We start from the raw sequence: 49,989 nt of genomic DNA, 5'->3' as shown, positions 1-49,989 counted from the left end.
AACATACGTCGACAAGATCCGGGCGGGATCCCGACGGGCTGCGGACAGTCTGGGGGACAGCGTCGAAGTCTATGCCTCGGCATCAGCGGGTCCTCGGCGGGTCTCGCCCGCCGGGCCTCAGACGGCTCGGACGCGTGCGGCCTGCGGGCCCTTGGGGCCCTGGACCACGTCGAACTCCACGTGCTGGTTCTCCTCCAGGCTACGGAAGCCGTGGCCGTCGATCTCGGAGTAGTGCACGAAGACATCCGGTCCGTCGGCCCGGGCGATGAAGCCGAAGCCCTTCTCCGCGTTGAACCACTTGACGGTTCCCTGAGTCATTTCTTGCTCCTTGCAGGGGCTGGGTACGGGACCCGCACTGTGCGGGGTCCGGGCCGGCCTGGACGCGACTTCTCCAGTTCCCTGAAGGAAGGCGGCGCCCGCGACGTCGTTCTTCGCGAGCGTGCGGTGAAACACAGACACAAAAACTACGACCGCCCCGTACAACCGGTCCCCCACCGGATCCATTCCCGCCGTGGCACCGAAGTCGTCGTACGGGAGGCAACCGCCGCCGCGGTGTGCCCTGAGGGGAACGAGGAGGAGTCCGGGCGGTCGTCGGCCTCATCGTGTGGGAGCCATTCCGTGGGCGGGCCTGGGCCGGTCGGCCAGTTGCGCGGGCAGAGCCGCGTGTGTGGTGGCCGAGCCGGGGCATCCGGATTTCCGGGAGGTCTACATGGACACGAGTGCCTTGGCATGGAGCGGACGGTTGCGGGCCCGGCGGGCGGCGCGGGGTTCGGCCACCGAGGGGGCTGCGCGGGCGGGCCTCACCGCCCGGGGCGTGATCTATCTGCTGGTCGGGGCGCTGGCGCTGCAGATCGCCTTCGGCGACCACAACAAGCAGGCGGACCGTGGCGGCGCCCTGGCGGAGCTGTCGCAGAAGCCGTTCGGCGCGGTGCTGCTGTGGGCGCTGGGCATCGGACTCGTCGGCATGGCCCTGTGGCGACTGTCCGAGGCGATCTTCGGCTCCGTCGGGCGGGACGGCCGCGGCGCGCGCAAGCGGCTGCTGGCGACCGCCCGCTTCGTGTTCTACGTCTTCGTCGCCTACTCCGTGCTCGCGTTCGCGGCGAACCGGAACCAGGGGGGCGGCGGATCCAGTGACCAGCAGTCCCGGGACGCCACCTCCAGGGCCCTGGAGATACCCGCCGGTCAGTGGCTGGTCGGCGCGGCCGGGATCGCGATCGTCGTGGTCGGCGGCTGGGTCGGCGTACGGGCAGTTCTGCGCAAGTACCACGACAAGCTCAGGCTCGGGCAGATGAGCGACCGGACACGGCGGCTGGTGGATGTCACCGGCGTGGCCGGTGGCGCTGCCCGCGGGCTGGTGTTCGCCGTGGCCGGCGTCTTCGCCGTCCGTGCGGCCGTCGACTACGAGCCCGACCGGGCCAAGGGGCTGGACGACACCCTGCGGTCCTTCGCCGACACCCCGCTCGGCCCCTGGCTGCTGGTCTGCGTCGCGGCCGGGCTGGTGCTGTTCGGTGTGTTCTCCTTCGCCATGGCTCGCTGGCGACGGGTCTGAGCCGCGTCTCGCGGGGAACACGGAGCGGATGAGCGATTCCGAGATTCCGCATGGCGACGGCCGGCCCGTGGACGCGTACCTGGACCTCCTGCGCATCCGGATGGAGACGGAGGACTACCGCCTTCTGCTGCGCATGGTGGAACCGGTCCTGAAGGCGATCGACGAGGAGCGCCTCTCCAGCCTCGACCTCGCACTCGCCCCAGGGGCCGACGACGAGCTGCCCCCGCAGGTCCGTGACGAGGCCGCCCTCGTCATCGCCACCGCCGTCACCGGCCGCCTGGACAACGAAGTGATCGAGATCGACGTCGACGAGACCGGCCCGGTCAGGATCGTCACGGACGCGGCCACCGCTTCCGACCCCGTCCGCCTCGCCGAGATCGCCGACTACATCAGGGAACGGCACAAGGAGACGGAGGAACTGCGGGGCATCGCCGAGGTGAGCGGGCTGCCCACCGACTTCTGAGCGACAGCCGCCCCATCGGGCCGCACACCCGGTCGCCGCCCGCCTCGTCGCGCAGGGCCGGCGCCCAGGGGCGAACCGGGCACCGCAGCGGGCAGGCGTGTGCGGGTCGGCGCCCAGAAGCGCAGAAGCGCCCTCAGGGCGAGGCGGCCACGCCGGGGATCCGGAGTCCGACTCCCGGACGAGGCTGGGTCCCCGTTGCGGCCGGCCGCGCGGGCGGGCCGCCCAATCCCCGAGCAGCGGCTGAGCCGCCGCGGCAGTCCCGCACGAACGCCCGCCGACCCCCCGCCCCCGCCCCCGCCCCCGCCCTCGGTCCGGTCCATGGGCGGGCAGCGTCGGCGGGCTGACTGTCAGGGACCGGTACCCGCACGCGGACCGGCCATGTCACCGGTCTCGTACGCCGCCTTCAGACGGCCGCCACCGTCCAGCCGAGCGACTATCGACCGGCCCCAGGGCGTCCGGGAGTGCGCGCCGGTGGAATTCGGCCATCGCGGAACCCAGGAGACGGCGCGAGCGACTATCCATCCCCCACTCCTGTCGCGCACGCACCGGCCGTACGCCCAGGATGCGCCGCGCTGCCCATGCCGTATGCCGTCGCGCCACCCCGGGCCGAAACACGCTCACCAATATCCGGCCATTTCACACCCCGGGCACATCGGCCACGTCTTCAACCGGCGTACGGAATACAAGACCACTCACCTCCACAACCATGAGGCCGATCGGCCGATCAAGCCACTGATTGAATTGGCAATTGGGTCTGAATTTCAGCGATGAGAAACACTTCCGCTCTTTTCCCCTGAGACGAGAGCAACAAGGCGGGTACTTCGAGGCACTGAACACCACAAGAGAAGGGAAATACACGATGCAACGAATGACACGCTGGGCAATGGCAGGAGCGCTGCTCACCGCGACCCTCGCGGGTCCGTCGAGCATGCCCGCCCACAGCGCCCCCGCCTCGCTGTACGCACCCTCGGCCCTGGTCATGACCACCGGCCACGGTGAGAAGGCCGCCACCACGACGCCGGAGCGCGCAGTGACGGTCACCTGTGCGTACACGCCCTCGGGGACTCACCCCGATCCGCGGCAAGCCTGTGCGGATCTGGACCGCGTGAACGGGGACCTCGACCGCTTGGCCACCCTGCGCGGAAATGAGACGGGACGCCCCTGCACCAAGGAATACCGCCCGATTGTCGTCACCGTTGAAGGCGTATGGCGTGGTACACGCGTAAACTACGAGCACACCTTCGCCAATCCTTGCATCAAGGAAACACAGGGGGCTTCGGCATTCGCCTTCTGAGCCGCCGCGGCTCAGCAAAGCCTCTCACTGACAGGGCGGGCCGCAGCGTGACGCGGCCCGCCTCTCCGGTGTTCAGGTCCGCTGCCCGTCGGTCACGGCAGCAGGCGTCGCTCCTTGGCGACGGCCACCGCACCCGCGCGCGTGTCGACGCCGAGCTTGTCGTAGATGCGCCGCAGGTGGGTCTTGACCGTGGCCTCGCTGATGTACAGGGCGCGGGCGATGTCGCGGTTGCCGATGCCGCGGGCGAGTTGGGCGAGAATGTCGCGTTCGCGGTCGGTGAGGGTGGGGCGGGGCCGGCGCAGGTTGGCCATGACGCGGCCGGCGACCGGTGCCGACAGGGCGGTACGCCCCTCGGCGGCGGCGTGGATCGCGGCGAAGAGTTCGTCGGGGCGTTCGGCCTTGAGCAGGTAACCGGTCGCGCCCGCCTCGATGGCGCGGGTGATGTCGGCGTCGGTGTCGTAGGTGGTCAGGACCAGGACGTGGGCGGCGGAGCCGGGAGCGGTGAGGCGGCGGGTGGTCTCCACGCCGTCGATGCCCTCGCCGAGTTGCAGGTCCATCAGCACCACGTCCGGGGCGAGTTTCGCGGCCAGCGCGAGCGCTTCTTCGCCGGTGCCGGCCTCGCCGACGACCTCGACGTCCGGGGCGCTGTCGAGCAGGGCGAGCAGCCCGGCCCGTACGACGGCGTGGTCGTCGCAGACCAGGATCCGCACGGGAGCGCGGTCGGGGGTCGTCATCGGGGCGTCTCCAGGGGGACGGCGGCGGACAGGACGGTGCCCTCGCCGGGAGCGGATTCGACGGTCAGGGTGCCGCCGAGGGCGCGCAGCCGGGCCCGCATCGCGGGCAGCCCGTGCCCGCGGTCCGCGCCCGGGGAGCCGGGAAGTGTGGCGGGGTCGAAGCCGTGGCCGTCGTCGGTGACATCGAGTACGACCGTGTCGTCGAGGAGGGTGAGGGTGAGCGCGGCGTTGCGGGCGGCGGCATGCTCGCGGACGTTGGCCAGCGCGCCCTGGGCGATGCGCAGCAGGGCGGACTGGACCCGGTCGGGCAGCCGGGGAAGTCGGCCGTGGCCGTCGATGCGGACGCGAACGGCCAGGCGTGGCCCGGACTCCCGCGCGGCCAGGGCGCGCAACGCCTGATCCAGGCCGCCGCCGGCGAGGTCGGCGGGGGCGAGGTCGTGCACGAAGCGCCGGGCCTCGGCGAGATTGTGCTCGGCGACGGACGCCGCGGTGCGGACGTGGGCGCGGGCCTTGGCCGGCTCGGTGTCCCACACCCGGTCCGCCGCCTGGAGCAGCATCCGCTGGCTGGACAGGCCCTGGGCGAGCGTGTCGTGGATCTCCATGGAGAGCCGCTGCCGTTCGGCGAGGGTGCCCTCGCGGCGTTCGGAGGCGGCGAGCTCGTGGCGGGTGCGGATCAGGTCGTCGATCAGGACACGCTGGCGTGCGGTGTGCCGTTCCATCTGGAGGAAGACGGCGGTGGCGAGGGCGGCGACGGCGGGCGGCGCGAGGACCAGGTCGGGGTCGAAGCGGCCCGCGAGCTGTACCTGCGCGGCGACGACGAACACGGTCAGGAGCGCCACGAGAGCGAGGGCCGCGCGCGGTGGCAGCGTGCGCAGGCCCGTGTAGAACAGGGGGACCGCGCACCAGGCGAAGCTGGGGGCCGGCACGACCAGGACCATCCACACCACGACGACCAGCACCAGCCAGGCCGTGTGCCGCCGGGTGGGCCGCGAGCCCGGGGCACCGGTCTTGGGCCCGAGCAGATGCAGCGCGGTGAGCACGACGCACAGCGCGATGATCCACGGCGTACGCGGTTCGCCGGGATGGCGCAGCAGGAAGCGGGCGAGCGCTCCGCCGAGCAGCAGGAAGAACGCCGCGTGCATCACGGCGCCGAGCCAGCGGTTCTCCACGGTTTCCGGTTCGTACGACCGCTTCCCCATACGGGTTGCCTCCCTTCCCTCCCATCGGCGCTGAACTGGGCAAACACCTCCATTGTGGCCCGGCGCGGGGACCGCACGGGTCAACCGATCGGATGACCCCGGGGTCGTCCGTCGGGCGACCACGGTGCAGCCGGAACGTCGACCGTCGGGCCCCGGTTCCGGGCCGAGGGTGGAGACGGACGAAGCGGGGCGGCAACCGGGCCGCCCGCCCACCGAAGGAGTCGACCGACCCATGAACCGAGTGCCGAAGAACTACTCCCGCCGTGCCCGCGTCGCCACCGGCGGTGCCGTGCTCGCCGTCGTCGCCCTGGCGGGCTTCGGCGCGGTGTCCGCGAACGCCTCGGCGCCCGCCACGACGTCCGCCGCCACCACGTCCGCCGCCGCCTCCGTCAGCGCCCCGGCCCGGGCCACCATCACCTCCACCCACCTGACGATCGACGCCGCCACCAAGGCCGCGCAGGCCGCCCTCGACGCCGCCGAGAAGGAGAACCAGCGCGTCACGGTCGCCGTCGTCGACCGCGGCGGCAACACGATCGTCACCCTGCGCGGCGACGGCGCCGGTCCGCAGTCCTACGAGTCCGCCGAGCGCAAGGCGTTCACCGCGGTCGCCTGGAACGCCCCCACCTCCCAGTTGGTCGAGCGCCTGGAGCAGTCCCCGAACCTCAAGGACATTCCGGGCACCCTGTTCCTGGCGGGCGGCGTCCCCGTCGCCGCCGACAAGGCGCCGATCGCCGGCATCGGCGTCGCGGGCGCTCCGTCCGGCGCGCTGGACGAGAGGTTCGCCCAGGCGGGGGCTAACGCGATCGCCCGCTAGCCGCACCGCAGTCGCGGCGTGCCTGGGTCAGCCGGTGCCGAGCGCCTTGAGGAGGCGCGCGCGACGGGCCGTCATCTCGGCGGTGTCCTGGTCCGGGTGCTCGTGTCCGGCGTGGGCGAGCAGGTGCGCGGCGCCGGCGGCGCCCATGGCGGCGAACCGACTCACCAGTACATACCCATAAGTACGGAAAACCGCATAGATAGCGAGACAGGGGAAACTCGGGCCGCACAACCGTTGATGACGCGCGGAGGAGTTCGATATGAGCCAGGTCAAGACGAGTTCGTCGGATCTTCCTCAGCCGTTGCGGACCATCGGTGCCGGGCTTCGCCGCTTGCCCGGAGCCGGGCAGGTGACCAAGGTCGCCGACGGTGCGCTCGACCGGATCGGAGCGGTCTCGCCACGCGGCCGCCGGATGGCGGTCTACACCGGGGCCGGGGTGCTCGGCGTGGCGGGCGTGGTGGAATGGCCGGTGGCTCTCACCGGCGCGGCCGTCGCGTGGCTCACCCAGCCGCACCCCCGCCAAGGCGCGCAGGAGACGGCCCAGGGCGATACGGCGGCGAAGGCCGGGGGCGACGCGGCTCAGGAGGGCGGGCAGCCGGCTGCGGTCGGCTCCGGCACTGTCCCCACGGGAACCGCCGACGCGCTCTCGGAGGGTCAGGGTCCCGGCGACAGGCTGGCACCTTCCCACTTCCAGCACGACCGCGCGGGGAACGCCAGGCACGATCAACCCGCCAAGGTCGGCGACCCTGTCACGACGTCGGCGCTCAAGAAGGTCGCGGAAGCCTCCACACACCACGAGGAGCGGAACGCATCCGCCTAGCACGGCGCAGCCCCGTGCCGCCTCAGTAGTCGTTGCGGCGCCGCAGACTGAAGGGCCGGCCGTCGGGGTCGACAAGGAGGCGATGCAGAGGCGTGCCGAGCGTCTTCGCCGTACGTGAGAGGCTCGGCGGGCGATAGGTGCGCAAGCGGCCGGGTGGCCTGGGGCCGCGGCGGCCGTCGTCGTGCCAGGCGTCCAGTGCGGCGGCGCTCGCCGCGAAGGCGTCGAAGGCGTGCAGGGGGTCACACAGCGGGTCGGGCGCGTGCGGGGCCCGGGGGGCTTCCCGGTCCAGGTGCTCGCGCGAGAGTTCCAGACGCAGATCCCTGGCGAAGCCGCGCGCGCCGTCACCGAGGCCGCCGGGGTCGGGCGGCTCGCGTGGGTCTGTGGTCTCGTCCAGGACGGCGCAGGTGAGTTCGGAGTCGTGGGTCCAGGAGCGGAGGTTGATGTTGTCCGATCCGACCGAGGCCCACACGTCGTCGATCACGCACACTTTGGCGTGTACGTACACCGGTGTCCCGGCGTGGTTCTCCAGCCCGTACACGGCGACGCGCCCGCCACCGGCTCGGCGCAGCCTGTCCAGGGCGGTGATCCGGCCGATCAGGTTCATCGGCAGGGTGAGCCGGCCGTCCTGTTCGGGGACGGAGGGGATGACCGCGATCAGGCGCAGGCCGGGGTGTGCGGTCAGCGCCTCGGCGAAGCATTCCACCACGTGCGGAGACCACAGGTACTGGTCCTCCAGGTAGATCAGGGCCCGGGCCCGTCGCAGCGCCTTGCGGTAGCCGCGCGCGATACTGCGCTCGCCGTCGGGGGCGAAGTCGTAGCCGCGCAGCAGCCGGTTGGGGTACGTGCGCAGGGCCTGGACGAGGTGTGGACCGCAGGGCGAGGGGTCGGGTGCCTGGGGCGGCAGCGGGTCGGCGCGTGTGTCCTCGCGGTGGGCGAGTTCCCGCAGGCGGACGAGTGGGCTGCGGGTGAGCGGCGCGGGGTCGTCCCAGCGCTCGCGGAAGCCGGCCTCGATGTCACCGACGGCCGGTCCGCGTATCGCCAGCTGGATGTCGTGCCACGGTGGGTGCGGTCCGTAGGCGGCGGCGATGGGCAGGGACTGCGGATCGCCGTGGTGCGCCGCGTCGTCGTGGCGGTTGTGACACAGGTCGATCCCGCCGACGAACGCCGTGTCGAGTTCCGGGCGGCCGGGATGGCGGAGGACGACGAGCTTTTGGTGGTGCGAGCCGCCGGGGCGTACGCGCATGTCGAGCAGGCACTCGCCGCCCGCCGCTTCGACCTCCTCGCCGAGGTGGCGGTTCTCGGCCTCACTGAACTGAAACCGGTCCAGGTGGGAGCGCCAGACCAGTCCTTTGACGATCACACCGCGCGCGGCCGCCTCGCACAGGACGGTGCCGATTTCCGTGCCGGGGCCGCCCAGGCGCTCGTCGGGGTCGCCCCGCCAGTCGGTGAACAGGAGCAGATCCCCGGCGCGCTGCGCGCGGATCGCGCCGAGGAGCGCGGGGAAGTACGTCGCGCCGTGGACGAGGGGGCGCACCAGGTTCCCGTGCGACCAAGCGGCCCGATCCGGTCGGCGGCTGTCCAGACGTGTGGCGCTGTTGCCGCGTTCGTCCGAGGTCAGCAGCCAGTCGGTGAGTTCCACAGCACAGCCTCCAGACAGCACAGACGGGTACCCGGTTCGTGCTCCCTCACCCCGGCGGACGGCCGTACGGCTCCAGAGTCTTTGAGAGAGCGCGGCGCTTGCCGCTTGCCGCTGCTCGGGCGGCTCGCATCGGGTGGGGCGGGAAGGGCGTACCTTCCCAGGGGACCGACTTCTGATCACCGAGTGGGCCGACGTCAAGCCGTCGGCCGGAAGGGAGGGCGGCATGACCGGCCCCCGGGCTGACGGAGAGCCGGCTGAGCACCGGCGGTTCGCCGAGTACCTGCGGGCGCTGGAGGTGGTCGCCGAGACGGACGAAGCCGACCTGGTGGCCACCGTGCTGACCGACCAGGACACGACGATGGCGGACGGCGCGGTGGGTCGCCATCTGGACCGACGGGCCGCTCAGCTGTTGACCGGCCCCCGGTTCACCACCTGGGCCCAGGCCATGACCGAGGTGGTCCAGGAGCGCGACTTCCTCACTCGTCGGCTTCGTGAGTGGAGCCTGTTGAGATCCGTCGCCCTGGGTGGGTCCTGGTCAGCCGAGGAGATCACCGGGGCCTCCGACTGGTTCCAGCGCACGGCCGTGACGACGGAGACGGTGACCGCACCCGATGCCCTCCTGCTGCTCGCCGAACACGGACGAACGCGCCGCGTCCGCAACGCCGCGAGCCGTCGCCTGGATCAGCTGGAACAGTCACCCTGACTTGAATCCGCGGTTCTTGTCGTGCGGTCACGGCAGGATGGAGTCGACGTACCCGCCGTCCACGCGCAGTGCGCTGCCGGTGGTGGCCGAGGCGTGGCGGGAGCTGAGGTAGACCACCATGTGTGCGATCTCCTCCGGTTCGATCAGCCGTTGCAGCAGGCTCTGCGGCCGGTGCTCCCGCATGAAGGCGCGCTGGGCCTCGTCCCAGGGCAGGTCGCGGTCCACCAGTTCGTGGACGAAGTCCTCCACCCCGCCCGTGCGGGTGGGTCCGGCGATGACGGAGTTCACCGTCACCCCCGTGCCGGCCGCCTGCCTGGCGAAGCCCCGGCTCACCGCGAGCAGCCGGGGTGACGATCGCCGTGCCGATCCCCTGGGTGGAGCCGGTGACCAGGGCGGTGCGGCCCTTCAGATCGATGTGCAGGCTGACAGCCCCTTTCGCGTGCGGATCCGGCTCGCCGGGTACCCCTCAGATCAGTTGCACACGCGCTCTACGCGCAATCGCCGGATTTAAAGGGACACAACGGAAATGAAAAGCTGGCTTCGAAGCGGCTTCGGACGTGGTTCATGGACACCACGGGAGGAACAGCACGCATGAGTGAATGGCAACTGACCGACACCTTCCCCAGCACATCGGGCGACGTCCGCTGGGCCAGCCTCGGAAAACCCGGCCGGGATCCCGTCGTACTCCTCCACGGCACCCCCTTCTCCTCGTACGTCTGGCGCGCTGTCGCCCGCGCACTCGCCCGCAGCCACCAGGTCTTCGTGTGGGACATGCCCGGGTACGGGGCATCGGAGAAGTCCGCCGGCCAGGATGTGTCCCTCGCCACCCAGGGCAGGGTCTTCACCGAGCTCCTGGCTCACTGGGGCCTGGACGAACCGCTGGTGGCGGCCCACGACTTCGGCGGCGCCGTTTCCCTGCGAGCGCACCTGCTGCACGGGGCTCGCTACCGCGCGCTCGCCCTGGTCGACCCGGTCGCGCTGGCCCCGTGGGGCTCCCCCTTCTTCCGGCTCGTCGGCGAGCACTCCGACGTCTTCGAACAATTGCCTCCCGCCCTGCACCGAGCGCTGGTGCGCGAGTACGTGAGCTCGGCCAGCAGCCCTGGCCTGCACCCCGCCGTGCTCGACCGGCTCACCCGGCCCTGGCTCGACGACCTCGGCCAAGCGGCCTTCTACCGTCAGATCGCCCAGGCCGATCAGCGGTACACCGACGAAGTACAGGACCGGTACGGCGAGCTCAGCATGCCGACGCTGGTGTGCTGGGGCGAGGACGACAGCTGGATTCCCGTGGCGAAAGGACGGGAGCTCGCCGCCCGCATCCCGGGCGCGCGCCTTGAGCCGATCGCCGGTGCGGGCCACCTCGTACAGGAGGACGCGCCCGCCGAACTCACAGCCGCGCTCATGGCCTTCTTCCAAGAACCGCGCTGACCTCCCGCACGACCCGGAGTCACCTTCCCGTCAGAGAGAACCCGACGGCTGAGCCCCCCCCCATGACGGGGCGTCGTGGGGGGGCGCAGGCGCCGAGTCGCTTGGACCGGTGCCGGGAGATCGTTCAGGACGTGGGCGGGAGGCAGACCTCGCCCGTGCCCAGTTTGATGATGGCCCGGGGCCTCATGGGCTCCTCACCTCGTCGGGAGAGCAGGACGACCTCGTCGACCGCCGCCGACAGCGTGCCGAGCCTGGCGGCGCACTCGGCCGCCAGGTGTTTCGGGTCTCGGGTGCGGCCGAGGGAGAGATGCGGGGTGAAGCGGCCACCGCGCCCGAGGCACAGGGGGAACCGCAGTTGCAACTCCCGCTGGAGACGGACCCAGGGTGCGAGTTCCGCCGCGGCCGGATCGAGCCAGACCGTCGCGTAGTGCCGGTGCCGGAAGTACCGCACACCGGCGAGGCGCGCCGTGAACGCCGCGCCGGCCGCCGCCCCGGCGGAGAGCAGCGGCAGGGCACGCGCGAACTCCTCCTCCGGTACAAAACCGAACAGCAGGTTCACATGCGGCGGCCACCGCCGTACTTGCGGATCATGCTCCCAGCGGATGTCCTGGATCGCCGGCCAGAGCTCGCGCGGCGGCAGCCACGCCACGGCCGTCCGGGCCGTCGGCGCCACCTCGAGCACATCCTCCGTACCACCCGCGCCGAAGTCCGGATTTCTGTCCACCGGGTCATGGTCGCAGGAAAGACCGCTATACACCGTCTTGTCCGGGCTCGACCCCGGAACCGTGACAAGATCATCCCATCGACGTAGCGGGCGAACGATTCACCAGGTGAACGGCGCGATATCGGATCAAGCGCGCCGGGCGGCACGGCCATCCTTGTGCGCGTATCCAACTCATCGGCGGGCGTGGGCATTCCGGTGCCCATCGCCTCCCCTGGCCAAGGAGTCCCCCTTGAGTCTTCGTCGTATGGTGACCGGCGTTCTCGGAGCCGCCGCCCTCGTGTTGACGTCCCTCGGCGCGGTGACCGCCCAGTCGAGCCCCGCCGCAGCGGACCCGTGCGGCTTCTACGAGACCGGCTCCGACGCCTTCTACAACCACTGCACCTCCGACGGCTCGCGGGTGGTCATCCACGTCAGGGTCGCCTACGCGGCCGACTACGAGCGGTGTGTGGCGCCCGGCAGGACCTGGCTGGGCTCCGCCGCCAAGATCCAGGGCGCGCACTACGTGGGCCGCACCTGCTGACGGCCGGTCATTTCGCATAGGTTCACAGGCCGCAGGGCCGGGGCCTGGGCACGGACGCTCAGACCCCGGCCCCACGGCACCTCCTCGACCGCCCGCCCATAGCCGGCGACGGCCAGTGCGACAGCCCGGTTCACGTCCACCCCAGCTCGGTGTACCGGTGGCCCGCGCGGAAGCGTTCGATGGCGGTGCGGGTGTAGGCCACGATCGGCTCCGGCAGGGCGTCCGGGCTCCACCAGCGCCAGGCCAGGCACTTGTCGGCCTCGCGGATCACCGGCTCCCCCGCCCACCGCCGTACACGGAAGACCAGGTGCAGGCGCGGCCGACTGCCCGGCGTGTCGCAGAGGTGCAGGATGTGCGCGAGTTCGGCGTCCTCGGGGTGGATCAGCAAGCCCGCTTCCTCGTACGCCTCCCGCACGAGGCACGCGATCGCGCTCTCCTGTTCACCGCGCCCGGCCAGGAAGTGCCATTCGCCGCCGGCGAACACGCAGTCGGGGTGACGCAGGCCGAGCAGGACTTCACCCTGTGCGTTCTCCAAGTAGAGATGCACACCTCAAGGGTTGAAGGGCTCAGCCGCAGACGCGGCACGGTCTCCGGGGCGAACCACCGCAGCATGATCCCTTCGGTGAGGCGAAGGGAGTCAGGATCTCCGTTCCAGTGGCCCACAAAAATCTGGACGGGCACGGTCGCCCCGCCGAGGGCCGTCGCGTACACCACTCGGAACTCCTGGAGGACCGGCAGCACGAGGCCGGCCTCCTCCCACAGTTCCCGGCGGGCTGTCTCTCCAGGGACCGGTCGACCGGCTCGCGTCCCCCGCCGAGCAGGGACCAGGCGCCGGGCTCGCAGATGCCGGGCAGTTGGTCCCGCAGGTGCAGAAGGTACTCGCCGCCGTCGTTGACGATCAGGACCGACGCCTTCTGCGGCTCCGGTCGGATCGAGTCGGAGTCGATCGCGCCGGTCCCCATCCGTACGTCCTCGTGAGCCGCCGCCACCGCGTCCCCCAGAAGTCACGCGCCTTCGATGTCGCCCAGCCCGACGAGAGTAGCCCCCTGGGCGACGTCACAAGGCGCGAGTCGGCCTGCGAAGCGCCCTGAACTGGGGGCCGTAGGTGCCCGGCGCGTAGGGGATCTTGGTCTCCATCAGTTCCACGGCCGGATCCTCCAGTCCCCGCATCGCGTGCAGGGCCGCGCCCAGGCTGCGGTGGCCGCCGCCGGCCCAGGCCGCGTCGAGCCTGTCCAGAACGGTGCTGTACGTGGCGTCGAAGCGAAACAGCAGCTGCCCGACACGGGCCGGCGGGTTGGGCCAGCCGCCCACCGGGACCGGGGCCATGGGGCGCACGTCGGGGAACGGTACGGGCCCGCCGACGTACTTCCAGCCCTCGTCGGTCTCGCGCAGTTCCCGGCCGTGGTAGATCTCGCCGAAGGCGTAGTAGTGCGCCGGATGGTCGTCCTCGAACGAGTCGGCCGGGGAGCCGGCGGTGCCCTCCCCCTGCTCCCTGATGATCTCGATGGCACGCTCGACGTCCTCGAGGGTCTCGACCGGCCGCAGGTCGTCGCCACCGACGTACTCGGACAACTGTCCGCGCACCGACAGTTGCGGCCTCACTGCCCGGAACGCCTTCTGCATGTCCTCGTAGAACTCGCCGACCGTGGGTGCCGCCTGCACGCTCCTGACCAGCGATTCCTCGGGAGCCTCGATCGCCATCATCACGTCACGGACGAACGGTTTCGTCAGGCCGGACAGGTAGACCGTCACGCCGGCCCGCACACCTCCGGGCAGCGGACCGGGATAGACGGGCGCCGCGGCCTTGATCTGCGGTCTCCCGCCCACCGCCACGAGCAGGTTGCAGACGATGCCCAGGTGGTACATCTCGTCACCGACGATGCGCCGGATCATCCGCGCCACCTCGCTGCCCCGGTCCCTGACGGACCACCAGCCGCACAAGTACGGGGGAATGGTGGCGAGTTCGAGTCCCACCGCGACCTGGAGAGCCGATCTGAGCCAGCCGACCCCGCGGTCGTTCTTCGGAACGGCCAGCAGACGCGCCACAGACCCGAGGCCGGGCGCGGCCAGCGGCGCGGTCGCCGGCGCCGCTGTGGCCTCCGCCGCACCGGCGACCGCGGCGGGCGCGCCGGCCGCCAGGGCCGCCGACGCCAGAAAAGTCCTGCGCTTGAACGGAGCAACCGCCGGACTGCCCGACTCTTCGCTCATACCCGTCACCCTCGCCTCAGCTGGAAGCCGTGGGCCCACCGCGACTCGACAGAACCGGGGACCCTGTCAACAGCACGCGAAGCTAGCAGCCCTCACCGCCACCACCTGGGCACACAAGCCGAGCCGTTCGTCGACCTCCACCCTGTCGGTCCAACGCGCGGACTTCCGGCGGGAGGCCGGCCGCAAGCCGCCGGCACCGCGATCAGCCATCGGTGCCGGCGGCCATCCGCAGGGCGGGTGCGTGTACCGGGCGCCCGGCTGCGGCGGGCGGTCAGTTGAAGGGGTCGAGTGTGAGGTACGCCTGGCGCGGGCTGCCGTCGTGTACGAGGGACTCGTGATGGCCCACGTCGTCGAAGGCGAACGCGTACGCCTTCCCGTCGGCCATCTGAGCGTGGATCTTGCGGGCGTAGTGGTTGGTGACGTCGTCCTTGTAGAAGGCGGCCGCACTGGAGTCGGGCTGGTTGGGGTTGACCAGCAGCGTGGAGCGGTTGAACCCGGCGCACAGCGTGCGCGAGATCGGGCCGCGCACCAGGTCGTTCGGCGCGTCGAGTTTCCGGTGGCAGCCGAAGACCGAGGCGGCGTCGGGTTTCTGGAAGGCGGTGACGGTGGTGCCGGCGCTGTTGGTGAAGTTCATGACGCCGCCGGAGACCCTGCCGTAGTACTTGGTGCCCGGCTGATCGGCGAACGGCGTGACCGTCAGGGTCGAGGTGGAGTACTTCTGCCAGACGCGGTTGATGTAGTCGTCCATGACGGTGGTCGGCAGTGCGCCGGTCTCCAGTCCGTAGAGCGGCGACAGAGCGCGCAGCACGGTGCCGTCGGGACGGGTCTGGATCAGGTTGGCCCAGCCTCCGGGCTGTCCCCTGAGGGCGTTGAAGAAGCCGTTGTAGCCGCCGGGCTTGAGGCGGCCGGTGCTCGCGGTGGTGCCGTCGGCTCGCTGCACGCCCACGGCGTAGGGCGCGGAGAACATGTCGACCTGAGTGCTGTTGATCCACAGGCCGGAGTCGTTCAGTGTGTACTCCGACCAGTTGAACAAGATGTTCCGATTCGGGTCGGTGGGGTTCTGAACGGCGGGTTGGACCAGGCCCCCGGTGGTGAGCTTGAACACCAGTTTCTGGCCGTAGGAGAAGTACACGCGGCCTGAGAACTTCGGCATGCGGATCGTCGTCGACTGACCTGCCGCCGGTCCAGGGATCGCTGCGTCGGGCGCGGGGGTCGGTGGGTTCCCGCCCGCCGGCCAGGGGTGGAAGGTGCCGTTGGCGTCGGCCCAGCCCTGCCGTCCGGTCGACAGTTCCGTACCGAGGTTGTAGATGTACACCTGCTCGCCGCGGGCCGAGTTGTTGGTGATCTTCAGAGGGATCGTGGCGGGGACGGCGGCGTGGGCCGGGGTGCCCCCTCCGGTGGCGAGCAGTGAACCGGCGACGGCCGTCGCGAGGGACAACCCGGCGGCCGCGGCCCGGCGTCTGAGTGTGCGTAACATGCTCTGTCTCCGTTCGACATGGGCCGATTCAGGAAGTTCTGAGAGCGCTCTCAGAGTTGCGCTCTGGTTCGGACCTGTCAATGAGTCGAGCGTCCGGACCGACGGCAGCCGACCGGCGAATCAGGCGGGTACGTCACCGATCAGGCGGGTACTGGCACCGATCAGGCGGCGAGAGGTCCACACGGCGAGCGAGGTCACGGGCCGCTTCGGCGCCTCCGGTACGTCGGGCCATGATGTCCCGCACCGGCTCGGGCAGTTCGTCCCGGTGGAGACGGAAAGCGTCGCGCCCCTTGGTCGGCCCCACGCCGCTGGACGCCTCGTCGAAGACGATGGCTGGAGGGTGAGAGGCCGCCGACGCGAGGGCGGGATCTCGGTCGAGTGGCAGGGGACCCCGCCGCTTTCCGTGTGGCGGCGGGGCCGTTCCGTTCTCCGTCCCGTGGAGTCAGCGGCTCCGGGTGAAGACCTTGTGCTGGGTGGAGCCGGTGGAGCAGAGCTCCTTCTCGGCGGCCGTCATCTTGCGGGACTCGACCACGACCGCGCTGTGCCGACCGTCCGTGCCGTTCGGGGCGGGGCCGGTGATCGCGTCGGGTACGAACCAGTAGCAGTGGCCCCACTCGGGGTCGTCGTAGTGGGTCTGCCAGATGCCCGTTATCTGCCGCATCACCTGGACACGGGAGATCCAACCCACCTCTCCCGGCTGCACGGACACCGTGAAGGAGCTTGTCTCCGTGTGCGAGCTCTGCCAGGTGTGGTTGTACGTCGCGGTCACACTGGCGGTGATGATGCCTTCGATGCCGCCGCCGACGGTGACCTAACCTCCCACCGAGTGGGAGGAGCCCACGGTGTACATCGTTTGGAGCAGCGGGATTTGTCGCACCGGCGTGGATTCACCTGCGGGCAGCTGGGCAGCACGGACCCGTCGGCGATCAGCACGCCGTGCCGCCACGCGGGCGTCCCGCGGGTCGGCCGGTGACCGCAGTCGCGTTGTGCGCGCAGCCGGCCTGGGCGTGCCCCTTGTAGAGGCGCATGTGGATGCCCCCCGAAGGCACGGAGGGCTCCTGGTCTGCTGCGGTTCATGCCCGTTGTCACACACCCCGCTCGGGATCCCATGCCGGGGAGACCCATACCGAAGGCCAGGAACCAGGAGCCAGGAGCCAGGAGTGGAGACGATACGCACCGTCTTGCTATAGTGGGCGCGTGGCATTCTTCTACTTTCTCTGAGTCCGGGCGCGGCCGACGCCGCCGTTTCCGCCGCCCGTAGACACTTCGCATCCCCAGGGAAAGTCACATGCGCGAACGCGCTCATATCGCCGCACCCGCTGCCGTGGCGCAGCTCTCCGTCAAGGACGTCACCAAGTCCTACGGCACCCGGACCGTCCTCGACCAGGTCTCCTTCACCGTCCGCCCGGGCGAGAAGGCCGCCGTCATCGGCGAGAACGGCTCCGGCAAGTCCACCCTGCTGCGGCTGCTCGCCGCGATCGAGGCGCCGGACGCCGGGGAGATCACCGTCAGCTTCCCCGGTGGCGTCGGTCACCTCGCCCAGACCCTCGACCTCGACCCGGACTGCACCGTGCAGGACGCCGTCGACCTCGCCTTCGCCGAACTGCGCGACATGGAGCGCCGGCTGCGTGCGGCGGAGGAGCGCCTCGGTGAGGCGTCGGCGGAGGAACTCGCCGCGTACGGCGATCTGTTGACGGCGTACGAGGAACGTGGCGGGTACGAGGCGGACGCCCGCGTCGACGCCGCCGTGCACGGGCTCGGGCTCACCGGGATCACCCGTGACCGCGTGCTGGGCTCGCTGTCCGGGGGTGAGCAGTCGCGGCTGGCGCTGGCCTGCGTGCTGGCCGCCGCTCCTGAGCTGCTGCTCCTCGACGAGCCGACGAACCACCTCGACGTGACCGCCGTGCGCTGGCTCGAGGAGCACCTGCGCGCACACCGCGGCACCGTCGTCGCGGTCACCCATGACCGCGGCTTCCTGGAGCGCATCGCCACCACGATCCTCGAGGTGGACCGGGACGCACGCACGGTGCGCCGGTACGGCGACGGCTGGGCCGGCTACCGCACCGCGAAGGCCTCCGCCCGGCGCCGCGCGGAGCAGGAGTACGCCGACTGGCTGGAGGAGGTGGCTCGTACCGAGGAGCTGCTGGAGGCCGCCGGGCGGCGGCTGGCCGGCACCGGCAAGGATCCTCGGCAGGGCTTCGGCAAGCACCGCCGCTCCCACGAGGCGAAACTCGGCGGACAGGTGCGGGCGGCTCGCGAACGGCTCGCCACCCTGCGGCGCAAACCGGTGGCGGCGCCACCGGAACCCCTGCGGTTCACGGCGGCACTGACCGCGGCGGGCGGCGAGCACCCTGCCGGTCGCCCGCTCGCCGAGCTCGACGGCGTGGCGGTCGGCGAACGGCTGCGCCTGGACGGGCGGTTGACGATAGCGCCCGGGCAGCGGTTGCTGGTCACGGGCGAGAACGGGGCGGGCAAGACGACCCTGCTGCGCGTCCTGTCGGGCGACCTCGAACCCGACGCGGGCGCGGTGTCCCGCCCGGCGCGGATCGGTTACCTGGCGCAGGAGCTGCCCGCGCGCTCCACGCGGCTGCCGTTGCTCGCCGCCTTCGCGGCCGGGCGGCCCGGGCTGGCGGAGGAGCACGCCGAACAGCTCCTGGCGATGGGCCTGTTCCGTGCGGAGGACCTGCACGTGCCGGTGGCGGCGCTGTCCGCGGGACAGCGGCGGCGGCTGCAGATCGCCCGCCTGGTGACCCGGCCCGCGGACCTCCTCGTCCTCGACGAGCCGACGAACCACATCGCACTCGACCTGGTCGAGGACCTGGAGGCGGCGCTCGCCACGTACCCGGGTGCGGTCGTGGCGGTCTCGCACGACCGCGGTTTCCGGCGGCGGTTCGAGGGCGAACGGCTGGAGCTGCGCGACGGCCGCAGATGCTGACGGTGGAACCGGTGCGCGGGGACGGCGTGTTGAGGGGATGTCCGTCCGCGTCGTACGACGCGGTGCGGGCTGTCACCGGGCGTGCCGGCTCCCGTACAGTCCGTGGCACCAGCACCCGTTCCGTGGCATCGAGCGCTTCGCCGCGGCAAGCCCAGCGGTCGACCAGGAGAAGACACATGGACACCGAAGCCGGCCTCGGCTCACCCCCGCACGTTCCCGGAACGGAGCGGCCGGTCCCCGAGGCCGAGCCCGGCCTCGTGGCGCGGTGGCAGGCGGGAGGAGGTCAACTGGTCGAGCTGCTGTCGCAGGTACGTGAGCGGATCGGCGGCGTCGCCGCCTTCCGTCTCGGGCCGAACCCCACCGTGCTCGTCACGGATCCGGGCGCGGTCCAGCACGTGCTCGCCCGGCACCCGGACCGCTATGTCAAGCGCTCGCACCGCGCTCGCCTCCTGGTGGGCGACGGCGTCCTGTCCGCGACCGGTGAGGCGTGGCAGCGGCAACGCCGGTTGCTCCAGTCCCAGTTCACCGGCACCGGCATGCGCCGCTACGACCGGCGGATCACCGAGGCGGCCAGGACCACCGCCGAGCGCTGGGAGTCGTACGCCCGTACCGGGCAGACCTTCGACGTCGGGCAGGAGATGCACCGCTTCGCCCTGGACGCCATCTGGCGCTCGCTGACCGGCCATTCCCTCGACGACGGGACCGAGCGCGAACTGGCGGCCGTGTCGGCCGTGGGGGCCGCGCTTCCGACGCTGCCCGCGGACGTCACCGACGCCGAGGCCGCCGTGGCCGCCGATCTCGCCCGTATCGACGCGGTCGCCCTGCGCGCCATCGAGGCGGCCCGCGGCGGGGAAGCGGGCCCGGACGGTCCGGGCCTGCTGCACATCCTGATCGACGCCGGCACCGAGCGCCCCGAGTACACCGACCGGCTGATCCGCGACGAGCTGGTCACGTTGCTCGCGGCCGGGCACGAGACCACCGCCACGACCCTGACCTGGCTCCACCTTCTCCTCGACCGGCATCCCACCGCCCGCGAACAAGCTCTCGCCGCCGGCGAGGCGGGGTCGGCGCAACGCCGCGAGGCCATTCGGGCGCTGGTCCACGAGACGCTCCGGCTCTACCCTTCCGCATGGGTTCTCCCCCGCCACGCCGCCGAGGACGACACCCTCGCCGGCTACACCGTCAAGGCGGGCACCGACGTCCTGGTCTGCCCGTACCTGACGCACCGCGATCCCGAACTGTGGCCGGACCCGGAGCACTTCGACCCGCGGCGCTTCACCGCCCCGGGCGGCCGTCCCACCCACCCGGGCGCCTACTTTCCCTTCGGCATCGGTCCGCGGGCCTGTCTCGGCCTGCAGTTCGCGCTCCGCGAATCGACCGTCCTGCTCGAACACCTGCTGCCGGCCCACACCCCTGCCTTCGCCGCCACCCCGGCAAGGGCGCGGTACGGCATCACCGTCCGCCCCGACGGCCCTTCGCCCGCCACCCTGAAGCCGCCGCTCGCCTGAGGCGGCCGGTGCCTGGTGACCGTGGTCAGGGGAAGCGGAAGGTGCCCGCCCGCTCCGTCCACTCCCGCGCCGAGAGGGCGAGAAGTGCCTCCGTTTCCTTCGGGTGGGGCAACGGACCGTGGTCTCCTGTCACTTGGAGGGCGGAGGCAGCGGTGATGTGGCCCAGTCGGAGGGCTCGGGTCGTTGTCGCGCCCCGCAGCAGGCCCGCGAGGAAACCGGCCGCGAAGGCGTCACCGGCGCCGACCGGCTCGACCACCGTCGTGCGTGATGCCGGCTCCGTGTGGCTGCCCTCGGCGGTGAACGCCGTCGCGGCGTTCGGCCCGTCCTTCACGACGAGGATGCGTGGCCGCGGGAGCAGTGCCCGTATGCCCGCCGCCGTCAGGTGCTCGCCCCACAGTGCCTGTGCCTCGTCCAGCCCGACGAAGACGATGTCGGCCCGGTCGGCCAGTTCGCGCAGCACGGCAGGCGCCGATCCGTCCGGCCACAGGGCGGCGCGGTGGTTGACGTCGAAGCTGACGGCGTACGGACGTGCGCCGGGGTCGGTGGCCAGCGCCCGCAGCACGAGTTGACGGCACGACTCGGACAGCGCCGGGGTGATGCCGGTCAGGTGCAGCAGCGCGGCCGTGCGCAGAGGTTCGCCGTCCAGTGCCTCGGGACCCAGGGCGGAGGCGGCCGAGCCGCGCCGGTAGTAGTGCACGCGGGTGCCGGCGGGGCCCGGGTCCTTCACCAGCAGGCCGGTCGGGCGGTGGGGGTCGGTGCGCACATACGACACGTCGACGCCGGCGGCGGCCACCGTGGCGCGGACGCGGTGGCCCAGGGGGTCGTCGCCGAGCGCCGAGAGCCAGGCGGCCGGGATGCCGTGGTCGGCCAGGTACATGGCGACGTTCGACTCGGCTCCCGCCACCGACAGGCGCAGGTGCGCCGCGTTCAGCAGGGGGCTCGGTGGGTCGGGGGCCAGGGCCGCCATCGTCTCCCCGACGCAGACGACCGAGCCGGGGGTGGGACGCCATGGGGCGGCCATGCGGGATGTCTGCCCCAGTACTCGTGCGGCCGTGCCGCCGCGGTGGAGGCGGTGACCGGTGCCGGTCCCATGAGTGCCCCCGCGCGACTGGAGGCGGTCCGGGCGGGTGGGACGCCGGTCCGTGGTCATCGCGGCGCCTCCGCCACGACGGTGCGGAACAGACGGGCGCGCTTCCTGAGGGCGGTGATGCTGCCGCCGTCGGCGGCGTCGCCGATGAGTGGGGAGCCGACGCCGACCGCGAGCGCTCCCGCCGCGAGGCAGGCGCGGGCGGCGGCCTCGTCGATTCCGCCCACCGGGACCAGCGGTGCCTCGGGGAACGGGCCGCGCAGGGCCTTCAGATAGGCCGCTCCCCCGGCTTGGGCGATCGGGAAGATCTTCAGCGCGGCCACTCCCAGGGCGCGGGCGGCGATGATCTCCGTCGGGGTCAGCACGCCGGCGAGGACCGGCATGCCCAGATCCTGTGCCGCGCGGACTCCGTCACCCAGTCCCGGTGTGACGGCGAAGTCGGCTCCCGCGCCGTGTGCGGCGCGGGCGTCCTCGGCCGTCAGCACGGTGCCCGCGCCGAGGGGGTGGTCCGGGCCGAGGGCGTCGCGGGCGCGTTCGATGACGGAGAGGGCGGCCGTGCCGGTGAGTGACACCTCGATCAGTTCGACGCCCTCGTCGGCCAGGGCCAGCACGGTGCGCAGCGCGGCGTCGGGGTCGTCGCCGCGCACGATGGCGACCAGGCGGTGGGTGGCGAGCGCGGCTGGGAGGTCCACGAACGGTGCTCCTTCTCTGATCTTCACTACGTCGTCGGGGGCGTCGATCCGGTCCAGGTCGCGCCCGGCCTGGACGAGCAGGGCCCTCATCGCCGCCTCCGCGGCCCGCGGGTCCTGGTGGCGTACGGCGTCCAGGACGGCGCGGTGGGCCGGCACGGGGTCCCCGCTGTGCGGGTGGCTGTGCACGATGCGGTCGCGGTGGGCGAGGCCCGGCTCGATGACCATCTCCATGCGGTCCAGCAGTTCGTTGCGGGTGGCGCGAAGCAGGGCGCGGTGGAAGGCGAGGTCGGCCTCGACGGCGCGGGCGGGGTCGGAGCCCCGCGTGTCCATCGCCTCCAGCGCCGTTTCCAGGGCCGCCAGGTCGGCGTCGGTGCGGCGCTCGGCGGCCAGGCGCGCAGCGGCCGGTTCCACGACGGCGCGTACCTCGGCGAGGTCGTGCAGCAGCGTCCGGTCGGCGCCGGTGACGCGGTCGGCGCCCTCGAACCGCCAGCGCAGTACGTCGGCGTCGAGCAGGTTCCAGTCGGCGCGGGCCCTGACGAAGGTGCCGCGCTTCTGGCGGGCGTCGACCATCCCCTTGGCGGCGAGCACCTTCAGGGACTCGCGCAGGGCGGTGAGACTGACGCCCAACTCCCCCTGGAGCGCCACCAGGTCGAGCGTGGCTCCCTCGGGGATCCGGCCGCCCAGAATGCGGCGGGCGAGGGCCTCCACAATCTGGCCGTGCACACCGCGGCGGGCGTAGGGCGTCATGCCGCCCCCAGGGAGGCGACGGCTGTGGCGATCTCCTCCCGGTCCCGGGCGGCCGTCGGGTTCGTCATGGAGGGCTCCCTGTGGATCCGCGCGGCGGAACCACGTTCGCCTGGCACTCTCGCCACGTCAAGATTAATTACTAATTCATGGGAACTGAGTCTGACCAGTCCGGCCTCGATTCACGTCCGGCGCTCCATCGTGACGTTGGTCTGGACCTGACACGTCAGCATGACTAGGCTCTGCCCGGACCTGAGTGAGAGCGCTCTCAGATCGCGGTTGTTCCACCCCACCTCGTTGGAACGACGAAGGGCACCTCCCATGAGACGCACCAGACTCACGTACGCCGGCCTGGCCGCACTCCTCGTCTTCGGTGGCTGGACCGCGGGCGGAACCGGGCCGGCCTCGGCGAGCGACTCCGCCTCCGCCTCCGCCTCCGCCTCCGCCTCCGCCGAACTGCTGCGGGCCATGCAGCGGGACCTCCGTCTGTCGAAGGAGCGCGCCGAGGACAGACTGGCCGCGGAACGCACCGCCATGGACATCGCCTCCGAGGCACGCGGGGCAGCCGGATCCGCCTACGGCGGCTCGTGGTTCGACGCGGCGAGCGAGCGGCTCACCGTGGCCGTCACCGCGAAGGCCCCACCCTCGACCGTGCGGAAGGTCCGGGCCACCGGAGCGGGCGTTCGCACCGTCGCCCACAGTGCGCGCGAACTCGACGCGACCAAAGCCCGCATCGACCGGCTCTCCGCCCCGTCGGGCGTGAGCAGCTGGCACGTCGATCCGGTCGCCAACACCGTCGTCGTGAACGTCGTCCGGGGCAGGAAGACGGACAACGATGTCCGACGGTTCGTCTCGCGCGCCCGCGAAGCCGGACCCGTCACCGTCGACACCGTCGCCGCCGCCCCGCGCACCTTCGCGGCGGGAACGGTCGGCGGCGACCCGTACCACACCGGCAACGTCCGCTGCTCCATAGGCTTCTCGGTGCACGGCGGATTCGTCACCGCGGGGCACTGCGGCCGGCCGGGGGCCGCCGTGAGGGGCTGGGACGGCACCCACATCGGGACGTTCCAGGGCTCGTCGTTCCCGGACAACGACTACGCGTGGGTGAGTGTCGGCAGCGGCTGGTGGACGGTGCCGGTGGTCCTCGGCTGGGGCACGGTCCCGGACCGCCTCGTGCGCGGCTCGGCCGAGGCGCCCGTCGGCACCTCCGTGTGCCGGTCCGGCTCCACGACGCACTGGCACTGCGGCACCGTCCTGGCCAAGAACGAGACGGTCAACTACAGCCAGGGCGCGGTGCACCAGATGACGAAGACCAGCGTCTGCGCCGAACCCGGCGACTCCGGGGGCTCCTTCATCACCGGTGACCAGGCGCAAGGCGTCACGTCGGGAGGCTGGGGCAACTGCTCCGGCGGCGGGCAGACGTGGTTCCAGCCCGTCAACGAGATCCTCGCCCGCTACGGGTTGAGGCTGCACACGGCCTGACCGCGGGCCGGGGAAGCGTTCGGGTGGCGCTCCAGGAGGGGGCGCCACCTTCGGCGCTCAGGCCGCTGTTCGCCTCGGCGGGCCGGAAGTACGAGCCGCTGCCCGTGCGGAGCCGGCCGTAGTGCAGGATGAGGACCATGAGCGTAGTCAAGATCAACGTACTCACCGTCCCGGCCGAGCAGCGCGAGACGCTCGAGAAGCGCTTCGCCTCCCGTGCGCACGCCGTGGAGAACTCCGACGGGTTCGAGTGGTTCGAACTCCTCCGCCCGGTCGAGGGCACCGACAACTACCTCGTCTACACGCGGTGGCGTGACGAGGAGTCCTTCCAGGCCTGGATGGAGGGTCCCATGAAGGCGGCCCATCAGGGCGGCGGTGCGGACGGCGCGGAGCGTCCGAAGCCGGCGGCGAGCGGATCGACCTTGTGGTCCTTCGAGGTCGTCCAGCAGGCGGCACCGGCGAACGACTGACGGTTGCCGACGCAGGTAGCGTCGGGCGCCGGCCTCAGCGAGCGCTCCGTCCGGGCTCGGTGAGGCCGGCCGGCCGGTCGGCGGGCCGAGTCGGCCTCACCGAGTGCTGTCGGTGCGGCAGGCGCGGGGCCGGCGGCGCCGGGCGGCGCGGGCCGCCTGTCCCCAGCAGCGTGCGCGCGATGGCCACGTGCTCGGCGTTCAGTGCCTGCCCTTCCTCCGCGCGCCACAGGGAGTTCTGGAGCACACGCCCCAGCGTCCACGCCCGAGCTCGCTCGCGGTCCACGCCCAGGATCTCCGTCATCAGGTCGAAGCGGTGCGTCAGCCGGCCCTCCTCGAAACGGTTCCACAGCGCGGGCAGCAGCTCGAAGCACGGGTCGCCGGCGAGGGGCTTCGGGTCGATGACCAGCCAGGGCTCACGGTCGGCGGCGAGGACGTTCTCGAAGTGGAGGTCCCAGTGCAGCAGCCGGTCCCCGGGCTCGTCCGCGACCTCCCGCACGGCCGCGGCGCAGTCCTTCAGCAGGCGTACCTCGTCGTCGGCGCCCGCGGTCTGCAGGGTCGCCAGGACGGGCGGCAGCCGCTCGAACAGGCCCGCGGTGATCGCGTCCAGCCGCCGCAGCCCCGCCGGTGCCGGCAGGGCCGTGAGCCGCGCGAGCAGTTCCGCGAGGATGCGGGTCGCCGTCATCACGTCCGGCACGGTCGCCAGCGGCCGCTCCTCGTGGAGCCGTTCGAGCAGCAGCGTGCCGGTCTCCGCGTCCTCGGCCAGCAGATGGACGCAGCCGTCGCCGTCCCAGGTCCGCAGCGCGAGTCCCTCACCGGCCGTCTCGTCGTCGATGTCCTGGAGTTTCAGCGCGGCCCGTCTGCCGTCCGGGCACACCACGGGCAGGACGACCGAGACACGACCGTTCATCGGGGCGCCCTCCTGCCGCAGTCCCCACCGCTCGAGGAAGTCCGCGCCCCGTTCCAGCAATCCCGCGTCCACCGTCACCTCGAAGTCGAGTTCCGCCCTGTCGCCCGCCGGCGCCCCCTCCGCCTGCGCGCCTCCGCCGCCCGGCCACGGCCGACGCCGCGGAGGAAGCGCGGAGTTCGGTCGGCACCGTCGGCATGCGAGGCTAGCGTCCGGAGCTCGGCGCCCTGCTCTCGGTCTGCTGTCCGCGGTGCGGTCGGGTGACCGCCACCAGGACGACGGTGACGCTGATCAGCAGCGACCAGGCGCCGATCTTGTCCACGCCGACGGGCTGCCAGCCGTCGAGTTGGTAGGGGTAGCGCCAGGCGCCCAGGTAGGTCGCGAGGTTCTCCGCGACCCACAGGAAGAAGCCGATCAGGAGGAAGGACAGCGCCAGCGGCATCCGGCGGCGTACACCGCGCACCGTGAAGTGTGCCGAGGTGCCCGCGGTGACGGCCAGCAGCAGGCCGGCCAGGAGCCACCGCGCGTCGGGCAGCCAGTGGTGGCTGAAGAAGTTGACGTAGACGGCCGCGGCGACCACGGCCGTCGAGCGCGGGCGGTACCGGACCAGCTCCAGGTCGAACAGGTGCCAGGCACGACAGACATAGCTGCCGACAGCCGCGTAGAGGAACCCCCCGTACAGCGGGACGCCCGCGAACTTCAGCACGGCCGGCTCCGGGTAGCTCCACGAGCCGAGGGACACCTTCACCAGTTCGAACGCCAGGCCGATGACATGGCAGACCGCGATGACGGCGACGTCCCGGCCGTTCTCCCAGCCGCGCACCCAGAACAGCAGGGTGAGCAGCACACCGTAGGCGACGAGGAGGTCGTACCGGGCGATGGGCAGGCCGGGCAGCAAGGCGGACGCCGCCACGCCGGACAGCAGGGCGATGGCGAACGCGCAGGCCCGCGTCTGTGTCCACGCGAAGTCGAGCAGCTGGCGAACCGATGAGGCCATGGGGCCTGTCATGTTTGTGGTGACCATGATGTGTTCGAGGACGGTTCTGCGGCCGCTCGGGTTGCCGGGCCGGAGCCGAAAATCCGTTGCGGTCACCCTGCCCTCCCCCGGACGCTGTGCCCATGCCCTATGCCCTTCGTCCTGCCGGCCTGTCCGACGCGGCCGCCATCACCGACCTGCTCAACGAGGTCGACCGGATCGAGATAGGTCGGCCCGAGACCGACCTGCACACCGTCGAGGCCGATCTGAAGCGGCCCGACGTCGATCTGGAGCGCGACTCCTGGCTGGCCTTCCACGACGACCGGCTGGTGGCGTACGGCCTGTTGTGGGACGAGTCGGCCGGCGAGCGCGTCGACATCGACCACTACCTCCTGCCCGACCACCAGGACGTCGGACAGCGCCTGCTGGACGCGATGGAGGCCCGCGCCCTGGAGAAGGCCCGCGGCAACGGTGCGGACCGGGCGGTGGTGCACCTGCACCTCAACACGCAGCCCACGCTGGACACCGGTCTGATCGAGAAGCGGGGCTGGTACGTCGTACGGCGCTATCACGTGCTGCGACGGCCGGTGGATCCCGCCGAGGACCTGGTGCCGCAGGTGCCGCCCGGGGTACGGCTGCGGTCGTGCGCCGAGGAGGCGGACCGTGCGCGCGTCCACGCCCTGTACCAGTCGAGTTTCGCCCAGCACTTCGATTTCCAGCCTCGCGGCTACGACCAGTGGCTGCACGACGTGGACGCCGACGCGCTCGACTGGTCGCTGGTGTGGATCGCCAGTACCGAGGAACTGGGCGACGTCGGGTTCCTGCTCGCCCGCGACGACCGTGAGGCGATGGGGTGGATCCGGAGCATCGGCGTCGTCCGTGAGGGCCGTGGGCTGGGCATCGGCGGGCTGCTGCTGCGGAACGCGTTCGCGGCCTTCGCCGCGCGAGGGCGCGATGTGGTGGGGCTCGGGGTGGACACCGCCAACGCCACCGGGGCTCCCGCCCTGTACGCCCGCCACGGGATGGCGGTCCATTTCGCCGTCGACACCTGGGAAGCCGTCCTGAGGTGACGAGCCGCCCGGCGTCGCGCCGCGCATCGACCCCTGGTCGGCCGCGCGCTTTCATCGCGTGAGCCCTCCGGCGCGTGGCCGGGGGGCACGAGGGGCGGCGGTCGCCGCTCCGCGGCCGAAGGGGGAGCCACCTGATGAGACCTTCCTTACCTGTCTTCACGACCGCCGTCCTCGCCGTCTGTCTCGCCTGGCCCGCCGGGGCGGCGGGGGCGGCGAGCGACGACGAGGCCCCGCGCACCGAACGGATCAGCGTGGCCGCCGACGGCACGGGCGGCAACAGTCACTCGGTGGAACCGGTGGTCAGCGCCGACGGCCGCGTCGTGGCCTTCACGTCGAGCGCGACCAACCTGGTGCCCGGCACGGACGTGCCCACCAGCGTGTTCTACCGGACGGCTCCCGGCGCGCCGCTGCGGCGGGTGGTGGTGCCGGGCGAGACGACGTCGACGCCCCAACTGTCCGAGTCGGGTCGCCATCTGACCTTCACCTCGTACTCGGCCACGACCGGGGCGTCCTCCGTGCACGTCCTCGACCTGCGCACCGGTCGCGTCGAACGCCTGGCACCCGCGATGGAGGAGGGCTACCAGGTGTCGTACGGCGTCGCCCCGATCAGCGCGAGCGGCCGGTACGTCGCCTTCGTCGCCCGGCCCGCCGTCGACGAGCACGGCGCGTACGCCTGCCGGGTCATGCTCCTGGATCGCCGCACCCAGCAGGTGCGGCGGGTCAGCCGACCCTCGGACGGCTCGAAGAACTTCCACCAGTGCCGGCAGATCTCCATGAGCGCGGACGGCCGCAAGGGCGCCTACCTCGAGGGCTACGCGGGGCCGTCCGACGACGACCAGGGCGACATCCTGGTGTACGACAGGGTGACCGGACGTACCGTGCGGGCCGACGCCACCCATGACGGCGCCCCGGCCGACAGGTCGGCGATCGCCCCGGTGCTCAGCGCCGACGGCTCCAAGGTCGGCTTCAACTCGGTGGCCTCCAATCTGGTCCCCGGCGTCGACCCCAACGGCGCCGGCAGCACGTCCTGGAACGCCTTCGTCCGCGATCTGCGCACCGGCACGCTCCAGCGGTACGACGGCCGCTCCCCCACCGACCTCACCCAGGTGTCGGGCCTCTCGGTGGACGGCTCGAAGCTGCTCCTGAACACGGCCACCGCGGACCGCGCGACGCTGGGGCTGGTGCTGCGTGATCTGCGCACCGGCCACGAGGAGTTGCTGTCACCGGGGCAGGACGGAAAGCCCGTGACCGTGGGGCGGGCGGCGCTGAGCGCGGACGGGGGGACGGCCGTGTTCGACTCCTACCACCCCGGCCTGGTGCCCGAGGACACGAACCTGGTCGGGGACGTGTTCGTCCGCGCCTTGCGTTGAGCCGCCCTGCGCCCGCCTCGTGCTCAGCGCCTCAGGTCCGAGCCGACCGCCGCCGCGACGACACGGTCCCGTTCTTCGCGGGTGAACAGCCCCTCGGACAGCCAGCGGTCGGCAAGAGCCCGCACCGCCGCGACGAAACGGCCGGAGGACGCGAAGGGAGCCCGCTCCCACAGGACGTCGAGGAAGGTCAGCCCGTCGCCGCGGGCGCGGTTCGGGACACCCGAGTCGGCGGAGCCGAAGACGACGACGGGTTCGGCACGCTGGAAATAGGCGTGGTAGCGGGCGTCGTCCGCGAGGGTGAACGGGGCCAGGGTCAGGCCGTTGGTGGTGAAGTGCAGCGGCCGGCCCTCGGGGTGGATCGCGTCGGCGAGATCGCCGCGGAGGGTGAAGTCCTTGTAGAAGGAGAACGCGCGGAACTGCGTCTGCGGGCTCCGCGCCACCAGCAGCACCGGCCCGTGGAACACCGACTGGACGGTGGGGTCGTCCAGGGCCCGCTCGACGCGCAGGCGGTAGGGGGCGGAGACGCCGACCCGGTCGCCGCGCCGCCAGTTCCCGCGCAGGGTGACATAGCGGCCGGGCACGGCCTCGACCCGTTGCCGTACGCCGTTGACCGTGACCGAGAAGCCGGCCGTGGCCCAGGACGGCACGCGGAGTCTCAGGTCGAGCCTGCCGCCGCCCTCGCGGAAGGTCAGGGTGCGGACGCCCTCGGCCGGGTAGTCGCTGGTCTGCTCGATGACGAGCCCGCGTTCCAGCCATCGCAGGGTCGAGGCCAGGTAGAGGTTGACGTAGAGCGCGTCGCCGTCGGCGGAGTGGAAGTAGACCGAGTCCTGGTACTTGGTGTGGTTCTCCATACCGGTGCCACCGCAGCAGGTGCCGGTGTTGCCGAAGTCGCGCCGTACTCCCGGGCCCATTCCCACGAAGTACGTGACCTCCGGGCTGTCCGTGCTCGCCGCGTCCCGGCGTGAGGCCAGGATGTGGTTGGTCAGGCCCCGCTCGTAGTAGTCCATGTAGGCGGGGTCCGGGTCGTGGAAGAACAACTGCCGGCTCAGCTTGAGCATGTTGTACGTGGCACAGGTCTCGGCGTTCTTGTCGTCCAGGGTGGCCGCGATGGCACCCCGGGCGCGGAACATCTCGCCCTGGCCGGTGCCGCCCAGGCTGTACGTCCGGGGGCCCGCGACCATGCCCCAGAAGTTGCGGGCCGCGGCGGCGTACTCCTCCTCGCCTGTGTGGTCGAACAGCCGTAGGTAGCCGGTGAACTGCGGGATGTGCTGGTTGGCGTGTCTGCCTTCCAGGATGTCCCGGTTCTCGGCGCAGGCGTGCAGCAGCGCGGTGTTGTCGAAGCAGCGGGCGGCGGCGAGGTGTTCCCGCCGTCCGGTGAGGGCGTACAGGTCGGTCATGACCTCGTTCATGCCGCCGTACTCGCCGGCGATGTAGATCGACCACATGCGTTCCAGCTGGGCCTTCGGCAGCCGGCCGAGGCGGCTGTACACCCAGTCGCCCATCTTGGAGGCGATGGACAGCGCCTGGTCGTTCCCGGCCAGGGTGTGCGCGTCGAGGAGGCCGCGCATGATCTTGTGGCAGGTGTAGTACGGCGCCCAGATGGTCGGGTACGTCGTGTAGCTCTCCAGCAGGATGAACTGCGTCTCCGGGTACGCCGCCAGATAGCCGGGGTGACTGGGCCTCGGGTCGCCGTGCTCCGCCAGGGCCTGCTGGCATTCACCGAGCGCGCCGACCAGGTGGTCGAGCTTGGCCTTGAGGGCGCGCTCCCCGGTGTCGGCGTACGCCTGGGCGACGAGGGTGAGGAAGTGGCCGCCGTAGTGGCCGCGCAGATTGCCGTCGGAGGTCTCCCAGCCGCCGGGCGGCAGGGCGCCGCGGGTGTCGAGTCCGGCGTTGGCGCGGAAGACGGCCAGGATGCGGTCGGCCGGGTAGGACCGGGCGTAGTCGAGCATCAGGTCGCGCTTGCGGCGGAAGACGCCGTCGCCGAGGGTCACCTGGTCCAGGGGGAAGGGTCGTACCGCCCAGGTGGGCGGGGCGGGCGCCGCGTCCCTCGCGGTCGGGGCGGACGTGGCGGCCGCCGTGGTCCGGGTGGGCGCGGAGGCGTGCGCCAGTGGGCCGGAGGCCATGACCGGGGCGGCGGCCGCGGTGCCGGCGGTGATCCTCAGCACGCGGCGGCGGGAGGGTGGTGGGGACATGCGCGGACTCCGATCGTCGATGGGCGGCGGGCATGGGCCGGGAGTACGGCGGCCCTCGGTCACGAGGGGGCGGTCGTCACGGTGACCGTGGCCGTGGCCCGGTAGGTGGTCCCCGGCACGGTTCCCGTCACCTCGAAGGTCCCCGGCCCGGCGTACTGGTCCGGCCGCACCGGGTCCCAGGTCACCGGGATCCGGCTGTCCTTGGAGCCGTCGTTGTAGGTGGCGACGACGGTCGCCGGGAGTGCGGGTGCCCTGCCGGTGCGGGTGGTGACGCGCTCCTGCGCGATGCTGGTGATCTCGACCGCGTCGGTGTGCCGTACCCACACGGTGGCGGTGACGGGCTGCGCGGTCCGGTCGGCGAGGCCGGTGAGCCGCACGCTGGTGCCGCCCTCGGCGACCTGCTCCTCGGTGAGGGCCGGCCAGGCCACGGGTGAGCGCGCCGCCGAGCCGTCGGCGTAGACCAGCGTCACCTGGTCGGGCAGGTCGGGGATCGTGCCGCGTGCGGTGGGGACATGGACCTCGCGCACGGACTCCGGCGGCTCGGCGTACACCTTCCACTCCTGGACGCCGAGGGCCAGGTTCGGGTGTCCGGTCAGCCGGGCGCGCAGTGCGGTCGTGGTGACGGGTGTGAAGGTGGTCCTGTTGTAGCGGTCCTCGGCGGTTCCGTAGCCGGTGGGTGAGTCGACCTCGCGCCAGGTGTCGCCGTCGCGGTACTCGATGACCCAGGACTCGGGGACCCCGACGCCGTCCGCCGCGCCGGGCTGCGCGTCGCGGAAGAAGTACAGGTCGGAGCCGTCCACGCGGACGGGGTCGTCCCAGGTGTACCGCACCCATTGGGTGCCCTTCTCCGGCCAGCTTCCCCAGCGTGGGGCGTCGGCGGAGGAGGCCGGTTCGCGGCCGTCGTTGATGGCGGCCACCGACTCCCAGCCCGAGGTGTAGGACGCGGTGGGGGTCGCGTACGGCGCCACGTTCACCTGCCCGTCGCCGAGGTCGTCGACCTTGACCACGACCTTCTTCGACGACTGCGACGCGCCGTCGGTGGCGGTGAGTTCGAGGGTGTACAGGCCGGCCCTGGTGAAGCGGGCGACGGTCGTGGGGGTGCGCGGGTCGTCGAAGATGACGGTGCCGTCCTCGGGTGCCTCCACCGCCTGCCACGCGGCGGAGAGCTTCCGCTCCGGGAGCCCGTCGTCCTCGACGACGCCCGTGAGCCGGACCTGGCCGGGCCGGTTGTACGTCGTGTCGCGCCACGCCTCCACGTACGGGGGCTGGTTGCGGGCGGCCGGGGGGCGCTCGCCGGTGGCGAACGCCTGGATCTCCGTCAGGCCGCTGGTGTGACCGTCCCGGTGCCGCAGCAGGACCCGCAGTTTCTCAGTCGTCACCTGCTTGAACCGCACCTGGTTGAGGTTGGCCCTCGGACGGACCGGCGACTTCACCGGTCCGGCCACGTCCTTCCACCGTCCGTCGCCGCCCTCGTACTGCACGGTGTAGAGGGCGGGTTCGGCGTATCCGCCGGGCCGTTTGTCGCTGGAGAAGTGGAGCCGGACGTCGTCCACCTCGCGCGGGCGCCCGAAGTCGATCTCGTACCAGTCCTCGGCGTTGCCCGAGCCCCGGGCGCCCCAGAAGGGCTCGTTGACGGTGAACCCGTCGACGGCTCCTGCCGCTGGGCGCCCCCGCTCCTCGTGGGAGGCGCGGGCCGCGGCACCGGCGGCGAGGTTCTCCTCGGCCACTCCCGTGAGGTCCCGGCCCGCTTTGGCGAAGAGGTCGGTGACGCGGTCCCGCGGACCGTACTCGACGTCCTGCGGTGCGGCGACGGCCGTGCGCAGAGCGGTCGTTCGCGCCTTGGCGTCACCCCCGTCGGGGAAGGTCACCCTGCGGGTGGCGGGGTCGTAGACGAGGTGGGTGAGGGAGTCGGCCGTGAAGGCGAGCCTGCCGTCGAGGTAGACGGAGTAGCCCTCGGGGACCCGCTCGCCGTACGGCCGTCTCCCGTCGCCGGGTTCGTCCCACAGGACGGCCACGTCGGTGCCTCGGTAGTTGATGTCCGTGACGGCGAAGTGGGGCCAGTCGACGTCGATCGGCCACAGTTCGATCTTCCGGTCGGTGCGGGGGCGGAAGCCCATCGCGTCCTCGATGACGGTCCAGTTGGTGGTGCCGAGGATGGTGTGGTGGATCCAGGAGCGGTAGCCGATCCGCTGCGGGTCGGCGCTGCCGTCGGCCCAGAACTCGTTCTGGTCGGGCCACCGGTTGTCGCCGTCGATGTAGTGGGCCCAGGCGTTCCAGGACAGCAGCTTCTTGTACCAGGTGCGGTCGATGTACTTGTTCGGGTACTTCCGCAGCACCGAGGACAGGAAGCGGAAGGTGACGGTGGAGTTGATGACGGAGAAGTTGTTGCTCCCCGGATGCCCCTGCTCGGCCGCCTGCGCCTTGTCGGCCTGGTTGGCGGTGAAGAACGGGAAGACGGGGTACTGCTTCGCGTCCGCCCACAGCCGCAGGGCCTGAAGGTACTGGGGGTCCTCGTCCGGGGTCGGCATCAGTCCCACGCTGTACGGGTAGTAGTTGTTGATCTCCTTCCAGGGCACGAGGCTGTCCGAGGCCACGTGGCGGTGCTTGAGCAGCTTGTCCTTCGGGTCCCACAGGTACTTCAGGACCGCGTCCTTCACCCGCTTCGCGACGCCGCGCATCTCGTCGGCCTTCGCGCTCTCCCCGAGCAGGTCGTAGGCGCGGGCCGCGGCCGTGGCGTTGCTGTGGACGTACGCCGACTCGGCGCGGTCCAGGTTCCCGGGCTTCCAGTCGAAGGACACCGCGTCGGCGTCGTTGCCGGTCATGGCGCCCCAGTCGTACTCGATGAGGCCGTTGCCGTCGTGGTCGTAGCTCTCCAGCTGGCCGCGGACGTCGCCCTCCGCGTACCGGGCGAGGTTGCGCACAATGCCGTCGGGGCCGCCGTGCACCTGGTAGGAGCGCCAGGCGGCCTCGGAGATGTACTGGGTGTAGCTGTTGGACCAGTTCTCCGGGTCGCCGGGGTTGTCGGTGTACTTGCCGTTCTTGGAGACCTCTCCGGCCGACACCCATGGGCCGTAGGAGTAGCTGGGGTCGCGCAGGTACTTGAGGTCGTCGACGAACATGCCGACGGTCAGGGCGATGGCGTTGTTGTAGCCGAGGACGCCCTCCATGGAGGTGGGGAACTGGTAGTCGCTGCCGGGGATGTCGGCGTCCAGGTAGTTGTAGCGCAGCAGCCACCAGCGGTAGTACAGGGTCTTCTCGATGTTGTCGTCCGGGATGTCGAGGTAGGGCAGGTTCTCGGCCCACCAGCGGTTGTACGTCTGGACGTGGCGGCGGAAGGCGGTGGCCGGGGTCGCGGTGCGCACGGCGTCGTACTCGGGTCGGGAGCGGGCGATCTCCTCGGTGACGAAGCCGAGTTGGACCTTCAGGGTGACGGTTTCGCTCGCGGGGACCGCCAGGGTGCGCGTCAGGCTCTCGCCGTCCGCGGTCATGCCGTCGCCGCTCAAGCGGGGGAAGACGGTGGTGAGGTTGTTCTTCGCGGCCACCGTGCCGGTGAGTTCGCGGCCCTCGGCGGTGGTGGTGTACGGGGACGAGGCGCGCAGTGTGACGTGGTGGCCCGCGGAACCGGTGTTGGTGAGGGCGAGGTTCGTCACGGCGACGTTGGCGTCGGTGAGGAACTTGGTCTGCGTGACTTTCAGGCCGGTGGCCTCGTGGGTGAACTCGCCGCGCCAGTGACTCGGGGTCTGGGCGCGTGCGCCGGTGTCCTCACGGAGGGTGAGCTTCTCTCCGTTCACGACCAGGTCGACGGTGTACGCGGACCGGTTGTCGATGCTCTCCCAGTAGGCGACCTTGCCGGCGAAACCGAGCCGCGAGGGGTCGTGTTCCTTCATGAACACCGCACGGCCCCGCGTGAACAGCCAGTCGCCCGCCGGGTCCTCGCCCTTGCGGGCCAGCATCCGGTCCATCCAGAAGTCGGTGCCGTCGCCGGCCCTGCGGTCGGCGTCGTACTGGGCGCGCAGGGTGCGGTGGGTGGTGAAGCCGGCCGGGAGTTCCGGCACGGGCTCGGTGGCCCCGGAGAAGACCGGATGGCCGATGGCCGAGTTGTCCGCTGCGGCCGGTGTGGCGGCGGCGAGCGAGGCCAGCAGTCCCAGGGCCAGCGCTCCGGCCAAGGGTGTGCGGTGGTGTCGTCTTCGTGATCCGTGCACGTCTACCTCCCGGGGGGCGTGGTCCGCGGCTGCGTGGTCGGCAGCCACACGCGCATCGTCGAGGGCCCGCGACCGGCCCAGGAGTGGTAGGGCACCAGGACGATGCCGGTGCGCTCGGCGGCGGGCGCGAAGGCTCGGTCCAGCGGCCGGTACGGCCATGCGGCGTCGCGCGGCTCCTGCGATGCGGCGAGTTCGCCGGGCGCCACGACGGTGTCCTCGGGCCCGTCCTGCGGCTCGCCGGCCGTGTCCACCCGTACGGCGTCGACCTCGCGCCCGCCCGGCAGGTCCGCGGACTCCGCGCAGTACACCAGCGGTCCGCGCTGGACGGCCACCGTGCCGCGTACGGCGTCGATGCGCGGGTCGGGCGCGATCCAGCGGGGGGCCATGGGCAGATCGAGCCGGATCTCGTCGCCGGGCCGGAAGATGCGGGTGACGGTGGCGGTGCCCGGAGGGACGGCCCGGCGTGTCCCGTCGGCGTCGACGAGCCATGCGGTGGCTCCCTCCGTCCAGGAGGGGACGCGCAGTGACAGGGTCCAGGGGTGGTCCGGGGAGCGGTCGATCCGTACGGTCACGCGTCCGTCCGACGGGTAGTCGGTACGGACCCGCAGGGCGACGCCGCCGGCGGAGAGTTCCGCGTCGGCGTACTGGTGGAGTTGGATGCCGTGGCCGTCCGCCGTGGCCAGATACGCGGGCAGCAGGGCCAGGGTCCGCGCCACGTTGGTCGGGCAGCAGGACACCGCGAACCAGGGGGCGCGCAGGCTCGATTCGGCGCGCGGGCTGTCGGCGTCCGCCGGGGGGACGGCGCCCCGGCGGCGTCGGTGCAGGGTGTTGGCGTAGAAGAAGGCCCGGCCGTCGTCGGAAGGTGAGGTCGCGACCAGGTTGAACAGGGTCCGCTCGGCCAGGTCGGCGAAGCGCGGCTCGCCGGTGGCGAGGAGCAGCCGCCAGCTGAGCATCACGGAGGCGACGCCGGCGCAGGTCTCCGCGTAGGCGCGGTCGGGCGGCAGGACGAAGTCGTCGCCGAAGGACTCGTCCCGGTGGTGCGAGCCCATGCCGCCGGTGAGATGGGTGCGCCGGGCGACCGTCGCCTCCCACTGCCGTACGACGGCCGCGAGCAGGGCGTCGTCGCCGGTCTCCACGGCCACGTCGACGGCTCCGGCGGCGAGGTAGAGGGCGCGGACGGCGTGCCCGCGCAGGACGGTGGCCTGCCGTACGGGTAGGTCGTCCTGGTAGTAGGCGCGGCCGAACTCGATGTCGGCGAGGGTGCCGTGGCCGCGGCGGTCGACGAAGAGGGCGGCCTGGTCGAGGTAGCGCTGCTCCCCGGTCGCCCGGGCCAGTTCGACCAGGGCCGTCTCGATCTCCGGGTGCCCGCACACGCCCTCGATGCCGCCCGGCCCGAAGGTGGCGCACACGTGGTCGGCGGCCCGCCGGGCGATCTTCGTCAGCTCGCCCTCGCCGCGGGCCCGCGCCTGGGCCACGCCGGCCTGGATCAAGTGGCCGTAGCAGTACAGCTCGTGACCCCATTCGAGGTCGCTGTAGCGGGGCTGCCGGCCGGGGTGGCCGAAGGCGGTGTTCAGGTAGCCGTCCGGCTCCTGGGCGGCGGCGATGGTCTCGGTGAGCTCCGCGATCTGCGCGTCGAGCGATGGGCCGGCGCCCTGTCCGGACTGCCAGGCCATGGCTTCGAGGAGCTTGTAGACGTCGGAGTCGGCGAACTCGCGGCCGCGCCGGTCCCGCCCGATCCGGCCCTCGAAGACGGCGCGGAAGTTGCCGATCCAGCCGACGCGTTCCATCCAGTCACGGCAGTGGTCGAGCGTGGCGGTCGCGTTGGTCCGCCGGCGCCCGGCCCAGAAGCCCCCGGTGATCCGGACCTCGTCGAGGCCGAGGGGCCTGAGCCGACCGCGGCTCGGCGCCACCGGCAGCACCGATGGCCCCGCTGTGTTCTCCGTCACCGCATCATCCCTTCAGCGCGCCCGACATGAAGCCCCGTACGTAGTGCCGTTGCAGCAGCAGGAAGACGAGCAGGCAGGGCACGGCGAGGACCACCACGCCCGCCTCGGTGGCCCCGTAGTCGACCGCGCCCATGCTCTGCTGGCGCAGGTTCGCGACGGCCAGCGGCAGGGGCGCCTTCTCGCTGTCCGAGATGAGGATCAGCGGCGCGATGAAGTCGTTCCACGCCGCGAGGAAGGCGAAGAGTCCCACGGTGATCAGCCCCGGTCTCACCGCGGGGAGCAGGACCCGGCGCAGCGCGCCCGCCGTGCCGCACCCGTCGACGAGCGCAGCCTCCTCCAGTTCGCGCGGCACCGCCTCGAAGGAGATCCTCATCATGAAGGTGGCGAACGGCAGTTGGAACATGGCCAGCACCAGGCTCAGCCCGATCAGCGAGTTCTGCAGATGGAGTCTGCCGAGCAGCACGTAGAGCGGGATGAGCAGGGTGGCGTACGGCACCATGAGGATGGCCAGCGTCAGCAGGAACAGCGGGTTCTTGCCCGGGAAGTCGAAGCGGGCGAAGGCGTAGCCGCCGAGCAGCGACACGCCGAGGGTCAGGGCGACGGTGAGCGCCGAGACGACGGTGCTGTTGAGGAGGTACCGCCACAGGCCCGCGTCGTAGTCGAGGAGCGTGCGGTAGTTGCCGAGGCCGTAGCCGGACTCCTGTGCGGTGCCGGGCTGGGGGCTGACCGACGCCCAGGCGTTCCACAGCAGCGGGAAGAGGAAGATGACGGCCAGACCTCCGGCGACCACGTAGTACGGCGTCCGGCCGAGGGCGCGGGTGAGCACCGGGGTGTCCCTTCTCCTGGCGGGGCGGGTCATGACTCGTCGGCGCGGCGCAGACCGCGGAACTGCGCGCTGTTGAGCAGGAGCAGCGCGGCCAGCACGAGGAGCGACAGGGCGGCCGCGGTGCCCAGGTCCAGCCGCTGGAAGGCCTCCCGGTAGATCAGCTGCACGAGGGTGACGGTGCTGTTGTCCGGTCCGCCCTTGGTGAGGACGAAGAACTGGTCGAACGCGAGCAGCGATCCGGTCACGCACAGCAGCAGGGACAGGGCGAGGGACGGCTTCAGCAGCGGCAGCGTGACGCGGCGGAAGATCTGCCCGCGGTTCGCCCCGTCCATCCGCGCGGCCTCGTACACCTCGTGGGGGATGCGCTGGAGGCCCACGAGGAGGATCAGCATGTAGAAGCCGGCGAACTTCCAGACGACGAGGAACACCGTCGACAGCAGGGCGGAGGTCGGCGAGCCGAGGAAGGACACCGGCTCGTCGACGACGCCGAGCCGTTCCAGCAGGCGGCTGAGCGGGCCGGTGGTGGGGCTGTACAGGCCCCAGAACAGCAGGGAGGCGGAGGCCAGTCCCAGGGCGCCGGGCAGGAAGTAGACCGTGCGGAAGAAGCCCGCGCCGGGGCGGGACTCCTGCACCAGCAGGGCGAGCAGGAGCGCGAGGCCCAGGAGGACGACCGTGACGATCACGGTGTAGAGGAGGGTGAAACGGACGGCGGGCCCGAACAGGGGGCTGTCGGTGACGTCGGTGAAGTTCTCGGGCGCGTTGCCGCCCTGGTTCCCGGCGAGCAGCGGCCAGTGGCTGAGCGACATCTGGCCGACGAGCAGCAGGGGCAGCAGGAAGAGGACGGCGACGAACAGGGCGGTGGGGGCCGCGTACCCCAGGCCCTGCGCGGTGCGGGAGCGCCACCGGGGTGTGGCCGTACGGGGTGGGCGGGGCGGGTGTTCGGGCTGCGCCCGCTGCTCGGCGGCCGTTCGGTCGGGCGCCTTCACCCGCATGGCTCTCCTCCGCTGTGAGGGGTCCTTTCGACCATGGCTCTCCTCTGCCGTGAGGCACGGTCAGTCGGCCAGCGACGCGGTGACCGCCTCGTTGTCCTTCTCGACGGACGTGCCGTCGCCGAAGACGGCGTTGCGCATCAGGGTCAGCCAGGGCCCGTTGGGGTCGTTGAAGGTCTGGCCGAACTTCAGGGCGTACGGGGTCCGGCCGTCCGCCACGAGTTCGTTGATCGTGACCAGGCGGGGGTCCGCGACGGAGTGCTTGTTGGCGGCGAGGTCGGTGCGCGCCACCACGTCCTTGTGGGCGGCGACCACGTCGACCTGTGCCTCGTCGCCGAGCGACCAGGCGAGGAAGTTCCATGCCTGGTCGGTCTTGTCACTGGTGGCGGAGATCCCGATGGCGTCGCCGCCGACGAACGTGGATCGGCCGCCGTCGGGGCCGGGGATGGGCGCGACGCCGAAGTCCAGGTCCTCGGGCATCAGCCCCAGGGTGGTGGACGGCATGGGCATCACACCGACCTTGCCCTTCGGGAACACCCCGGTCCAGGTCGTGCCGGTCTCGTCACGGGCGCCGGGGGCCACGATGCCGTCCCTCACCCAGCCTCGATAGGTGTCGTACACCTTCCGCGCGGTGTCGGAGTCGAGGTTCGCCCCGGTCCCTTCCTCGTGGAGGACCTCTTCGCCGGCGGCCCAGATGGACGGCCACCAGGTGAAGACACCGCAGCCGCCGCAGTTGCCGCCGAAGAAGGTGCCCGCGACGTCTTCGCCGAGCGCGTCCACGGCCCGTGCGTGCCGGTCCCATTCGGCCAGGGTGGTGGGCGGCTTGTCGGGGTCGAGCCGGGCCTTGCGGTACAGCTCCTTGTTGTAGAGGAGCACCGACAGGTCGAGCGTGTGCGGCACGACGTACTTCCTCCCTTCGTACGTCCCGGCCTTGATGTGCGACTGGGCCAGGTCGTCGGCGAAGGGCAGGGCGTCGACGCGTTCGGTGATGTCGGCGAAGAGACGGCTGGAGGTGTAGTTCGGGACGAACACCACGTCGGAGGCGAAGAGGTCGGGCAGGTCCCGGGAGCCGGCGGCGGCACCGACCTTGGCCTGGTAGTCGTCGGTCGGGACGACGGTGAGTTCGACCTTGTTCCGGTGGCTCGCGTTGTACGCCTTGACCAGGGCCTCGCTCTGCGGCCGGGTCGCGGCGCGGGTCCACATCGTCAGCGTCGTGCCGTCGTCGACGCCGTTCGCGTCCGCCGCCGCGCCTCCTCCCCCGCCGCCCGGACCGTCCCCGCCCGAGCCGCACGCCGTGACCAGGCTCGCGGCGGCGAGGAGGGCGACGACTCCGGTGGCGAACCGGCGTAGGTGTCCATGTGGTCCGGTCGTGCTCCCCATGACGATCCCCCTTGGATGGCGGGCGGGCCGTGGCGTCTGCGACGAACTTCTGCGACGAACTTCAGGGACGAGCTGCGGACAGAAAGAAGACAGAAAAGGCTTTCAGCAAGCTAGGACGCGGCTGATTGCTCGTCAATCCCCTTGCAGCGCTGGAATGTACGGTCCTGTCGCGTCCTGCGGATACGCGGCCGCACGCCTCCGGACCGAAACTTCTCGCGTACGGTTTACGGCGCGCGACGCGAGACAGGAGAACTCCATGGCACAGGCCGCCGACCCCTCTCGTTCGCAGCCCGCCACGCTCAGCGACGTCGCCCGGCTGGCGGGGGTGTCCATCGCCACGGCGTCCAAGGCCCTCAACGGCCGCGGTCAGGTGCGCGCCGAGACCCGGCAGCGGGTCATCGACGCCGCCGCGCGGCTGTCGTTCCGGCCCAACGAACTGGCCCGCGGTCTGCTCGCCGGGCGGACGGGTACCGTCGGTCTGCTCACCAGCGATCTGGAGGGCCGGTTCAGCATTCCGATACTCATGGGCGCGGAGGACGCGTTCGGGGCGGGTGAGGTCGCGGTCTTCCTCTGCGACGCCCGCGGCGACGCGATTCGCGAGCAGCACCACGTCCGGGCGCTCCTCGGGCGCCGGGTCGACGGCCTCATCGTGGTGGGCAGCCGGACCGATCCGCGTCCGTCCCTGGGCCGTGAGCTGCCCGTTCCGGTCGTCTACGCGTACGCGCCGTCGGACGACCCGACGGATCTGTCCGTCGTCCCCGACAACGTCGACGCCGGTCGGATCGCGGTGGAGCATCTGCTCGCCTGTGGGCGCACCCGGATCGCGCACATCACGGGCGACCCCGGATATCTGGCGGCGCGGGAACGGGCCGAGGGGGCGCGGGCCGCGCTCGCCGACGCCGGTCTCGCCCTGGTCGGCGAACCGCGGTTCGGGGCGTGGACGGAGGGCTGGGGCCGGGCGGCCACCGCGCTGCTGTTCGACCGGCGCCCGGACGTGGACGCCGTGCTGTGCGGCAGCGACCAGATCGCCCGTGGCGTCATGGACGTGCTGCGCGAGCGCGGCCACCGGGTGCCGGAGGATGTGGCGGTCATGGGCTTCGACGACTGGCAGGTGCTGACCTCCGGTTCCCGTCCGCCGCTGACCAGCGTCGACATGGGTCTGGAGGAGGTCGGCCGGGTGGCGGCGCACGCCTTGTTCACCGCGATCTCGGGGGTGCGGCGCTCAGGGGTCGAGGCGCTGCCCTGCCGCGTCGTGATCAGGGGATCGACGGCTCCGCTGTCCTGAACCGCGCGATCGGCGCACTCACGCCCCGCCGGCTCTCCCGCCCGTTCTCCTCCTGGTTCGCCCTGTATGTACCGGTACTCTCTGATACGTACTAATGTTCCTGGCGGCCCACGCGCCTCGATCACGCTTCACGGGAGCAGGATGTGAGAGACGTCGGCATCGACCGCAGGGTTTTCCTCCGTGGCGTCGCGGGCGTGACGGGGGGCGCTCTCTCGATCACCGCCTGCGGGAGCGGCACCGACCGGACCACCTCCGGGACCAGGAGCACCAGGGCGACCGGGACACTCGTCGTCCGGGACAGTGGCGGCGTCGCCGGCGAGGCGAAACGCAAGGCCGTCTACGACCCGTTCACCAAGGAGACCGGCATCCGGATCCGAGTGGTGAAGATGCTCTACCCGGAGATGCTCGACCGGATCAAGGCGGGCCGGCCGCCGTGCGATGTCATGGACACCAACATGAGTGACCTGCTGCTCTTCCAGCGCGCGGGTGCCGTCGAGGAGCTCGACCACGACCGGCTGAGGAACACCCGGAACGCGGGCATCGCCACGTCCCTGCTCACCTCCTACGGCGTCGGCAAGGAGTACTGGGCCAGCGTCATGGCGTACCGCACCGACGCCTTCGGCGGCAGACGGCCCGAGTCCTGGGCGGACTTCTGGGACACCGGGGCGTTCCCGGGCAGCCGTGCGCTGCAGAGCGCGATGGACTGGCCGGAACTGGAGTTCGCCCTTCTCGCCGACGGGGTGCCGATGGACCGGCTGTACCCCCTGGACGTGGACCGTGCCTTCCGGGCCCTGGACCGGATCAAGGACTCCGTGCGGAGGTTCTGGGACGACGGCAATGCGCCGGGCGTCCTGCTGGACCGCAAGGAGGTGGTGGCCTCGACCGTCTGGAGCGGCCGCCTCACCCGTCTGATGGCGGACGGCGCCCCGCTCGCCTACCAGTGGAACGGCGCACGCAGGCAGACCAACGGCTACGGCATCCCCAAGGGCGCGTCCAACGTCGACGCCGCCTACCGGCTCATCGACTTCGCCATGCGGCCCGAGGTGCAGGCCGGGTTGGCGAGGATCTACCCGCTGGGCCCGGTCGTCCCCGCCGCCTACGCGAGCATCCCGTCCACCGCCGCCGCCGACCTGGCGAGCTCTCCCGGTCATCTGCAGACCGGCTTCGACCTGGACATCGACTGGTGGATCAAGAACCAGGCTCCGGTGACCCGGCGCTGGCAGGAGTGGATTCGGTCCTGAGCCGGGAGCGATACCCGCACTCCCCGAGTGCCGCATGTGTACCCGTATGGTAAAGAAAGTGTATGGCCAAACCATTTGGCCGATCTTCGGTCTCCTGGTCCCACCGGTTCGGAGTCCGACGCCCACGTGCGGCAACGGGTCGGGGTTTCCTGCCGAAGGCGCGCAGCGTCGCGACCCAGGTGTTCCTGTTGCAGCTCGTCATCATGGTGCTGTTCGCCGCCGCCGCGGGCGTGGCCCTCGTCCTGCAGACGCGGGACTCGATCATGGACGAGGCACGTCAGCTGACGTGGGGGGTCGCGCACACCTTCGCGAACGCCCCGGGGACGCTGGAGGCCATGAAGTCCGCCGATCCCACCGAGCTGCTCCAGCCGCGGGCGGAGGAATCCCGGAAGGAGTCCCGGGTCGACTACGTCGTCGCCTTCGATCCGAACGGCTTCCGCTGGACGCACCCCGACCCGAGGCTGATCGGGAAGCACGTCTTCGCGCAGCGCGAGGGCGCCGCGGCCGACCGACCCATCACCCAGACCTACGAGGGCAGTCTCGGCCTCTCCGTGGACTCGACGGTTCCCGTCTATGACACCGGCGGAAGGACGATCGCCGGCTTTGTGTCGGTCGGCATCACCGTGGACAGCGTGAACGAGGTGGCGCGGGACCAGATGCCGCAGCTGCTCGGCCTCGCCGGTGGTGGTCTGGCGGTGGCCGCGGGCGGGACGGCGCTGGTCTCCCGGCGGCTGCGGCGGCAGACCCGTGGTCTGGACCCGTCCGAGATGACCCGGATGTACGAGCACCACGACGCGGTGCTGCACGCGGTGCGGGAAGGCGTGCTGATCATCGGAGGTGACGGGCGACTGCTGCTGGCCAACGACGAGGCACGGCGCCTGCTGGAACTGCCCGGGGATGCCGAGGAACGCCCTGTCACCGACCTGGGGCTGGAGACCAACACCACCGGGCTGCTGGTCTCGGGCCGGACCGTCACCGATGAGGTCCATCTGGTCGGCGACCGTCTGCTGGCCGTCAACATGCGGCCGGTCGATCCCGACGGCGGCCCGGCGGGCAGCGTGGCCACGCTGCGGGACACCACCGAGTTGCGGGCTCTGGCGGGGCGGGCCGAGGTGGCCCGGGAGCGGCTGTGGCTGCTGTACGAGGCGGGGGGGCGGATCGGCACCACCCTGAATGTGACGCGTACCGCCCAGGAGCTGGCCGAGGTGGCGGTTCCCCGGTTCGCCGACGCCGCCACGGTCGATCTGCTGGATCCGGTCCTGCGGGGTGAGGAGTCGCCCGGGCCCGGCCCCGAGATGCGCCGCGCGGCGGTGCACGGCGACGAGGCGGCCCGGTCCCTCTACCCCGTGGGTGAGCTGATCCGGCACGTTCCCACCACGCCGGTGGCCGTCGGTGTCCGGCGTGGGCAGGCTGTCCTGGAGGCCGACCTGACCGCGTCCGACGACTGGCGGGCCCAGGATCCGCAGCGAGCACGGCGCGTCCTGGAGCACGGGCTGCACTCCCGCATCACCGTGCCGTTGCAGGCCCGTGGTGTGGTGCTGGGCATGGCGAGCTTCTGGCGCTCGCAGGAGGGGGCCTTCGAGGAGGACGATCTGGCCTTCGCCGAGGAACTCGCCGCCCGGGCGGCGGTGGCCATCGACAACGCCCGCCGCTACACCCGCGAACACACCCTGGCCGAAGGCCTCCAGCGCCGCCTGCTGCCCCGTGCCCTCCCCGACCACTCGGCCGTCGAGACCGCCCACCGCTATCTGCCCGCCCGGGACGGGGTGGGCGGTGACTGGTTCGACGTCATCCCGTTGCCCGGCGCCAGGGTCGCCCTCGTGGTCGGTGACGTGGTCGGGCACGGCCTGCACGCCGCCGCCACCATGGGCCAGCTGCGTGCCGCGGTGCACACCTTCTCCGCCCTGGACCTGTCCCCGGACGAGTTGCTCGGGCACCTGGACGACCTGGTCACGCGGATCGACAGCGCGGCGGAGAGCGCGCGCGGTGACGGCGAGGGGGTCACGGGAGCCACCTGTCTGTACGCGGTCTACGACCCGGCCTCCGGGGTGTGCTCGCTGGCCCGGTCCGGCCATCCGGAGCCGGCTCTGGTGCGCCCGGACGGCTCCGTGGAGTACGTGGCCGTGCCGGGCTCCCCGCCCCTGGGCCTGGGGGGTGGCCTGCCCTTCGAGACCGCCGAGCTCACCCTCCCCGAGGGATCACGGCTGGCCCTGTTCACCGACGGCCTGGTGGAGGACCGGGACCGGGGCATCGACGCCGGACTGCGGACCCTGAGCGATGCCCTGGCGCACCCGGGCCGGACTCCGGAGGAGACCTGTCAGGCGGTGTTCGACGCCCTGCTTCCGACCCGTCCGGGCGACGACGTCGCCCTGCTCGTCGCGCGTACCCGCCGGCTCGATCCCTCCCAGGTCGCCGAGTGGGAGGTGCCCAACGATCCGGCGAGCGTCGCCGACGTCCGGACCGAGGTCACCCGGCGGTTGCGGTCCTGGGGGCTCGAGGACGTGGCCTTCGCCACCGAGCTGGTGATCAGCGAACTGGTCACCAACGCCATCCGCTACGGCACCGACCCGATCCGCCTGCGGCTGCTGCACGACCGGGACAGCCTGATCTGCGAGGTCGCCGACGGCAGCAGCACCGCGCCGCACCTTCGCCGGGCGGCGACCACCGACGAAGGCGGGCGGGGGCTGTTCCTCGTGGCCCAGTTCGCGCAGCGGTGGGGCACCCGCTACATGGCACGGGGCAAGGTCATCTGGGCCGAGCAGTCGGTCCACGGCCCGGCGGGCGAACCCGACGGAGCGGTGGCCGACGCGCTGCTGGACCAGTGGGACGACACCGGCTGGTGAACGTCCCGCCGAGCGCGAGGGCTGTCAGGTTGCTGCCGGCCGGGCCAGATCACGGCCGCCGTGGCGTCGGTCCGCCGAGTCGTCACCGAGGGCCGTGAGGGGAGGGAGGCAGACCTCGACGGCGTCCGCACCGTCTGCCGCTGTGCCTGCGCTCGTGTCGGAGGGCGGCGGCCGTGGCCAGGGCGCCGAGCCCTTCCCACAGGCCCACGCCGAGGAAGGCGGTGGGGGCGCGGCCTGCGATGACCGCGAGTGTGAAGACCGCGCAGGTCAGCAGGCGGAAGGGGACGGTCCAGCGGAAGAAGGGCTTCCAGTCGGTGCGGGCGGCCAGGACGTAGTACACGCCCATGTTGAGCGCCGCCATGGAGGAGGCGGTCACCAAGACCGGCGTGTGGTCCTCCTGCGCGCGCCGGGAGCCGGCCGGGGTGGCGAAGCCCATGAGGGTGAGCAGGACGTCCGGTGCGATCAGGCCAACCGCGCCCAGGGTGGCGGCGAGAAGACCGAACACGGCAATGGTCCAGCCGGAGAGCGAGCGGGGCAGAAGACGCACGAAGTCCTCCGTGGGGTGGGGGAGTTGGGCCCGGCGTACCGCCGCATACCGTGCGAGCCCGGCCGGAAAACCCTTGGACGCCGCGGTCGTCGGCGCGGGACACTGCCGGACTCGAACCGAAATCCACACGGCCGTTGCGGCGATGGCCCCTGCCCGCGTGGCGCGTGCCGGGCTGCCGCAGGACAACACCAGGGGTGGGATGGCAACGCCTGAATCTCGCAGGGTTCAGCCGGGCAAACGCTCGGTGCTTCTCGCACTTCGTCACTACGGACGGGAGTTGGCCCGGCTCCGCCGGCTGACGGTACCCGCGATGCTGCTCTCGGCGCTGGGCAACATCGGAATCAACTACATCGCGCCGCTGATCGTCGCCAAGCTCGTCGGTGACCTCGCCGCCGACAAGGACGTCACGCTCGCCTCGACACTGCCGTACGTGCTCGGGTTCGCCGGTGTCCTGCTGCTCGCGGAGGCACTGTGGCGTATCGCCCTGCACTGCCTCAACCGCCTCGACGCCCTCGGCATCGAGCATCTGTACGTGATCGGGATGGACGAGCTGTTCGCCAAGGACGCCGCGTTCTTCCACGACAACTTCGCCGGCTCGCTGACCAAGCGCGTCCTGAGCTTCGCCTCCCGTTTCGAGCAGTTCGTCGACACACTGACGTTCCAGGTCGTGGGCAGTTTCGTGCCGTTGGCCTTCGGGGCCGTGGTGCTGTGGCGTTACGAACCCCTGCTCGTGGTCGGCCTGTTGGTGATGATCACCGTGACCGCGGTGTGCGTGGTTCCCCTGATCCGGCGCCGGCAGGCGCTCGTCGACGAGCGCGAGGAGGCGATCGCCCGGGTGTCCGGGCATGTCGCCGACAGTCTGATGAACATGGACACGGTGCGGGCGTTCGCCGCGGAGGAGCGCGAGGCCGCCGAGCACCGCTCCCGTGTCGCGACCTCGCGGCGGCTCACCCTGCGGTCGTGGGACTACGGCAATCTGCGCATCGACACGCTCGTCGCGCCGATGTCGGTCCTGACCAACGCGCTGGGGCTGCTGCTGGCGGTGGCGCTGGGCGGGGGCGAGCACGGCGTGGAGGCGGTGGTGGTGGCCTTCACCTACTACAGCAACGCGACGCGGATCATGTTCGAGTTCCACCAGATCTACCGCCGGCTGGAGAGTTCGATGACGGAGGCCGCGCAGTTCACCGAGCTGCTGCTGACGCCGCCGACGGTGCTCGATCCGCCGTCGCCGGAGCCGGTGCCGCGCGGGGCCGACGTCCGCTTCGAGCGGGTGCGCTTCGCCCACGCCGGTGGCCGGCCGCTGTTCGAGGGGCTCGACCTGGCGGTGCCCGCCGGGGCGAGGATCGGCCTGGTGGGCCGGTCGGGCGGCGGCAAGACCACCCTCGCCCGGCTGCTGCTCCGGATGACGGACATCGACGGGGGCCGGATCCTGATCGGCGGTCAGGACATCACCAGGCTGCGCCAGGCCGACCTGCGCGGCCTGATGGCCTACGTGCCGCAGGATCCGGCGATGTTCCACCGCACCCTGCGGGACAACATCGCGTTCGCCCGGCCGGACGCCACCGAGGCCGAGATCCGCCGCGCGGCCGAGGCGGCGCACGTCACGGAGTTCGCCGACGCGTTGCCGAACGGCTTCGACACCCTGGTGGGCGAGCGGGGCGTCAAGCTGTCCGGCGGTCAGCGCCAGCGGGTGGCCCTCGCCCGGGCGATCCTGCGGGACGCGCCGATCCTGCTGCTCGACGAGGCGACCAGCGCCCTGGACTCCGAGAGCGAGATCCTGGTGCAGGAGGCGCTGTGGCGGCTCATGGACGGGCGGACGGCACTGGTGGTGGCACATCGGCTGAGCACCGTCGCCACCATGGACCGGCTCGTCGTCCTCGACCGCGGACGGATCGTCGAGCAGGGCACCCACGAGGAACTGCTCGCGCTGGACGGCGCCTACGCGAAACTGTGGCAGCACCAGTCGGGTGGCTTCCTCGACGACAGCCCGGCGCGGGCCGAACTGCCCTGATCAGAGACCGGACCGGGTTCGGTCGTCAGAGCCGGGCGGCTCGGCGGCGGCGTACCAGCAGCACCGCGCCCGCGAGGGGCAGGGCGGAGCCGGAGCCGGTGCTCGCCAGGTCGCCGGAGACGGCGGTCGAGTCGGCGGCACCGGAACGACCGCTGGAACCACCGCTGGAACCGGATCCGCCGCTCGACGTGGAGCCGGAGTCCGAGCCCGAGGTCGTCGAGCCACCGCCGCCCGTGGAACCGGCGTCGGCGACGTCGAGCGTGATGTCGGCCTTGTCGTTGTCCTTGTTCTTGTCGAACGGCCGGGGCTCCGCCTCCAGCGCCACCGAGCCCTTGGCCCCCGGCACCGCCTTGTCGATCTTCAGCTTGAAGGTGTACGTCAGGCCATCGCCCTCGTCGATCCAGGCCTGGCTGGTGCCGCACGATCGATCGGGGCATGAGGTCCTCTTCCGGCGGGGCCGAACGGTTGCACGCCCGTCACGGTGCGAGTCCGGCCCGGGCGCAGGCGGGCCGGAGCTTCGGGGTGCAGATCTGCCCGACGGTGTACACGCCGTCCTTGACGAGTGTCTGCTCGATGTTCCCGGCCGTCACCGTACGCGGAGTGAGCAGCACGGAAGGGATGTCCTCGGTCGTGGGGCTGTCGACCGTCGTCGTGGCGACGTCCTGGACGTCCTCGCCACGCCCCAGGGCGACGGCCATGGCGGCGGTCGCGGCGGCCTGCGCCTTGAACGGCTTGTACACCGTCATGTACTGCTCGCCCTTGACGATGCGCCGCACGGCCTCCAGGTCGGCGTCCTGGCCGGTGACGGGAGGCAGACGCCTGACACCGGCGTTCTTGAGGGCCGCGATGACGCCCGCGGCCATGGCGTCGTTGGCCACCAGGACGCCGCCGATCCGGTCCGGGCCCAGGGCGGCGATGGCGGCGGACATGTTGGCGTGGGCGTTGTCCGTGCTCCAGCCGCGGGTGTCGTACGACCTGCCGATCTTCACCTTGCCCTGGAGGACGGAGAGCGCGCCCCTGCGGTACCACGCCGCGTTGGGGCTGGACGGATCTCCGTTCACCATGACGACGCTGCCCGTGGTCGCCTTCTCCCGCATGGCCCTCAGCAGCGCCTCGCCCTGGAGCCTGCCGACCTGCCCCCCGTCGAAACTGACGTAGCCCGAGATCGGGCCCTGGGCGAGCCGGTCGTAGGCGACGACGGGGACTCCCGCCCTGCGCGCCTCCTGGATGGAGGAGCGGAGCGCCTTGTTGTCCACGGCGTCGAGGATCACCACCTTGACCCCCTTGGTGATCATGGAGGTCAATTGTTCCCGCTGCCGTGACGCGTCGTTCTCGGCGTTGGCGTACTGCACGGTGCAGCGGGGGCACAGCTCCTTGAGTCGCTGCTCGATCAGGGGCTTGTCGGAGTGCTCCCAGCGGGGTACCGCCCGGCTCGGGAGGAGCAGTCCCACGGCGAAGCCGTCCGCGTCCCCGCCGTCGCCGTCCGAACAGGCCGTCAGGGGCACCGCCATGAGTCCCGCGGCGAGCGCCGCGACGACGTGCCGCACACGGAACCGGGTCTTCATGGCGGACCCTCGCCTTCCTCTCGGGGCGTCGAGCCCGCGTGGGCCGGCTCGCGAAGGGGCACGCGGATCTCGCTCCAGACCTGCTTGCCGCCCGCCACCGGCACCGAGCCGAAGGACTCCGACATCGCCTCGACCAGCAGCAGCCCGCGGCCGCCGGT

At 71.7% G+C, this 49,989-nt stretch carries 41 protein-coding genes and 3 pseudogenes; 18 read left to right on the top strand and 26 right to left on the bottom strand.

What is annotated here, in order from left to right; translation table 11 throughout:
• Positions 1–117 precede the first annotated feature (117 nt).
• Positions 118–318 (bottom strand): cold-shock protein, encoded by a 201-nt coding sequence (locus ABZ078_RS35195; protein ID WP_356582146.1) that lies wholly within the window; start codon positions 316–318, stop codon positions 118–120.
• Between the two features lie 391 nt (positions 319–709).
• Here ABZ078_RS35195 and ABZ078_RS35190 point away from each other — a divergent pair, with 391 nt between their 5' ends.
• The 3 genes from ABZ078_RS35190 (at position 710) to ABZ078_RS35180 (ending at position 3,306) form a co-directional block, all read left to right on the top strand.
• A complete protein-coding gene (locus ABZ078_RS35190) occupies positions 710–1,549 on the top strand; it encodes a DUF1206 domain-containing protein (RefSeq protein WP_356582144.1) in 840 nt (279 codons plus the stop codon).
• A 28-nt stretch (positions 1,550–1,577) separates the two neighbouring features.
• The gene (locus ABZ078_RS35185) at positions 1,578–2,012 is read left to right on the top strand and encodes a hypothetical protein (RefSeq protein WP_356582142.1); all 435 of its coding nucleotides are present in this window, start codon (positions 1,578–1,580) and stop codon (positions 2,010–2,012) included.
• An 883-nt stretch (positions 2,013–2,895) separates the two neighbouring features.
• The gene (locus tag ABZ078_RS35180; protein ID WP_356582156.1) at positions 2,896–3,306 is read left to right on the top strand and encodes a subtilase-type protease inhibitor; all 411 of its coding nucleotides are present in this window, start codon (positions 2,896–2,898) and stop codon (positions 3,304–3,306) included.
• A 92-nt stretch (positions 3,307–3,398) separates the two neighbouring features.
• Here the strand turns inward: ABZ078_RS35180 and ABZ078_RS35175 are convergent, their stop codons facing one another.
• The gene (locus ABZ078_RS35175) at positions 3,399–4,040 is read right to left on the bottom strand and encodes a response regulator transcription factor (RefSeq protein WP_356582140.1); all 642 of its coding nucleotides are present in this window, start codon (positions 4,038–4,040) and stop codon (positions 3,399–3,401) included.
• Positions 4,037–5,239, bottom strand: a complete 1,203-nt coding sequence (locus ABZ078_RS35170) for a sensor histidine kinase (protein WP_356582138.1) — start codon at positions 5,237–5,239, stop codon at positions 4,037–4,039. The genes ABZ078_RS35175 and ABZ078_RS35170 overlap by 4 nt, the downstream gene beginning before the upstream one ends.
• 232 nt (positions 5,240–5,471) lie before the next feature.
• Between ABZ078_RS35170 and ABZ078_RS35165 the strand changes: the two genes are divergently transcribed.
• Positions 5,472–6,053 (top strand): heme-binding protein, encoded by a 582-nt coding sequence (locus ABZ078_RS35165; protein WP_356582136.1) that lies wholly within the window; start codon positions 5,472–5,474, stop codon positions 6,051–6,053.
• 27 nt (positions 6,054–6,080) lie between these two features.
• On the opposite strand, the gene ABZ078_RS35160 is transcribed toward ABZ078_RS35165, so the two are convergent.
• The gene (locus ABZ078_RS35160; protein ID WP_356582134.1) at positions 6,081–6,218 is read right to left on the bottom strand and encodes a hypothetical protein; all 138 of its coding nucleotides are present in this window, start codon (positions 6,216–6,218) and stop codon (positions 6,081–6,083) included.
• Between the two features lie 94 nt (positions 6,219–6,312).
• Between ABZ078_RS35160 and ABZ078_RS35155 the strand changes: the two genes are divergently transcribed.
• A complete protein-coding gene (locus tag ABZ078_RS35155) occupies positions 6,313–6,873 on the top strand; it encodes a hypothetical protein (RefSeq protein ID WP_356582133.1) in 561 nt (186 codons plus the stop codon).
• Between the two features lie 22 nt (positions 6,874–6,895).
• Here ABZ078_RS35155 and ABZ078_RS35150 read toward each other — a convergent pair whose 3' ends face one another.
• Entirely contained in the window at positions 6,896–8,512 is a 1,617-nt protein-coding gene (locus ABZ078_RS35150; protein ID WP_356582131.1) for a phospholipase D family protein, read from the bottom strand.
• Positions 8,513–8,735: 223 nt separating this feature from the next.
• Here ABZ078_RS35150 and ABZ078_RS35145 point away from each other — a divergent pair, with 223 nt between their 5' ends.
• Positions 8,736–9,215 (top strand): hypothetical protein, encoded by a 480-nt coding sequence (locus ABZ078_RS35145; RefSeq protein WP_356582129.1) that lies wholly within the window; start codon positions 8,736–8,738, stop codon positions 9,213–9,215.
• Positions 9,216–9,242: 27 nt separating this feature from the next.
• Here the strand turns inward: ABZ078_RS35145 and ABZ078_RS35140 are convergent.
• A pseudogene (locus tag ABZ078_RS35140) lies at positions 9,243–9,557 on the bottom strand (SDR family oxidoreductase); the annotation flags it as partial.
• 249 nt (positions 9,558–9,806) lie between these two features.
• On the opposite strand from ABZ078_RS35140, the gene ABZ078_RS35135 reads away from it, so the two are divergent.
• Entirely contained in the window at positions 9,807–10,640 is an 834-nt protein-coding gene (locus ABZ078_RS35135) for an alpha/beta fold hydrolase (RefSeq protein WP_356582128.1), read from the top strand.
• A 124-nt stretch (positions 10,641–10,764) separates the two neighbouring features.
• Here the strand turns inward: ABZ078_RS35135 and ABZ078_RS35130 are convergent, their stop codons facing one another.
• The gene (locus ABZ078_RS35130) at positions 10,765–11,364 is read right to left on the bottom strand and encodes a 2'-5' RNA ligase family protein (protein WP_356582126.1); all 600 of its coding nucleotides are present in this window, start codon (positions 11,362–11,364) and stop codon (positions 10,765–10,767) included.
• Positions 11,365–11,611: 247 nt separating this feature from the next.
• On the opposite strand from ABZ078_RS35130, the gene ABZ078_RS35125 reads away from it, so the two are divergent.
• Positions 11,612–11,884, top strand: coding sequence for a DUF6355 family natural product biosynthesis protein (locus tag ABZ078_RS35125; RefSeq protein ID WP_356582154.1), 273 nt, complete (start codon positions 11,612–11,614; stop codon positions 11,882–11,884).
• A 130-nt stretch (positions 11,885–12,014) separates the two neighbouring features.
• Here the strand turns inward: ABZ078_RS35125 and ABZ078_RS35120 are convergent, their stop codons facing one another.
• The 5 genes and pseudogenes from ABZ078_RS35120 to ABZ078_RS35100 form a co-directional block, all read right to left on the bottom strand.
• Entirely contained in the window at positions 12,015–12,431 is a 417-nt protein-coding gene (locus ABZ078_RS35120; RefSeq protein WP_356582124.1) for an NUDIX domain-containing protein, read from the bottom strand.
• Between the two features lie 80 nt (positions 12,432–12,511).
• Positions 12,512–12,625 (bottom strand): annotated as a pseudogene (locus ABZ078_RS35115) (NUDIX hydrolase); the annotation flags it as partial.
• 315 nt (positions 12,626–12,940) lie between these two features.
• A complete protein-coding gene (locus ABZ078_RS35110) occupies positions 12,941–14,092 on the bottom strand; it encodes a ferritin-like protein (RefSeq protein ID WP_356582122.1) in 1,152 nt (383 codons plus the stop codon).
• A gap of 271 nt (positions 14,093–14,363) precedes the next feature.
• The gene (locus tag ABZ078_RS35105; RefSeq protein ID WP_356582121.1) at positions 14,364–15,569 is read right to left on the bottom strand and encodes a glycoside hydrolase family 64 protein; all 1,206 of its coding nucleotides are present in this window, start codon (positions 15,567–15,569) and stop codon (positions 14,364–14,366) included.
• A gap of 442 nt (positions 15,570–16,011) precedes the next feature.
• A complete protein-coding gene (locus tag ABZ078_RS35100) occupies positions 16,012–16,338 on the bottom strand; it encodes a hypothetical protein (RefSeq protein WP_356582119.1) in 327 nt (108 codons plus the stop codon).
• Between the two features lie 519 nt (positions 16,339–16,857).
• Between ABZ078_RS35100 and abc-f the strand changes: the two genes are divergently transcribed.
• Both abc-f and ABZ078_RS35090 read left to right on the top strand, forming a co-directional pair.
• Positions 16,858–18,504, top strand: coding sequence for a ribosomal protection-like ABC-F family protein (gene abc-f / locus ABZ078_RS35095; RefSeq protein ID WP_356582118.1), 1,647 nt, complete (start codon positions 16,858–16,860; stop codon positions 18,502–18,504).
• A 176-nt stretch (positions 18,505–18,680) separates the two neighbouring features.
• Positions 18,681–20,012 (top strand): cytochrome P450, encoded by a 1,332-nt coding sequence (locus ABZ078_RS35090; protein ID WP_356582116.1) that lies wholly within the window; start codon positions 18,681–18,683, stop codon positions 20,010–20,012.
• Positions 20,013–20,037: 25 nt separating this feature from the next.
• Here the strand turns inward: ABZ078_RS35090 and ABZ078_RS35085 are convergent, their stop codons facing one another.
• The 3 genes and pseudogenes from ABZ078_RS35085 to ABZ078_RS35075 form a co-directional block, all read right to left on the bottom strand.
• Positions 20,038–21,033: a sugar kinase gene (locus tag ABZ078_RS35085; RefSeq protein WP_356582114.1), complete on the bottom strand. Its 996-nt coding sequence runs from the start codon at positions 21,031–21,033 to the stop codon at positions 20,038–20,040.
• A gap of 125 nt (positions 21,034–21,158) precedes the next feature.
• Positions 21,159–21,791: a bifunctional 4-hydroxy-2-oxoglutarate aldolase/2-dehydro-3-deoxy-phosphogluconate aldolase gene (locus ABZ078_RS35080; protein WP_356582152.1), complete on the bottom strand. Its 633-nt coding sequence runs from the start codon at positions 21,789–21,791 to the stop codon at positions 21,159–21,161.
• Positions 21,792–21,836: 45 nt separating this feature from the next.
• Positions 21,837–22,538 (bottom strand): annotated as a pseudogene (locus ABZ078_RS35075) (FCD domain-containing protein); the annotation flags it as partial.
• Between the two features lie 318 nt (positions 22,539–22,856).
• Between ABZ078_RS35075 and ABZ078_RS35070 the strand changes: the two are divergent.
• Positions 22,857–24,017, top strand: coding sequence for a S1 family peptidase (locus tag ABZ078_RS35070; protein WP_356582112.1), 1,161 nt, complete (start codon positions 22,857–22,859; stop codon positions 24,015–24,017).
• Between the two features lie 137 nt (positions 24,018–24,154).
• The gene (locus ABZ078_RS35065) at positions 24,155–24,484 is read left to right on the top strand and encodes an antibiotic biosynthesis monooxygenase (RefSeq protein WP_356582111.1); all 330 of its coding nucleotides are present in this window, start codon (positions 24,155–24,157) and stop codon (positions 24,482–24,484) included.
• 34 nt (positions 24,485–24,518) lie between these two features.
• Here ABZ078_RS35065 and ABZ078_RS35060 read toward each other — a convergent pair whose 3' ends face one another.
• Together ABZ078_RS35060 and ABZ078_RS35055 are read right to left on the bottom strand one after the other, a co-directional pair.
• A complete protein-coding gene (locus tag ABZ078_RS35060; RefSeq protein ID WP_356582109.1) occupies positions 24,519–25,463 on the bottom strand; it encodes an aminoglycoside phosphotransferase family protein in 945 nt (314 codons plus the stop codon).
• A gap of 130 nt (positions 25,464–25,593) precedes the next feature.
• Positions 25,594–26,385, bottom strand: coding sequence for a DUF817 domain-containing protein (locus tag ABZ078_RS35055; protein WP_356582107.1), 792 nt, complete (start codon positions 26,383–26,385; stop codon positions 25,594–25,596).
• Between the two features lie 122 nt (positions 26,386–26,507).
• On the opposite strand from ABZ078_RS35055, the gene ABZ078_RS35050 reads away from it, so the two are divergent.
• Both ABZ078_RS35050 and ABZ078_RS35045 read left to right on the top strand, forming a co-directional pair.
• On the top strand, positions 26,508–27,434 hold the full coding sequence (locus ABZ078_RS35050) for a GNAT family N-acetyltransferase (RefSeq protein ID WP_356582105.1): 927 nt from the start codon (positions 26,508–26,510) through the stop codon (positions 27,432–27,434).
• Between the two features lie 134 nt (positions 27,435–27,568).
• Positions 27,569–28,804: a hypothetical protein gene (locus ABZ078_RS35045; RefSeq protein WP_356582103.1), complete on the top strand. Its 1,236-nt coding sequence runs from the start codon at positions 27,569–27,571 to the stop codon at positions 28,802–28,804.
• A gap of 23 nt (positions 28,805–28,827) precedes the next feature.
• Here ABZ078_RS35045 and ABZ078_RS35040 read toward each other — a convergent pair whose 3' ends face one another.
• Genes ABZ078_RS35040 through ABZ078_RS35015 form a run of 6 tightly spaced genes read right to left on the bottom strand, consistent with a single transcriptional unit; the run spans position 28,828 to position 40,339 of the window.
• The gene (locus ABZ078_RS35040; RefSeq protein WP_356582101.1) at positions 28,828–30,996 is read right to left on the bottom strand and encodes a beta-L-arabinofuranosidase domain-containing protein; all 2,169 of its coding nucleotides are present in this window, start codon (positions 30,994–30,996) and stop codon (positions 28,828–28,830) included.
• A gap of 59 nt (positions 30,997–31,055) precedes the next feature.
• Positions 31,056–35,162, bottom strand: a complete 4,107-nt coding sequence (locus ABZ078_RS35035) for an Ig-like domain-containing protein (RefSeq protein ID WP_356582099.1) — start codon at positions 35,160–35,162, stop codon at positions 31,056–31,058.
• Between the two features lie 38 nt (positions 35,163–35,200).
• Entirely contained in the window at positions 35,201–37,144 is a 1,944-nt protein-coding gene (locus tag ABZ078_RS35030) for a beta-L-arabinofuranosidase domain-containing protein (protein WP_356582097.1), read from the bottom strand.
• Positions 37,145–37,148: 4 nt separating this feature from the next.
• Positions 37,149–37,970: a carbohydrate ABC transporter permease gene (locus tag ABZ078_RS35025; protein ID WP_356582150.1), complete on the bottom strand. Its 822-nt coding sequence runs from the start codon at positions 37,968–37,970 to the stop codon at positions 37,149–37,151.
• A 29-nt stretch (positions 37,971–37,999) separates the two neighbouring features.
• On the bottom strand, positions 38,000–38,962 hold the full coding sequence (locus tag ABZ078_RS35020; RefSeq protein WP_356582095.1) for a sugar ABC transporter permease: 963 nt from the start codon (positions 38,960–38,962) through the stop codon (positions 38,000–38,002).
• A 60-nt stretch (positions 38,963–39,022) separates the two neighbouring features.
• Positions 39,023–40,339, bottom strand: a complete 1,317-nt coding sequence (locus ABZ078_RS35015; protein WP_356582093.1) for a sugar ABC transporter substrate-binding protein — start codon at positions 40,337–40,339, stop codon at positions 39,023–39,025.
• Positions 40,340–40,595: 256 nt separating this feature from the next.
• Here ABZ078_RS35015 and ABZ078_RS35010 point away from each other — a divergent pair, with 256 nt between their 5' ends.
• From ABZ078_RS35010 to ABZ078_RS35000, 3 genes are all read left to right on the top strand, one after another.
• Complete coding sequence (locus ABZ078_RS35010; RefSeq protein WP_356582091.1) at positions 40,596–41,624, top strand: LacI family DNA-binding transcriptional regulator; 1,029 nt, start codon at positions 40,596–40,598, stop codon at positions 41,622–41,624.
• A 143-nt stretch (positions 41,625–41,767) separates the two neighbouring features.
• Entirely contained in the window at positions 41,768–42,865 is a 1,098-nt protein-coding gene (locus ABZ078_RS35005) for an ABC transporter substrate-binding protein (protein ID WP_356582089.1), read from the top strand.
• 203 nt (positions 42,866–43,068) lie between these two features.
• On the top strand, positions 43,069–45,708 hold the full coding sequence (locus ABZ078_RS35000; RefSeq protein ID WP_356582148.1) for a SpoIIE family protein phosphatase: 2,640 nt from the start codon (positions 43,069–43,071) through the stop codon (positions 45,706–45,708).
• A gap of 82 nt (positions 45,709–45,790) precedes the next feature.
• Here the strand turns inward: ABZ078_RS35000 and ABZ078_RS34995 are convergent, their stop codons facing one another.
• Positions 45,791–46,255, bottom strand: a complete 465-nt coding sequence (locus ABZ078_RS34995) for a hypothetical protein (protein ID WP_356582087.1) — start codon at positions 46,253–46,255, stop codon at positions 45,791–45,793.
• A gap of 199 nt (positions 46,256–46,454) precedes the next feature.
• Here ABZ078_RS34995 and ABZ078_RS34990 point away from each other — a divergent pair, with 199 nt between their 5' ends.
• Positions 46,455–48,266 (top strand): ABC transporter ATP-binding protein, encoded by a 1,812-nt coding sequence (locus ABZ078_RS34990; RefSeq protein ID WP_356582085.1) that lies wholly within the window; start codon positions 46,455–46,457, stop codon positions 48,264–48,266.
• 25 nt (positions 48,267–48,291) lie between these two features.
• On the opposite strand, the gene ABZ078_RS34985 is transcribed toward ABZ078_RS34990, so the two are convergent.
• Entirely contained in the window at positions 48,292–48,612 is a 321-nt protein-coding gene (locus tag ABZ078_RS34985) for a hypothetical protein (protein ID WP_356582083.1), read from the bottom strand.
• 130 nt (positions 48,613–48,742) lie between these two features.
• Positions 48,743–49,831: a substrate-binding domain-containing protein gene (locus ABZ078_RS34980; RefSeq protein WP_356582081.1), complete on the bottom strand. Its 1,089-nt coding sequence runs from the start codon at positions 49,829–49,831 to the stop codon at positions 48,743–48,745.
• Positions 49,832–49,989 lie beyond the last annotated feature (158 nt).

The sequence above is a fragment of the Streptomyces sp. NPDC006385 genome (assembly GCF_040612485.1).
Lineage (GTDB): Bacteria > Actinomycetota > Actinomycetes > Streptomycetales > Streptomycetaceae > Streptomyces.
This window is presented reverse-complemented; position numbering and strand designations above follow the sequence as displayed.

Bases quoted from the DNA above. Each gene is read 5' to 3' on its own strand.
- ABZ078_RS35085 (WP_356582114.1), bottom strand. From the start codon at position 21,033: ATGGCCGCCCCATGGCGTCCCACCCCCGGCTCGGTCGTCTGCGTCGGG.
- ABZ078_RS35070 (WP_356582112.1), top strand. From the start codon at position 22,857: ATGAGACGCACCAGACTCACGTACGCCGGCCTGGCCGCACTCCTCGTC.
- ABZ078_RS35015 (WP_356582093.1), bottom strand. From the start codon at position 40,339: ATGGGGAGCACGACCGGACCACATGGACACCTACGCCGGTTCGCCACC.
- ABZ078_RS35090 (WP_356582116.1), top strand. From the start codon at position 18,681: ATGGACACCGAAGCCGGCCTCGGCTCACCCCCGCACGTTCCCGGAACG.
- ABZ078_RS35145 (WP_356582129.1), top strand. From the start codon at position 8,736: ATGACCGGCCCCCGGGCTGACGGAGAGCCGGCTGAGCACCGGCGGTTC.
- ABZ078_RS35020 (WP_356582095.1), bottom strand. From the start codon at position 38,962: ATGCGGGTGAAGGCGCCCGACCGAACGGCCGCCGAGCAGCGGGCGCAG.
- ABZ078_RS35135 (WP_356582128.1), top strand. From the start codon at position 9,807: ATGAGTGAATGGCAACTGACCGACACCTTCCCCAGCACATCGGGCGAC.
- ABZ078_RS35000 (WP_356582148.1), top strand. From the start codon at position 43,069: ATGGTGCTGTTCGCCGCCGCCGCGGGCGTGGCCCTCGTCCTGCAGACG.
- ABZ078_RS35045 (WP_356582103.1), top strand. From the start codon at position 27,569: ATGAGACCTTCCTTACCTGTCTTCACGACCGCCGTCCTCGCCGTCTGT.
- ABZ078_RS35155 (WP_356582133.1), top strand. From the start codon at position 6,313: ATGAGCCAGGTCAAGACGAGTTCGTCGGATCTTCCTCAGCCGTTGCGG.
- ABZ078_RS35040 (WP_356582101.1), bottom strand. From the start codon at position 30,996: ATGTCCCCACCACCCTCCCGCCGCCGCGTGCTGAGGATCACCGCCGGC.
- ABZ078_RS35105 (WP_356582121.1), bottom strand. From the start codon at position 15,569: ATGTTACGCACACTCAGACGCCGGGCCGCGGCCGCCGGGTTGTCCCTC.
- ABZ078_RS35050 (WP_356582105.1), top strand. From the start codon at position 26,508: ATGCCCTATGCCCTTCGTCCTGCCGGCCTGTCCGACGCGGCCGCCATC.
- ABZ078_RS35175 (WP_356582140.1), bottom strand. From the start codon at position 4,040: ATGACGACCCCCGACCGCGCTCCCGTGCGGATCCTGGTCTGCGACGAC.
- ABZ078_RS34990 (WP_356582085.1), top strand. From the start codon at position 46,455: ATGGCAACGCCTGAATCTCGCAGGGTTCAGCCGGGCAAACGCTCGGTG.
- ABZ078_RS35180 (WP_356582156.1), top strand. From the start codon at position 2,896: ATGGCAGGAGCGCTGCTCACCGCGACCCTCGCGGGTCCGTCGAGCATG.
- ABZ078_RS35195 (WP_356582146.1), bottom strand. From the start codon at position 318: ATGACTCAGGGAACCGTCAAGTGGTTCAACGCGGAGAAGGGCTTCGGC.
- ABZ078_RS35110 (WP_356582122.1), bottom strand. From the start codon at position 14,092: ATGAGCGAAGAGTCGGGCAGTCCGGCGGTTGCTCCGTTCAAGCGCAGG.
- ABZ078_RS35190 (WP_356582144.1), top strand. From the start codon at position 710: ATGGACACGAGTGCCTTGGCATGGAGCGGACGGTTGCGGGCCCGGCGG.
- ABZ078_RS35185 (WP_356582142.1), top strand. From the start codon at position 1,578: ATGAGCGATTCCGAGATTCCGCATGGCGACGGCCGGCCCGTGGACGCG.
- abc-f (WP_356582118.1), top strand. From the start codon at position 16,858: ATGCGCGAACGCGCTCATATCGCCGCACCCGCTGCCGTGGCGCAGCTC.
- ABZ078_RS35165 (WP_356582136.1), top strand. From the start codon at position 5,472: ATGAACCGAGTGCCGAAGAACTACTCCCGCCGTGCCCGCGTCGCCACC.
- ABZ078_RS35010 (WP_356582091.1), top strand. From the start codon at position 40,596: ATGGCACAGGCCGCCGACCCCTCTCGTTCGCAGCCCGCCACGCTCAGC.
- ABZ078_RS34980 (WP_356582081.1), bottom strand. From the start codon at position 49,831: ATGAAGACCCGGTTCCGTGTGCGGCACGTCGTCGCGGCGCTCGCCGCG.
- ABZ078_RS35065 (WP_356582111.1), top strand. From the start codon at position 24,155: ATGAGCGTAGTCAAGATCAACGTACTCACCGTCCCGGCCGAGCAGCGC.
- ABZ078_RS35170 (WP_356582138.1), bottom strand. From the start codon at position 5,239: ATGGGGAAGCGGTCGTACGAACCGGAAACCGTGGAGAACCGCTGGCTC.
- ABZ078_RS35055 (WP_356582107.1), bottom strand. From the start codon at position 26,385: ATGGCCTCATCGGTTCGCCAGCTGCTCGACTTCGCGTGGACACAGACG.